Below are 57,671 nucleotides of genomic sequence, written 5' to 3'. Positions count from 1 at the left end.
TATGGCGCCGACACTTTCCGCGTCTATGAAATGGCGATGGGACCTCTCGACGTCGACCGGCCGTGGGATACCCGTGCGGTGGTGGGTGCTCAGCGTTTCTTGCAGCGTCTATGGCGCAACATCGTCGACGAAGAAACCGGCGAGTTGGTGGTGACGGACGAGCCGATGCCTCATGACATGGCTCAGCAGGTGGCGCGCACGATCGATTTTGTGCGTGGTGAATATGAGAACATGCGTGTCAACACCGCTATTGCGAAGCTGATTGAGCTCAATAATTTCCTGACCGGAACCGCAGTTCCGCGTGAGGCTGCTGAAGCCATCGTGAAGATGACCTCACCGATCGCGCCGCATATCGCAGAAGAACTATGGAGCCGACTGGGGCACTCTGAAACAATTGCACGTGTCAGCTTCCCACGGGTGGAGGATCCGTCCTTGCTCGTGGATGACCAAGTGACGGCGGTCTTCCAGGTGAAGGGTAAGGTTCGCGATCGTGCTGAAGTGCGTGCAGACATTTCTGCTGAGGAGCTCGAAGCACTTGCACTAGCGTCGCCAAAGGTACAAAAGTTCCTTGACGGTGAGCCGCGCAAGGTCATTGTTCGAGCACCAAAGATTGTCAATATTGTTCCGTGATGGATTCTCCGAACGGGTCGCATGCGAATGCTGCGACCCGTTCGGAGATTGTGACTGTGACGTTGTAGACTGTTGGGAAACATTGAGGGAAGGCGAGTGATATGGCTCAGGTTGCAAGCACCACCGTGGAGAAAACCGAGTTTGACGGACTGCCAGCGTGGCGTCTGACATCAACATCAGGGGCCACTGCGCTTGTCGCGGAGCTCGGCGCGACCGTCATTTCGTGGGAGCCTACTCCAGGTGCACACGTGATCTCGGGTTACGCAGATGCCAAGGAACTTCGTGAGGGCGTTGGTGGCCGTAGCGCGGTACTCGCTCCGTGGATGGGATACATGGAAGGTGATTCCTACACCGCGAACGGCGTTGAATACAATGTTGGCTCGGTTCCAGAAGGCTTCCTTGGGCTGGTAAAAGATGCACCTTTCTTCATGCGCAATGCCGATTCCACGCTCACGTTGTCCTATTCGTTCGACGGCTCTGAGGTTTACCCATGGCCGTTTGAGATCAGTGTGACGTTCTCACTCGATTCTGGCGCGGACGACGTCGAGCATCTGTCGGTGACGCTCGCGGCGACAAATCGTTCTGAGATGACTGCTCCACTCGCATTGGGCTGGTCACCCTACCTCTCGATGCCTGGGGCAAACTCGATTAAGAATCTGTCGGTTGAGATTCCTGCGCGAACCAAGATTCTGACTGATTCTCACGCAGTTCCGCTTCAAGGGGAAGCTGCTTATTCGGGTGTGAAAGCGCCAGTGGTGATCGATTACATCGGCACGAAGTCCTTTGCTACGTATTATCGTGGTCTTGTTCCGAACGACGCTGGCGTGGTGCGAACGTCAATTCTCAACCCATCGTCGGCAGCGGAGATCACGCTCACGCAGGAGCCTGCAGAGGCGCCGGTTGTCTATGTCGATTCTGGTGATCGACTGGATCGTGATGCGCGTAAGTCATTGTGTCTGGCACCGATTTCACATCATGCAGATTCTTTTAATCGTTACGATTCTGCACCATCCCTGGCTGTCAAACCGGGGCACACTCGCTATATGACAGCTACTTTGACGTATCGAGCTCGCTAATATTTTGGTCGAATGGACGGTGACACCCTGCAGGGTGTCACCGTCCATTGATTACTGGAGATTTTTACCATGAGCGATATTTCTGTTTCAGGAATATGCAAGTGATACGTTTGAGACATGAATCGACGTATTGATAGTTGGCTGACAGACATGGATGGCGTGTTGATCCATGAGGGTAACGCGCTTCCTGGGGCACATGAATTTCTTAGCGCATTGCAGGACAAAGACATCCCTTATCTCGTTTTAACAAATAACTCGATTTTTACGCCGCGTGATCTCTCCGCGCGCCTTGAGACTTCAGGTTTGAATGTTCCTGAGGAACATATCTGGACGTCAGCGATGGCGACCGCACACTTCCTGGCAAGCCAGTCGGACTCACGCCGAGCATTTGTGGTGGGAGAGGCGGGTCTGACCACTGCCCTTTATGAACAAGGTTTTGTCATGACCGATCAAAATCCTGATTTCGTTGTCTTAGGCGAAACCCGCACCTATTCTTTCGAGGCGATTACCAAGGCGATCCGGTTGATTGACGCTGGTGCACGTTTTATCGCAACGAATCCGGATCCGTCTGGTCCGTCGGGTGAAGGAAAAATTCCTGCCACTGGCGCTGTGGCAGCGATGATCACGCGTGCCACCGGCAAGAATCCCTACTATGTGGGTAAGCCAAACCCAGTGATGCTACGTCATGGCCTGAATATGATCTCTGCTCATTCGGAGCATACGGCAATAGTGGGAGACCGAATGGACACTGATATTCAGGCAGGGATGGAAGCTGGTCTACAGACGCACTTGGTGCTGACAGGTTCAACTCAAGAAGAGGACATCGAACTCTACCCCTTCCGTCCAGAATTTGTGCATGACTCGATTGCGGACATTGCCCAGCTCATCCGAGCGTAATTCTTGAGTTGACTACCGATTAACGCCGACGTGTGCCGAACAGTGACCGCGTGATTTCACGTGTGAGCGTTCGGCCAGCAGTGGTGATGATCGAATCCAGAATCGATGCGCGACGACGCTCGGAGCGCTCAGTTTCTTTCTGCGCTTCACGGGCTTCGCGTTCAGCAGCCTTTTGAGCAGCTTTTCGGTCCGTTTCGGCCTGCCGTTCGAGTTCTTTGATTCGGCGTTCAGTTTCCTTTGCTGCGTGCGCTTGTGCCTTTTGCGCAGCTTCTTTATCAGCTTTCTGTTGGGCTTGAGCTTCGATGCGTGCAGCGAGGAGTTCTGTTGCGGATTCCGGGTTCACTGCGTCTTTATATTTCGGCAGAGTTGGTGAGGTAGTAATCGCGTTGTTGATCGCCGTCGTTGACGCGGCTCCCATGACCGACGCGGGAGCCCAGATCTTCGTCGGCGCGACTGGTGATGGATGTCCTTGAGGATCGAGGACTGTCACAATTGCCTCGCCTGTGCCAAGGGACGGTAAGAGCAATTCAAGATTGAGCTCGGCAGTGATCGGAAAGGTTTTGACGGTCTCTTTCAGTGCCGCCGCATCTTGAGGCGTGTGTGCGCGAAGTGCGTGCTGCACTTTGGCGCCGAGCTGAGCGAGAACGTCTGCAGGAATATCCTTCGGTGTTTGCGTTACGAAGAAAATTCCTACGCCCTTGGATCGAATCAAACGGACAGTTTGGATCACCTGTGCCAGGAATTCCTTTGAAGCACCAGTGAAAAGCAGATGTGCCTCATCGAAGAAGAAAACTAGTGTCGGCTTCTCACGATCTCCGACCTCTGGAAGGACTTGAAAGAGTTCGGCAAGGAGCCACATCGTGAACGTTGAGAATAATGCAGGTTGTGAACTGACATCGGGTAGCTCAAGCGAGGAAATGACTCCTCTGCCATCGGTGCTGATGCGGAGAAAATCGTTGACATCGAAAGCCGGTTCCCCGAAGAATGAATCGGCGCCTTGCGCTTGGAGAGTAGCGATCTTGCGCAAAATAACCCCGGCGGTTGAAGATGCAACTCCGCCGATGCTGGACAGTTCTGTTTTTCCATCGTCGGATGTCAGGAACTTGACAACATCGCGAAGGTCGCCGAGGTCGATGAGAGCGAGTTGATTTTGATCCGCCCAATGGAAAATCAACGAGAGTGCAGATTCTTGCGTACCGTTGAGACTAAGAACTTTTGATAGCAAGATGGGGCCGAAATCGGTGACAGTTGTGCGAATTGGTGTGCCGTTACCATTCCCACCGAGTGTGAAGAGTTCTGTGGGGAAGGGTTGAGGTACCCATGATTGGCCATTTGCCGATGTACGTGCCAGGAGTTTGTCACTTGACGAACCAGGCTCAAGGAGTCCGGTGAGGTCTCCCTTGATGTCGGTGATGAATACGGGAACACCGGCATTTGACAGTGATTCGGCGAAAAGTTGGAGTGTACGGGTCTTTCCGGTACCTGTAGCGCCGGCGATAAGACCGTGACGGTTGAGCATACCAAGGGGGAGTCTCACCGGGACTGATGGTTGTGGCATGCCATTGTCCATGTAGGAACCGAGGGTGAAAGTCAACCCCTCATAGGAGTAGCCTTGGGCTACTTTCGCTGCATATTCACTTACTACTTCAGATGTGGGGGTAGCTACTGGCTGTGAGTGAAGTAATGGCGTGTCAGAAGCAGTCGTATCCTCACTTGCTGGAGCAGAGTTTTGCTCTGTCGCCGCGAGGGCGGCTTCGAGCTGTGCTTGTGCCGCTGCTGCCTTAGCAGCTGCCGCCTGTGCGTGTGCTTCGAGTGCCTCAGCTTGAAGGCGCTTAATTTCGGCTTCGTTCATGGGGATATCATACGTTCGATTGGCAAAATCGTGGTGCAATTTTGCGTTCGTTGAGGCAAAAGCTTTCCACAGAGATTGTTCTGTCATTCACTTTCCACAAGATCCCGTACACGTGTGACGGTGACGTGGGTGTCCTTTCATACTTGCGCTATGGACATACCACCGCCGCGGGCGATGCGTGGAATAAAGCGTGTGCCACAGCATCCCAGTGAACATCATGCGCACGCTCACGCTGATCCTACTGTGCCCGAGAAACTGAGCACACAGGCCACGGAAGAACAGCTTGGAGCGGAGAGGGCGACGACGTTCGCACGTGTTGCACTTAGCGCTGGTCTTGGTAACGACGTCGGAGCACTGAGTACTCCACCGCCACGTCGACGTTTGTGGTGGGATGCGGCTAATGCGCGTCTTATCTCTCTGACGCTTGTCGTCAGTGCACTCGTCGTCTGTGTCATTCTTGTGTGGAATCGGCCAGGTCAAGCAATCGAATTTCCCTCTGCACAGCCTCACAGCGCAATGTCTTCGGTGACGCCAGTTGCGATGCCCTCTGGGACGCCAGTTGCGATGCCCTCTGGGACACCCAGCCAACAAGAAAAACACGTCTCTCAGATAGTTGTTTATGTCTCTGGTGCAGTGAAAAAACCCGGTGTTGTCCGCCTCGACCCTGGCGCTCGGGTCGATGATGCTGTACGTGCTGCAGGAGGTTTTGGGAAAGACGCGGATCCGAATGCGCTGAATCTAGCGGAAAAACTTGCTGATTCTGCCCATGTTCATGTAGCAGCTGTCGGAGAGAGTGTCCAAAAAGTGCAGTCTGGGGACAACGTAGCAGGTGAGCAGCACATGAAAAAGACAGAAACCGGAGATTCCAGAGGCAGTGTCAACCTCAATACCGCCAGCGCGAGTGATCTCGAAGCAGTTCCTGGAATTGGGCCGGTAACTGCCTCAGCAATTATTGAGTATCGATCGAGCATCGGGTCATTTTCGTCAGTGGATCAGTTGCGTGAAGTCGGCGGTATTGGGGCGAAAACACTTGAAAAATTACGGCCTCATGTACGTGTGTCGTAATCATTTTTTGTGATAGCGAGTGATAGACGCGTGGAGTGAGGGGATGACAGATTTACGTCTTGGCCCGCCTACTCTCGTCGTGTGGTGCGGGGCGTTGGCCCAGTTGCAGTCAGTGTGGTGGATGATTGGCGGCCTGATTGTATGGCTGGCAACACTCATCTGGACTACTCCGTTCACAGCCACAATACGAGTCTGCTCGGTGGCTTTGATCTGTGTGAGTGTCACGGGCGCAATGACGACATATAGCCACCACACTGATTCACTCGAATTAGACGCGCAGGCTGGACACTATGCCCGTGTGGTCATGTCGGTTGTTTCCCACCCCTCACGTCAAGGTGAACACACTCGTTTCCTTGGACGCGCACAGGCAGTGGAATATCGTGGGCAGGGGAGTACAACGCATCTACTGGTAGATGTCACAACACAGGAGCCTGTTACTCTCGGGGAACATCTCATTGTTCGAGGAAAACTGTCGGTTTCATCTCGTGGTGATGCAAACGTCGCATTGCGTGGCACAGTGGAGGGACGTATGCCACTGAACATTTTTCTCTCGGCTGCCGCCACCATGCGCAACGGACTAAGAAACCATCTCGAGTATGCTCAGCCAGATGTGGCAGCATTGTTATGTGGTGTTGTCGTTGGAGATGATTCTCAGCTAGATCGCGGGATCAAAGATCATATGCGTGGCTTATCTCTCTCACATCTTACTGCTGTGTCCGGCGCGCACGTTTCGTTAGTGATCGGTGCAATTGTTTCGCTGATTGGAGTGCGAAATCGGTGGCTCACGGCATTCAGCACATTCGGGGGTGTACTGGCGCTTTTGCTCCTTGTTGGCCCGGATTCTTCGGTACTGCGGGCTTTCTGGATGGGACTTGGGGTATGTGTGGGGTTCGCTTGCCGCCGACCAGTAACGGCGTTTCCACTTCTGTGTGTGACGGTGATCGGTGTGAGCATGTTCGATCCTGAATTAGCAAGTTCCTTCGGGTTTGTTCTGTCGGTGCTCGCAACAGCAGCCATTGTCACTGTTGGACGGCATATCAGCATGGCACTTTCTTTCTTCCCGCACCCTCTTGGTGAGATGATTGCGATCCCGATGGTTGCTGGTCTGGCTACAGCTCCTGTCATTGCACTGTTACAAAATGAAGTGAGTATCTGGGGAACACTTGCAAACATTGTCGTTGCTCCTGTTGTTGCACCACTCACGATCGCTGGATTAGCGGGGGCAGTATTGCTGTCGATCCCAGGTTTAGCATGGTGTGGAGGACTACTTGTCTGGGGTGCACAGCTGTGTACTCGATGGATTTTGGTCGTTACTGAGATTTTTACGGACTTTCCCTTAAGTAAAGTCCCAATTTTTGTGGCCATGGCAACTCATGCAGGAGTTTTAGGTATTCTTATGGCATTTTCTCGCCACCGACAAGCGTGCCAGGCGCATACTGAGGAGAGCACTGATGACTGCGAGCGAAAAAGTGTCATACCCTCGTGGAATAATGGGGAACATGCAGTGGAACGAGATACAACCAGCGCCGGTCATCCTGATGAAATCAGAAGAACCGGTTTTTGCTGATCGAGCTTGGGAGCTCTTAAGGAAACAGCTTCGTGAGTGCAATCCTCATACTGAATTTGTCCGTCTCGATGCTGCAACATATCAGCCAGGCGAATTCCTAGCCTTGGCCAGTCCCTCGCTTTTTAGTGAGCCTAAATGTCTTTATGTTCCTGCGCTCGAAAGTCTTGATACACATTTGCAGGAGGACCTTTCCACTTATCTTGATTCTCCAGAAGCAGACGTCGTTGTGCTACTACGTCACAACGGCGGTGCGCGTGGGAAGAAGATATTAGAGATTCTCTCGTCACAGGGCGTGCCAACGATCACAGTGCCGAAAGTCAAAACCGCGGCAGATAAGGCGACCGCCGTCGGGGATGTGGTTCGAGCGCACAGACGGCAGATGTCAGCGGACGCCGTCGGCGCGTTGGTTGACGCACTGGGATCTGATGTGCGGGAGTTACTTGCCGCGGTGTCACAACTTCTTGCTGATGTACAAGGCAGGATTGAGGAGCACCACGTCCATACCTATTTCGCAGGGAGACTTGAGGCGACGGGATTCAATGTTGCTGATGCCCTTGTTGCAGGACAGACTGCTCGGGCAGTGGAACTCGCCAGACATGCAATGGCAACGGGTACATCGCCTGTTGCCATTGTGTCAGCGCTTGCGTTTTCTTTGCGCCAGATGGCGCAGGTACTCGGTTCACGATCCTCGACGCTTGGAGTCAAAGTTCAGATGGCACCATGGCAGATGGATCGAGCCAAGCGCAGTGTACGAAATTGGAGCGCTGTAGGAATCGGCCGTGCGATTGAACTAGTAGCGGCAGCGGATGCCGAGGTCAAGGGCGGATCACGTGATGCGAGTTTTGCCCTTGAACGTGCGATTATCCGAATTGGCCAGGTGCGCAAGGGAATCTCAACTGGTCACCTAAACTCGGGACATAGAGTGACGTAAGTCCTAAAATGGCAGTGTGTGACATGTTCTGATACAAGAACACGGAAAGAAACGAAAAGGAGATAAGGTGCGTATTGGAGTACCGAATGAGTCTCGTGGTGACGAGACCTTGGTTGCTGCCACGCCCGATACTGCAGAAAAACTCATCAAACTCGGCTACGAGGTCGTCGTCGAAAGTGGTGCAGGGGAACGGGCATCCTACCCAGACCAGCAGTATCAGGACGCGGGGGCAACTGTGACGTCTCGAGACGAAGTGTGGAAGAGTGACATCGTTGTCGCTCTCGACACCCCGCCTGAAGAAGAACTCAATCTGATGGTGCGAGGAGCCACCCTCATCTCGAGGCTTGCGCCGAAGCGCAATGAACACACGATTGAAGCACTCAGCTCTCGTGGTCTGACGGGATTGTCGATGGACATGGTTCCACGTATTTCTCGTGCGCAGTCAATGGACGTGCTGTCATCGATGGCGAATCTTGCCGGCTATCGTGCTGTGATTGAGGCGGCTAATGCCTACGGTCGTTTGTTTGCAGGTCAGGTCACAGCTGCTGGAAAAATGCCACCAGCGAACGTTTATGTCATCGGCGCTGGCGTTGCCGGTCTTGCTGCGATTGGGACTGCACATTCGATGGGAGCGCAGGTATTTGCCACTGACGTTCGTGACGAAACTGCTGAACAAGTTGAATCGATGGGAGGAACATTCGTCCCCATCCCCGTCGCTGGTCAAAAGAGTGACGATGGCTATGCCAAGGAAATGACCCAGGATCAAGCACGGGTAGCAAATAAACTCTACGCTGAGCAGGCAGCCCAGGCAGACATCGTGATCACTACTGCGAATATCCCAGGGAGAACCTCTCCAATCTTGCTCGATGATGCGGTGGTCGCTGCAATGAAGCCTGGTTCGGTCATTGTTGACATGGCCGCTGCTAATGGCGGCAATGTCACGCTGACACAATCTGGCGAATCCACTGTTACTCCAAACGGTGTGACGATCATTGGATATTCGGATCTTGCTGGTCGTCTTCCTGCACAAGCCTCACAACTATATGGGCAAAATATCGTGAACTTTTTCAAGCTCACTACCCCGCAAAAAGATGGTGTGTTGAATCTCGATCTCAATGACGACATTGTTCGCCAGATGGCAGTGACTGTCGAGGGAGATGTCTACTTCCCACCTCCACCTGTTAAGGTTTCTGTTGCTCCGGCGGAAAAAATCGCTCAAGATACCGCACCAGTTGCTGAACCTGAGCCACAAAGTGGGATGAAACGCTATGGGTGGACAGTGATTCCGGCACTCATTCTTGCAGCGATCATCTACGCTGCGCCGGCAGCGATTGCCTCTCATTTCATGGTGTTTACTTTAGCTGTCGTCGTGGGTTTCTATGTGATCACGAATGTCACGCATTCGCTTCACACCCCACTCATGTCGGTGACGAATGCGATCTCAGGGATTATTGTCGTCGGTGCAATTCTTCAGATCGGTTCGGATAATCTCGCCGTCCAGATCCTCGCAACCATCGCAGTCGCAGTGGCATCCATTAACGTCTTCGGTGGCTTTGCGGTGACCGAACGTATGCTCAAGATGTTCCGGAGGAGCTAGAAAATGACCACAGTTACTATTCTCGCAGCAGTGGTGTCACTGCAAACTCTGGCGTACATCGTTGCAGCTTTGCTTTTCATCCTTGCGTTGGCCGGACTGTCGAAGCAAACCACTGCTGAGCGTGGAAACCGCTTCGGTATTGCTGGAATGGCTGCCGCACTCATTGCGACGGTCATTCTCGTTCTCACGGCGGCAGGTGAATTTGCTGGAGAGGCACACCTGTCCCTCGTCTTCGTTCTCCTGATTCTTGCGATCGCTGCGGGCGCAGTCGTGGGAATTGACAGGGCTCGCAAAGTTGAGATGACAGGAATGCCCGAACTTATCGCACTGTTGCATTCCTTTGTTGGTTTCGCCGCAGTGCTGGTTGGGTACAATTCGTTTATCCTTCAGCCTGGAACTGATTCACCAGAGAACGCTTTTCACATGGGCGAAGTGGGTCTGGCTGTCTTCATAGGCGCTGTGACATTCACTGGGTCAATTATCGCGTACCTCAAACTCAGCGCAAAAATGAAAGGCGCTCCGCTTACGCTTCCTGGACGTAACTGGCTGAATCTTGGAGCAATCGTTGTTTCAGTGCTCCTCATTATCTGGTTTGCTTATACGCGCAGTGTCGGCACGGGAATGATTCCGCTCATCGCTCTGACTCTTGTGTCTCTTGCACTTGGCGCACACCTGGTGGCGGCGATCGGTGGCGGCGACATGCCAGTGGTCGTCTCTATGCTGAACTCTTATTCAGGCTGGGCAGCAGCAATGGCAGGATTCACGCTCGGTAACGATCTGTTGATCATCACTGGTGCGCTCGTTGGTTCATCAGGTGCGTACCTGAGTTACATCATGTGCAAAGCGATGAATCGCTCATTCCTGTCTGTGATTCTGGGCGGTTTTGGCTCCGACGGCGGCGTCACTGGTGAAACAAAGGATTACGGTTCGCATTCGGAAATTTCCCCGGAGGAAGTCGCTGATCTTCTCAAGGATGCCAAACGAGTGGTGATTACTCCTGGTTATGGAATGGCTGTGGCACAGGCGCAGTATCCGGTGGCAACGCTGACCGAAAAGCTCCGTGCACTGGGCGTTGACGTAACATTTGGAATCCACCCTGTTGCTGGGCGCCTTCCGGGACACATGAATGTCCTTCTCGCTGAGGCGAAAGTACCGTATGACATCGTTCTCGAGATGGATGAGATCAATGATGACTTCCCAGATGTTGATGTTGTTCTCGTTATCGGTGCCAACGATACAGTGAACCCTGCAGCGGAAGAACCTGGTTCTCCGATTGCTGGAATGCCGGTGCTCAAGGTATGGGAAGCAAAGAAAGTCATTGTCTCAAAACGCTCCATGGGAAATGCCGGCTATGCCGGAGTGCAAAACCCCCTTTTCTTCAAGGAAAACACGCAAATGATGCTCGGTGATGCGAAAGATTCAGTTGAGCGGATTAACGCCGCACTCTAAAAATAACGGCGGCTTCCCTAGAAAGGGATTCGTCCGTGTACGAAGATAAAGATTGAGGGCCGGATCTTTCGATCCGGCCCTCAATACGTCAGTGTGAGTGCATCACTTGCCGAGCTTGGCAACCTGCTTTGCAAGTTTCGACTTGCGGTTGGCAGCCTGGTTCTTGTGAATGATGCCCTTCGAGACAGCCTTATCAAGCTTGCGTGAAGCAACCTTCAGCTCATCGGTAGCCTTCTCAGCATCGCCGGCAGCGATTGCTTCGCGGGTCTTGCGGACGAGGGTACGCAGCTCGGACTTGTAGCCCTGGTTGCGCACGCGGCGCTTCTCGTTGGTCTTGATACGCTTCTTCTGCGACTTAATGTTTGCCACTTAATAACTCTTTCACTTCTCGTACGTGCGCTTGCACGCACGAAACTGACATGGTCGTTGAGGGCTTGCCTGATCCGGACTGCCGGGCGTGGGGACACCCGTGGAAAGAATCGAGGCCGAACTTTTCACCCGACCGAGCTCAAAGTCCAAGAGACAACACTACCAGTGAGCCTTGTTCTTTGGGAAGAAACGCGGGTAAACGTGCCGTGTAGCGCGTCACGCAGCGTCATATTTGAGTGTCATCGATGACCCAATATTGTTGGCGCTAATCATTTGTGACCAGAAACCGACCGCAATCGCGCAATCACGGAGTCGAAAATGTCGCGTTGAAGCTTTCCACCTTCCCGGCGCACAGCATTTTCATGAACCACAAGTAACCGATCCAACCGCACCTCGCTTGGTCTGCCTTGTGGGTCCCAATCGCCGACGCCGATATCCATCCAGTGCCTGCCCCAGCGAGCCTCCTGGTCAGCATCGATATCGTGGTCTTTTGAGGTTAATTGAGCGACGAATACGTGATGTTCCTCTTGGGCGACTACAAGCACCGGACGATCTTTACCTCGTCCGTCATTTTCTTCATAGGGAATCCATGTCCACACCACTTCGCCGGGATCCGGGGCATCATTGTGAACGGGAGCATAAGAAAAGGCAGGGAGCCCAAGTGTCGCGATGTCATACACGCGTGCGGGATCATTGGGGCCGGGGAATTGAGCACGTGTCTGTGTTGTTCCGTCACCCCAGATCGAAGGAGGTGTATGCGGAGTCGTGGATGACGACGACGTCGGCCGCCCACGTTTTGATCGTGGTTGATTGTTCGTGAGCCTGCGTTCGAGATCGCGTGTAGCCGTGCGAATGACGGAACGGCCAACGCTACGAAGAACGGAGGAAAAGATATCCATAAACGCCATATCTCTACCTGTGTTCCTTCCCCTTATGTGGTGTGGGTCATGTGAAAAGGATCAGTCATCGGGATCGATGTCGGCGGCTGAGACTGCACCGCCAAAGAGTAGCTCGGTTAGCTCAAGATTGACCTTCTCTACTTCGGGCACATCAGTGAGGAAAAGCGGGTTCCCGGCTGAGGTTTCGAGAACGAGCGTGCCGCAACCGAAAAGACGATCCACCAAATCGCGCTCATATGAGACATTAGAAATTCGAGATAGCGGGATATCATGGCCTGTTTTAATCAGAATTCCGTTTCGAGTGATGACTCTCCGGTCGGTGATGGTGTATGTGGCGTTGAGCCATTGGAGAAGAGGAAAACCGACAAAGACTGCGAGAAGAATCAGTGCAGTGATCCCCGCAGCGAGAGCACCCCATGGCCACAAGGAATCTGGGAGGAAAACCACACCAAGCGTGCATAAGACCACGATGATAATCCCAACGACGATATTCCCGGCGAGCGCTTTTGCATGCTCATGCATGTGTCGGATGACGCGTTCATCGCGTCCAAGAAGTTTCTGCGGAAATGCCATAGGTCTATGGTGCCACGCGCGCCAGGTTTGCGGAATTTGAGAAATCTACAGAATGAGGAAAAGCGCGGTGATGAGAAAAACGACGCTGAGTGGAATCGAGGCCACCGTAGCGATGAGGCTGATCAGTGTCACACGCACGTCATCTTTGAGATACGGCGCATTTTCGACGCCCCCGGCCATAGCAATCGCGGCGCGCTGAGCAGATTCAATGCGAGGCCAATACGTGTCGCGGCGTTTGGCTGACTCTCTCATTGCTCTCTGCGCACGTTCCTGCGTAATACTCCGTTTGCGCTGTTCTTCGGTGGTATCCGCCGTAGCGCGAACGATGACCTCAGTAGCGCTCGGTGCCGACGTCGGGGTGTGAAAAACGAGCCGCTCACGGGTTGCTTCCACCCCGACTGCGAGGCGGTGCCTCCTCCACGCAAAAATAGCGATTGGTACCGCCAGGATGAGAGCGACAATCAATGGCAGCCAAGTACCTTCGCTCAGATGCGCGACTTTCCAGCTAGCTAATACGAGAAGAAGATCCAGGGACACTGCGACACCGACGAGTAACCGGCCGGCGCCGCGTCCGAGCCGTTCGAGTAACGGCAAAATGATTGACATTGAACCGGGCTGAATCATGTGTTGCCTCCGTAAGAATCTTGGGAGTTGCCAATGAGTTGGCGATAAATTTTCCCATAGCGCGCGGTATTTGCTGGCCAAGTGCGGCGTTGAGCTTCTGCGCGCGCTGCCAGCGAAGCACGATGATAAACATCGGGCGAGTCCATGAGGGATCGAATGGCCTGTGCCATTGCCTGAGAGTCACCCGGGGGGAAGGCCAGACCAGCTCCAACGTCGGTGACCATTTCTCGTAGTGGGGCAAGATCAGAGATAACCACAGGTGTCCCGTTAGACATCGCCTCCACTGGCTTGATCGGAGTGATCGTCTGTGCCACAAGGGTCTGTTTGCGAGGCACAGCGAAGAGATCAAGCGTTTGATACCACGTATGAGAATTTTCCCGCTCCACTCTGCCAGGCATTGTGATTGCGTCTTCCAAACCAAGCTCATCACGTAGTGCTTGGAGAGAAGCGCGAGCCACTCCGTCGCCAACAATCACCCCACGGACGTTGCGCCCTTCACGCCGCAAAATTCCGATTGCACGAACCAAGGTGTCGAGGCCTTCATAGTCAACAATTGAGGTTAATGTTCCAACGGTGAATGCCTGAGGAAGACTAAGTTCGTCACGCGCTTGGCGTGGGGAAAGCGTGTGTGTGTCCGCTGGCGTGTAAGCATTGGGGATGATCGTGATTTTCTCAGCAGGCACACCACGTGAGACAAGATCGTCGAACTGAACGTGTGACAGCACGACAACCGCGCTGGCAGAGCGGGCAAGCTCAGCCTCTTTACGCTGAATCAATTCAAAGAGTTCTGACTCAGAAGCTGGTCCTTGGGCATCAGGTGGCAGAGCAGCAACCCAGGATTTCTCCCGCTGACCACGCATTTCATAGATCCATGGAATCCCGAAGGCTTGCGCAACTGCACGTGTCACCACACCGTTGGTGTAATCAGTTGTGGCGTGGAGAGTGCGCGGGCGTAACTTTGCAACAAGGCGAGCGAGGTAATGGGCGTGAAGCTGGGCTAACTCGTAGGGATCGCTCGGGTAGGAGTTCGGCTGGATTCGCCAGTAGCGCACTCCGTCGACGTCACTATAGTGTGGGGCAGTGATGTTTCCAATAACCGCTGGATATCCCACACGTGTCACGCCAGCAACCCGAAGCCCCATTTCTTGCTGGCCCTTCATAATGGCGCTTGTACGCACGGTATAGCCTGAATTGGTGTACGGAGCGGACGAGACGAGCACGTGAAGGACATCGAGCGAGTCGTGGGTGGGGGGAGACATTAATGGAACGTCGACGGTAAGCGGTTCAGTGAGTAGACGTTTTTCACTTTCATACCGACGACGGAGTTTGCTTGACGGTTTGAGTAACTCAATTGCTTTGGATAGCTCACCGATCGACCTGAGATAACGCGCGTATTGTGTGGCAGTGGCGCCTTCCAATGGCGGCTTTCCTTGAGCAATTCTCATCGCAGAGACAAAAGGACCGGGGATGTCGAGGTCTGTCGGGCGATCTGCAAGAAATGCCCCGGCCTGTTCAAGATACGGGATCGAGGTTGCGCCAGCTGCTGTGGCCAGCGCTTGCCGGAGCTTCCGGGGCATTTTTCGACTTGCTTGGAGTGCGAAGAATGCTGGATCAGCGGTGAGCATCGTGGAAATGGCGTGAACGGTGAGCGATAGATTAACGGGCACGAGCTGCCTCCTCGAGCGATGTGACGAATGTACGCGAGGGGTTTTCGTTGGCAAGTTCATTTATAAGGAACTGATGGCCAGCATCACCGACGCTGAGATGGCGTTGAGGCTGCCGCGCAAGATCACACCAGAGTTCTGCGAGTTTTTGCGGGTTCATGGCTTCGACAGCGGCACCGACGCCGGAGCGAGCCAGCAACTGCGCACCTTCGCCGTTGAGTGCAGCGCTCACGAACCTGCCCGAGTTGATGGCTTCAAAAAGTTTTGAGGGGATCGTTGTCGCTAAGGGAGGCCAATCCTTGAGATGAACTAGCACTGTGTCTGCCCAGGCAAGGTGCAACGGAATATCGCGACGATCCACCCGACCCGTGAATTCAACGCTGTCAGTTGCGCGATCCTGAAGGCGTGTGAGATGCGCGCCGTCCCCCACAAGACGAAGGCGCACATCGCATCCAGAGCGACGCGCGAGTTCTAGTGCATCAAGCGCATTCTCCAGCCCTTGAGCACGCCCGATGGTGCCGGTGTAGAGAACACGTAATTCATTGTGTGGTTCAGGCGCAGATAGTGCAGTTTCTGACGCAAGATCAAGTAGAAGCAAGTTGGTCAGGGCTCGTGCATTCAGACCACGCTCACGAAGCTCGCGTTCGTGCCAGCGTGACGTGGTCAGGATCAGGTCAGCGTGGTCAAGAGTGTGTGCAAAGCTTCGGCCACCGAGTCGAATGAGTCGGTCAAAGGCGCGCTGAGCGAATGAGGTTTTCTCGCCGTCGGCGTCAGAGACAAAATCAACCAATTCAGGCCACGCATCGCGAAGATCAAGAACAAAAGGAACTCTAAGAATCTGTGCTACTGTGCGGGCGGTAAACGCTGCCGGCAACGGGGGCGCAGTCGCAAGAACGACGTCGGGGCGGCGATGATGTGCTGCCTGCAAAGCTGTGCGAATCGAGGTCAGTGAGACCGTGGCCTGATCGATTATCCGTGATGGAATCGAGTGTGTGTGCGGGTGAAACTGACTGCGGTAGAGAACGTGGCGCTGACCGAGTCGCGTGATCGCTCCTGACTGATCGTGGGGGAGTGTGGACAGGAGTGTCCCCGAAGGATAGTGCGGAGGAGGTGCGACGATGGACACTGTATGTCCGGCAGCGGTGAGTTGATTAACCATCCATTTTCCACGGCGTTGCGGAACACCTTTCTCAGGTTCCCATTGCTGAGCCACGAATAAGACGTGCATCAAGCCTCCGAACTAAAATCAGGCAGTCGCTCGCCAATCCCCAGGAGAGCGGCGATTGCTGCAACACACCGTTGCGCTGCAGCGCCGTCACCATACGGGTTGACGGCATTTGCCATTGCTGCATACGCGTGGGGGTCATCCTTGAGCCGGGACACTTCTTCGACAATTCGTTTCGTGTCTGTGCCGATGAGGCGCACTGTTCCAGCTTTGACCGCTTCAGGGCGTTCCGTATTCTCACGCAGCACCAGTACAGGTTTACCAAGCGACGGAGCTTCTTCTTGGACACCGCCCGAATCGGTTAATACGATGTGAGTTGCCTTGATGACGTGTGTGAACTGCGGGTAGTCGAGCGGATCAAGTAAGACGACATTGGGGGCTGACTTGATATGAGGGACGATAAGCTCGCGCACCCGGGGATTGCGGTGAAGTGGGAAAATAATGAGATCTTCGGGGTATTTCTGGGCGAGTTCAGCCAAAGCCTGTGCAATATTGCGCATCGGCTGGCCAATGTTTTCCCGACGATGCGAGGTGACGAGTAAAAGCCGGCGTCCGCTAGCGATGGCCTGTGCAAGAGCGGGATCAGAGAAAGTGATGTCCTGATCAACCGTATGGAAGAGAGCGTCGATGACCGTATTGCCAGTGATTGCGATGTCATCGATATGGACGCCGTCATGAAGAAGATTGTTTGTCGATTCCTCAGTGGGAGCAAGGTGTAACGAAGCGATTTGAGAGACGACTTTTCGGTTACCTTCTTCAGGGAAGGGGGAGAACAGGTTCCCGCTACGCAATCCAGCTTCAAGGTGAATCACGGGAATCTCACGGTAAAAGGCGGCAAGGGCTGCGCAAGTGACAGTCGAGGTGTCACCTTGAACAAGAAGAGCTGAAGGCGAATACCGTTCAAGAATTGGATCGAGACCCGAAAAAATCTTAGCGGCCATGGAATTGAGTGATTGGCCGGGTTCGAAAATTTCGAGATCGACGTCGGGGGTGATACCGAAGAGCTTGTTGACTTGGTCAAGCATTTCGCGATGCTGCCCGGTTGACACGACAATTGGGGTGAAATCGGGGGACTCTTCGAGCGCCTTGATGAGAGGAGCAACCTTGATTCCCTCTGGGCGAGTTCCGTACACCACCATGATTGACTTCACGAGTTCCTCCTTGCGAACGAGTATTGGGATCATTTTACCAGGAGCGAAGTGTAGGACTCATGACCGTGTATCGCGCTGTAGAATACGCAGTGAGTGTCCAAACGGCACAAACATTTCGTGGAAGTAGAGGAACATGTCGCGCAAAGTTGTGGTGATCGGGCTTGGCTATATCGGCCTGCCCACCGCCGTAGTCCTAGCCGAAGGTGGCTGGGAAGTGACGGGTGTTGATGTTTCAGACCGAACAATTGAATACGTTTCCGCCGGGCGTCTTCCTTTTGTTGAGGAAGGGCTTGCAGACGCACTCAAGAAGGTCGTGGAGGACGGCTCGCTGAAAGTGCAGAAGAATACTCCCAAGGGCAATATCTTCATTATTTCGGTGCCGACGCCGTTCAAGGGGGATCATGAGCTCGATTCTGGAGCCATTGATTCTGCAACCGATGCGTTGATCCCGCAGCTTGAGGGCGATGAGCTCGTGATTTTGGAGTCCACTTCCCCTCCGGGCACTACCGAACGTATGGCGCAGCGCATTATGGATGCTCGCCCGGATCTCTCTGTTGACGGTTCGAATGGCCGGCCAGTCGTCCATTTCGCCCATGCGCCGGAACGTGTCCTGCCAGGTCGAATCATGATTGAGATGCGAGCAAATGACCGCATTGTTGGCGGTATGACCGACGAAGCAACGAAGCGCGCTGCAGCAGTTTACCGTTCTTTCACTGAGGGAGAAGTTCTTGAAACAGACGCTCGAACAGCTGAGATGTCTAAACTCACCGAGAACGCTTTCCGGGATGTCAATATCGCTTTTGCAAATGAGCTCTCATTGATCGCTGATGAGCAGGGAATCGATGTATGGGAGCTGATCTCGCTGGCTAACCGACATCCACGCGTTAATATCTTGAATCCTGGGCCGGGTGTGGGTGGTCATTGCATCGCAGTCGATCCGTGGTTTATCGTGTCGACCTCTGAATCAGCGAAGTTGATCAAGCAGGCTCGCTTGGTCAATGACGGAAAGCCTGATTTCGTGATGGGCAAGCTTGAACAGGCTGTCGCTGAGCAACGCGCTGCAAAGGATACTGTGACGATTGCACTCCTCGGCCTGGCATTTAAGCCAAATATTGATGACTTGCGTGAGTCTCCTGCGATGGCCATTGCACAGCGAGTGGCGACAGAATTCCCAGATCAACGCATTCTCATCGTTGAACCATTCGTTGAGCAGGCGCCAGCAAAGATCGCAAACTTCCGCAACGTTGAATACGTTGATGCCCATACTGCGGTGCAGCAAGCTGATGTTGTGGTAGAACTAGTCGCACATGATCAATTCAAGGAGCTCAAGGGCTCTATTCCGGACTCAGTGTCAGTGATCGACACTACTGGTTTGTGGCGCTAATTGATACCACAGGTTGGTGAGGAGCTCGGGAGTCTCAGTTCTCGAGCTCCTCACTTTTCAACATCTGCTGAATTGCTTGAACTACCCGTGAAGAATTGTTCTGGTCACGGAACGTGAATGCTTCATCGCGCCGAACACGGTACTGAGAATCTAAGGATGGGAATTCGCCTTCGGCGTCGGAAATAATACCGAGAATGGCGCTTCGCAACCCGTCAAGTGAAGAGGTGACGGGGCCAAAGCCGTGGGTGCGGGTATCATCGTCGCCACGCTCATACGTCTGACCGTCGTAGAAATCTGCGTAGTCGAATTGCGCATAAATTACAGGTTTGTCGAGGTATGCCACATCGTATGCGACCGACGAATAGTCCGTGACCAGCAGCGCACATCTGCCAAAAGCCCCCGTATAATCGTGCGGAGGTGTGCTGATCTGGACGAGGTCACTCCCGTGGAACTCGCCAACAAATGTCGTGAGTGAAGGATGTAGAAGAAATTCGACGTGGTACCCTGCATCTCGCAATGCCGCTAGAAGTCCTTCGTCGTTGAGCACGGCATCCCAGAATCGGAAATACTGACTGCCGCGGAATTCCTCAGAGCTGACGTGAGCGAGGCAAGAGCGCCACGTTGGAGCGATAAGGATCGTGCGCTGTCGGTGGTCAGCCAAACGATCCATTCGTGGCATTCCAGTGAGTGCCACTTGGTCGGGGAGAAATCCTAAGTCAGAGCGGACTAATTCCAGCTCACGAAATCCGCTGGTGATGAATAATGAAATGTCTTTTAAATACCGGCCGAGGACAGAAGACATATCAAAATGAGTTACCCCATGTTGGAGGAAGACAAAACGTGACCGAACCAGTCCCCGGTAGACGCCATGGTCACCAAGGGCATCCGTGACGTAGGGGCCAGCTTGCGAGGACACAATCACTGGCGCTCCAAGGTATGCAAGCTTGCCCCGAAATGACGTTGGATCAACTGTTTTTCCGTAAGCTCCAAGGATTTTTCGCTGGTGGGGATCTGCGATAGCAAAAATTGGGGTCACACCATCGGCCGGGTGCAAATGGAGGAAACGAAAGAGCGCTTCGCCGTTGTCGCCAGCTTTATTGGGCGAATCTGAGATCACCCACGTCTGGCGGTGGAGTAGACGAGCGAGCGGCGCAAGAGCGCGATAGACCACAACCCGTGGTGGAAGCGCCCGTGTGAGGATCGACGCTCCAATCGCAGCGTTCCAGCGGAAAGCTGCACGAAGAATCGATAGCGGCCCTGAAGAGAAGGACAGAGTATGTGCATCCGTTTTCACCGCAAGATGCCTGCCGATGCTTTTATATGCGAAGCGCCGGGAGGACATCCGTGCTGCTCCACGAAGCTCAAGCCGCCCGACGTCGGAGCCGGCGAAACGCACAGTCTTCGTGTGTGGCGGAAGAACCAGGAGTGCTGAGTGACGCCCACCTGCGCCGCCAAGGCTGCGGTAGGGGCCGATTTTCTCCGTGGTCAGCGTGGCAAGATCATGACGTTCGCCATTGATGATGACGTGGTGATCGCCCGGATCGAACACCACGTGAATAATCCAGCGTGAATTGACTCGTTCACATAAATCAACGAAATAGGTGCCCATTATTTCGCCTGACGTCGAATAATCTCGTTCAATGCGTGCTGTGTAGACTCAGAGTCGCGTAGGCGCGAGGTGAAATCGGCGCCGAGATGATCAAGTGGCGAACCTTCCTCCACGATTGCCCAAATCGGTGTGCCAGAAGCTCGATAGTCGGAGACCTTTGACGGGAGAAAAGGGTTAATTCCCATTGATTCTGTTGCACACGCATCAGTGACGAGGAGAACGTCACATTCGCGACATGCACCAAGGAATTCAATGTAGGGGAGATAAGGGTGAGCATGAACACGACCGCGCAGTCCTGCGCTTTCAATTTCGGTCTCAAGCGCGTCAAAAGTCCCTGTGAAAATATGCAGATGTACCCGAGGATCGGACTTCCCAAGTGCAGCGAAAATTTCGCTAAAGCCTCGGTTGGCATACACTGAGCCAAAATATCCAATATTGATTGCTGATGGATCAAAATTGAGCGATGGCCGTGCGGTGTCGAATAAGGCTGTGCTCGGCGCGGGATGAGGACGGATCTCCGTTTTGGCTCGATAGCGCTGTGCTTCCTCCTGGGAATAATGAGCAAGCATGTATGAGAGCTGATTGGGATTCGTCACGATGATGCGATCAGCGAGCTCGAATGTTGCGCGTTCGATAAAACCAAAGAGAAGGTTTTCGCTCCCTAATTCGGGAGATCCGGCAATGATCTCCCGAGACACATCATCATCGACCCTGTTACCAGGTCGAGTATGCCCTTCGGCATTCGTCCGAAGTGGATCGGAGAATTCTGCAACCCAATTCAGCTCAGGATGTCGGCGCTTGAAGAGGGCTGCTGCCAGGTGGGACCCCGGCCATAATGCGCGCGAATACATGGACTCATAAGCACTCGTGGCTGTCCAGCTCTGTGCTGTCTGGCAGGCTTGGGCAGCGAATTGAGCGATCTCATCCCAGTTTCCAAAGGAGGTCGGTGTAGGAAGATACGATGCTCGCTTGACCCAGCGCGAGGCCAGGAGATCGAGAGAATGATCCGTCCGGCGTCGTGTTTTCATATCGTTGGCAATAACGTCAGAGTATTGACGACGTTGCGACACGACTTTTGCTGCAATAACGCCTGCTGTGTCAGCGAAAGGCGGGAAACAGTAGGAGAACACAAGTTGTGTTGCATCTGGGCGTGGAATTTCCTCCCACGGGAAACGGATGACGCCGGCGTGCGCGATTTGCTCCTCCAGCTGATCCATGTCCTGCGGATGTGAGTCAATGTAATTGCGGATAAAACTTGCCTGAGCCCCCACACGTGAGGCAATGGCATCATGGACACCTGATCCAAGCTGCAGACGCTGGACAGCTGCAATGACATCGAGCCGTTGTGCCACATTGAAATCGAAAGACTCGTTTGTCCTCGATACTGATTGCTCCGTCAGGAGACGACGATAGGCGCTGTTTGCGGAACTGACACGCGCAACTGATAAATGCGGGTATGCCAGCAACGACGCCCAAAAGACGACGTCTTCACCCGAGCGTAGATCTTCATTGAAACGCAGTGTCTGGAGGAAAGGCGTGGCGAGGAGTTTGCATACATTGAAAGACAACAACCAGGGGTAATCGACTACCTCGCCACCATCGATTTGTGAAATCTTACGGTTGAGAGCGTTCTGCGGATTCAACGCCCCCGACGGTGACACATCGACGATCGGACTAACGACGATAGTCTGTGGCCGGGCAAGTTTCAGAGCCTGCTCAAGGTATTCAGGTTCAAAAGTATCGTCGGCATCGAGAAAGACACTATAGGCACGAGTGGCGAGTCGAATGCCGAGGTTCCGTGCAGCACCTGCACCAGCGATCGAGTTGCGATACCACCGTAGATTGAATCGATCTTCCGCAGCTAGCAATTCGGCGCTTCCATCGTCAGGGCCGTTTAGAACCACGATCACTTCGAAGCGCTCGGAGGGAAGGGACTGATGTGCTAAAGAATCGAGAAGTGCAGGCAGGTATGCACGTGACTTGTATGCCGGCACGATAACAGATACCCCGTCGGCAAGCTGCGAAGAGTGTGTGAGATCAACGGGAACGGTAGGCTCGCGGTGAATACGCCCCAGGGAACGGATCAGTGAATCAGAATTTAAAACCATTTGCGTAGCTTTCTGCGCAGACCACGAACCCGCTTGAGAGCTGTGCCGATTGGCGTGTCCGTGACGAAATGCCATTCTCGTTTCCAATCGGCAAATCTGATTGCGAGTTCGTCGTAGTCGCTGTTATTCCCAGTTTTTGGGCGTTCAACGAGCGCCTCGAACGGGACATGCGCTCCGGAAGCGATTTGAGCACTGGCGAGGTCTTCGTCGGCGCGCTGGGAGCGCTGTGCGGTGAGGCGCTGGCCGAGGGTGACGACTGCGAGTGCTGTGTCAAGATCGAACGGCGCCGACGGAGCATACTCGGCTGGCCCGATCCACAGTGCGTCGCCGCTGATGCAAGCCACCCGCGGTGCCTGAACATGCGCCAATACTCCTGCAAGTGAGTCAGTCCCGACGACGAGGAGGGGGCAGTTTGCGTCGGCTGCGCAAGCTTCAACCTGGCCGAGTGTCAGGGAATCGAGGTCGGCCACCACGCCATCCACTTCTGTGATGACCTGCGCGAGGGCCTCGATACTTGGAACAAAAACAGTGCCACTGGGAAGTGCAGGAATCACACCTGTTTCTCCCATGTATGCCAGTGTTCCCTCAGGCCACATATGCTGTCCCGTCATCGTGGTGCATGAGCTCCACCTTTGGGAAGCGCGCGCGGCAATCTGCCTCGATTTCAGCCATGATCTCTGGGCTGCCTTTTGCCGAATGCCAGGCCCATCGTTCGTACATCTTAGTGATTTCCTCGGGATCGCCGTCGGCAAGGATGCCGCCGTTATGAAGCCAAATCACACGGTTGCATAGGTCACGGATGAGTGTCGGGGAGTGGGAAACAACGAAGACGGTTCCGGCTGATTCGAGAGTCTCTTGCATCCGCTTTTCGGACTTCTCCTTGAAAGCAGTGTCACCGGTAGCAAGAGCTTCATCGATGAGAAGGATTTCTGGGCGTGCTGTTGTCGAAATGGCGAAGCGCAAACGTGCCGCCATGCCTGAAGAGTACGTTTTCATTGGACGGTGGATTGCCGTGCCGATCGACGTGAAAGAGACAATGTCAGGGAGCGCAGCATCGGCTTCTTCGGGACTCATCCCCATCGCCAGGCAACCAAGGCGGGCATTTTCGTAACCAGAAAGCTCGGGGACAAGCGCAGCAGAGACTCCAAGAAGGACCGGCTGACTTGATGCATAAACTTTGCCTGAGGCTGGCGATTCTGCTCCGGCAACTATTCGTAAGAGAGTAGATTTTCCGGCGCCGTTATGGCCGACGAGGCCAATGGATTCACCGCTCTTTGCTACGAGGGTCAGATCGGTGAATGGTGCAACATCTACCATCGGTGGACGGCCGAGTAATTTTCCTTTGACTTTTTGAATAAAGGAAGCCTTTTTACGCTCCTCCGGTGATGTTGATGGAGTTTTGTACAGAACTGATACCTTATCGAGGATGACGTTGTATTCGAGCGTGCTATTACTTGACATTGGAGAACTTCTCCTCGTTGTACCAGAAAAGGATAAATCCGACGATGAAAGTCACCAGGCTCCACGCTGTGAATGAGTACCACAGCCATGCGTGAGGAAGGCGGTTATACACCAACAGCTCACGGCACAATTCGAGGAACTGCCAGCCAGGGTTGATTTGCATGACTGCCACAACTTTATGGTGCCCCTGGAATTGTTCAATTGCCCAAATCACGCCGGAGCCGTAGAACCAGAAGCGTGTAATGACTGGCCAAATGAACTTTAGATCCGGCACGAGTGTGGTCATGGCAGAGGTGAAAAATGCTAGGCCTAGTCCGAAGGGGATCGCGATCGCGAATGCGAGGGGGAAGAGCAGCCATGTCCAGTAGGGGAGTGAGTGCGGGGGGACAATCACGATGAAAAGGATCGTGGCATATAGCGTGGGCAGGAAATCGTACAGGTTGCGTAACGTAAAAGAAAACACCAAGGATGCTCTGGGAAAACTGAAGGCTCGAATGAGATTTTGCCCGTTGGTGATGATATTCGTTGCTCCACCGAACTGATTCGTCAGGAACTGGAAAAATGTCACGCCGACCACCAGGTAGCCCACAAATCCTGCACGGCTCCGAGAAAAACCGAGTAGCACGCCGAAGATAACATAGTACACGGCTGCATTGAGGAAAGGGCTGAGGATGAGCCAGGCTGTTCCGAGGGCGGTGTCTTTGATTGATCCGTACGCCTTAGCCTTTGATTCACGCTGGATAAAGTAGCGCCGTGCCCAGAGGCCTTTGATGTACTCAAGCATTGGGGGGCGTGCGCCGATGGGCTTGTACTGCCCCAAATCCACTTTTGCATTCACCCCACTAATTTACCAGATTGGCATTTTCGTGGGATATTGCGAACCTAGGTGGCTAATTCACTGCCTGATCGGCTTCGAGCAACGCTTTACGTGAGGCGAAGTTCCACACCATGACGAGCGCGGTAGCAAAGACTTTCGAGATCATGTAGTTCACGGCGAAAAGGCCGGTGAGCACCCACATGGTGAGATTGTTGAGCAGGAGACCAATGAGTGCCAAAACAACAAAAATGGTGAATTCATACGATCGCTTGAGATCATCACGTCGTTGAAAAACGTATCTCATCGAAGCAACATAGTTGAATACAAGAGAAATTGTGTATGCGATGGTCGCGCCGACGAGATAATTCATTCCAGCCAGAGAGACTAATCCCCACAGAATGAGGAAATCGAGGGCAGTTGCGAGCACGCCGACGATGCCAAACTTTGACATCTGGGTGAGTAGTCTGTTCATCGCGGTTTCTCCTGCTGTCATGCCTTTACTTGAGTGTCATCGTCATCTCGGTCGGACAACGCAGTAATTAGTTTTGGATTCCCACAGATTCTTCGATAAGGAAGCGCGGACGGTGCTTCGTTTCGAGGTATATTTTCCCGATGTACTCTCCGATTACTCCGAGGCTGAGCAATTGAATTCCTCCGAGTATAAGGACAATGCACATCAACGATGCCCATCCGACAACGGTAGCGCCCGTAAATGTGGCGACAAGTACCCAGATAATTGAGAGAAAACCAAAAAGGCTGAAGAGCAGTCCGAGTGCTGTAACTATACGGATCGGTTTAATTGATAAGCTCGTAATGCCGTTGAATGCGAGAGCAAGCATCTTGCCCAAGGGATAGTGACTTTCGCCCGCAATACGTTCAGCACGCTCGTATTCGACCGTGGTGCTCGAATACCCGACGAGAGGTACGAGACCCCGAAGGAAGAGGTTCACTTCTTTAAACTCAGCGAGCCCATCAAGCGCTCGCGCACTCATGAGACGATAGTCAGCGTGGTTATAGATGACGTCTGCGCCCATTGACTCGAGGAGCTTGTAGAAGCTTTGTGCGGTGAACCGTTTAAAAAAAGTATCTGTATCACGTGAGGATCTCACGCCATAGACAACGTCATGTCCGTTGAGGTACTCACGCACCATCTGTTCAACAGCACCGATATCATCTTGGCCGTCGGCATCGAGTGATACAGTGATGTCGCAGTGGGAGCGTGCATACATCAAGCCTGCAAGAAGCGCATGTTGGTGGCCACGATTGCGTGAAAGCGTGAGACCCGCAAAGTGTTGATTTTCCTCGGCAAGGTTCTTGATGATTGACCATGTCGTATCGCTGGAACCGTCGTTAACAAAGCACACTTGTGAACGCGGGTCGATCAGCCCCTGAGTGATCATCTGTGTGAGTTGCTGGTCAAAAAGCGGCGCAGTGATAGGAAGAACCTGTTCCTCGTTATAACAAGGGATGACCATCCAGAGCAATGGAGGTTGAGATGACATAAGATCTGCTTTCTTTGTTTGATGACGAACACTGCACCGTTATACCCCGTCGCTAACGATAGGAACCGCGTCGAGGAAGAGTCGCGCTAGAGCAACGAGTTACTTGAACGTGACTCTGGTTCGTCGTCGGGGTATCCAGCAGGGTTTGCTGATTGGAACCTCCATGTATCTTCGCACATTTCGTCAATAGACTTTTCTGCGCTCCACCCCAGCTCAGTCTTTGCACGTGAGGCATCTGCCCAGAAAGCGTCTCGATCGCCGTCTCGGCGAGGTGCATATTCCACTGGGAGGGTGAGTCCTGACGCTTTCTCGAAAGCGTGAATGAGCTCAAGCACTGAGGTTCCCTGTCCAGTACCGAAATTCCATGCACGAACTTTCGTTTCATGGGCAGCGAGATAATCGAGAGCAGCGACGTGGCCAGCTGCGAGGTCGTCAACGTGAATATAATCGCGCAAACATGTCCCGTCAGGCGTCGGATAATCTGTGCCAAAGACGAAGAGTTTCTCGCGGCGGCCGGTGGCCACTGCCGCGATAGCAGGCATGAGATTATTCGGGATACCCAAAGGATCCTCACCGATAGTTCCTGATGTATGAGCGCCAACAGGGTTGAAGTAGCGAAGGAGTCCGACCTGAATGTCTGTGACTTTCGCTGCATCTGACAAGATGCGTTCGATCGCGACCTTTGAATACCCGTAAGGGGAGAGAGAATTGACGGCCTCCATGTCCTCTTGGAAAGGAATGGGGTTATTGCCGTAAACAGTTGCTGAGGAGGAGAAAACGATCACTCGCGTTCCAGCTTTTGCCATACCGTGTAAAAGGTTAAAAGTGGCATTGAGATTGGTCTCGTAATACCACAACGGCTTCTCAACCGATTCACCTACTGCTTTCAAACCTGCAAAATGAATAACGGCATCTGGCTTCTCTTTGACGAAAATTTGTTCAGTCAATTCGCGCTCAGTTAAATCAGCACGGTACCACGTCAGTGAAGTGCCTGTGAGCTGTTCAAGCCGGTCAATCACGATCGGCTTAGAGTTCGAAAAGTTGTCAACGATGATCGGTTCGTGTCCAGCCTCGACGAGCTTCACTACAGTGTGAGAGCCTATGAAACCAGCACCGCCTGCAACGAGCACGCGCATTATTTCTCCTTACGATTGGGAATCCAATAACGATGGTAGCGCAGTGAGTGCACTTGCAATGGATCGTGTCAGTTGCACGCGTGGTCGGGTAGACTAGTAGAGAGGTTTTATAGCTGACGTTGGAGAGAATAGATGACATCGAAGACCATAGAGAATCCGTTATTTTCGATTGTGATCCCGGTATATAACACAGAGAACTATGTAGCTGAGGCAATTGAGAGTATTGTTCGACAGTCATCAAACATGTTTTCTCGCACTGAGGTTCTGCTCGTTGATGATGGGTCTACTGATCAATCTGCACGGATTTGCCAAGGCTTTGTTGATCGTTACCCTGCTAACATCAAGCTCTTGAGGAAAGAAAATTCGGGAACGAGTGCGTCGAAGAATCTTGGTATTGAGCATGCGCGAGGCGAATATGTGGGTTTCCTCGACTCGGATGATCTTTATGAGCCTAATATGCTTGCGGACGTGAGCGCAATGTTCGCGCAGCATCGTGAAGTTCAGGTCGCATCGGTTCCGATGAAGTTTTTCGGTTCACGGTCGGGTGCTCACCGATTAAACAAAAAGTTTAATCCCGGTACTCGTGTGATCGATGTCCGAGACGACTGGCAAGATGTCCAGCTATCATCGGCGTCGAGTTTCGTTCGCCGGGAGCTGCTCGAGAGAATCCAACTTCGTTTCGACACACGCATTCACCTAGCCGAGGATGCGAAGTTCATTACGGAAGTAATTATGGATAATTATCGTCTCGGTCTCGTGGCGTCCGCCGCCTATATGTATCGAAAGCGTGATGAAGGTTCATCTACAATCGATACTTTTAAGTCAAACAAAGAGTCCTACATCTCTGTGGTTAAGTATGCTTGGGATTATCTTCTGGAAAAATATCGTAATTCTCTCGGGATTATTCCGAAATATGTTCAAAATGTGGCGATGCATGACATGGAGTGGCGCCTGACGGATAAAGCACAGTATGTGCTTAATAGTGCCGAACAATCCCAGTATGAGAAACTCATGCGCTCCGTCCTTCAACGGATTGATGTAGATGTTATAATGTCGCAGCGATTCTTAGGTGACGTATACAAGATCTACGCACTTTCCATCAAGTATGGCGAAGACGTCTTTAAAAATGCTGAACGCGATGGGGTTACTTTTTTCTATCGCGGTCATAAGGTTTGGCGTTTTGTTACAGAAGGTCTTCCTTTGCGTGTCGACTACCTTAATGTCGACGACGGCAAGTTGGAACTTCGAGGGGTATTCTCCGGAATTCATTTCCCAGGGATGGAGATTGGAATTCTCCGAAACGGTGTCTTCCATGCCTTCGATCGAAAAGAAACTCCTCAGTGGCGCAAGACGGTGAATAACGGCCACATTGTCTTCGAACCGTTCGTCGTGGAGGCGCTGTTCCCTGCAGTTCCTGGGGACGTATATCACCCCGCAGTCAGATTGGGAGATAAGGTTTATCGCGTTCGTTTCTTATTCGAACATATGGCTCGTTTACCTCGTTATGGTGGTGCTCACCGTGTTTTTGGTGACATTATGCTCACCAATTTTTCCAACCGTGGACTCGCGGTCGAAAAGGTGACAACATCGAAGTTGCTCCGTCGTGAGGTGGGATTCAGCCGACGGATTCTGCGTCCTCTGAAACGCAAGGGTGCGAAGGGCATTGCTTTACTCGCCTACCGTTGGGCGGCACAAATTCTCAAGCTCCAAATGACGCGAAAAATTTGGTTAGTCTCTGATCGACCGTATGCAGCGGGCGATAATGGTGAAGCATTTTTCCGTTATCTTCGTGAGCATACGCCACCGAATGTCGATGCCTACTTTGTCATTCGTAAGGACTCGCCTGAATGGTCAAAAATGAAGAGACTCGGCAAGGTGATCGATCCTCGCTCAGCGCTTTATCCGTTGTTATTACTTCTGTCGGAGAAAGTGATCTCCTCACAGGCAGACGACGTCGTGATTAATGCTTTTGGGGGAATGAAGGCTTTCATTTCTGACATGTACCAGTTTGAGTTCACTTTCTTGCAGCACGGCCTGACAAAGGATGATCTATCTGGTTGGCTGAATAAGAATTACAAAGACATCCGAGTGTTTGTCACGTCAAGCCCATTCGAACAAGCATCAATCGCAACTGAACAGTATGGCTACACGAGCCGTGAAGTAGTACTCACTGGGATGCCACGTTTTGATCGGTTAGTTGATCGGTCACTGAAGAAGATTGTTTTTGCGCCGACGTGGCGTCAGCAGATCGCTCTGCCTGTTGATGCTGGCTCAGGCCAACGACCATATGCGCCTGGGTTTACGAATAGTCGCTATTATCGTTTTATTCAGGAACTCCTGACGCATTCACGTTTGAATGCGGCTCTGGATTCTAACGGGTATGAAGCAGAACTGTTCCTTCATCCAAACCATGAGGCAAATTCCTCAGACTTTACTGATGGTGACCGGTTCAAGGTCAGCAGTGGCCCACATGATTACGCGAAAATGTTCGCTGAAGCGAAGATTCTGATCACCGATTATTCGTCAGTGGCATTCGATTTCGCTTATTTGCGAAAACCTGTCATTTACACACAGTTTGATCATGATGAGTTCTTCTCTGGACATTCTTACAATGAAGGTTACTTCTCGTATGAAAACGATGGCTTTGGGCCTGTGACTTACGAGGTTGAAGCAACTGTCGATGCAATCATTGCCGCAATGGCAAACGACGGGGAAATTGCGCAGGAGTATCGTGAACGAGTTGATCGATTCTTTGCATTCTCAGATCGACGGAACAGTGAACGCACCTTGGAGGCAATTATCCATTCACATCCATCCTCAAATGAGTCGACGGGGGAAACGCGATGAAAAATCCATTATCTGTAGTGCGAAGAAAAGTTGCGAACGGAACACGCGAGCTTACTCTCAAAGCAGCACGGACGGGTCTTCCTCAATCTGGGTTGAATTGGCTTCGCCAGGTAGGGTTAGCCAAACGCGTCGTACCGAAACTTGAGTCAAGTTCCCTGGCGTTAACGCTCCGTCAGGCAGAAACAATGCCGCTCAGCGATGGTCATTATTATGTGCGCCTGCGCTTCCCCCGTTGGCATAAACGTTTGGGTCAGTACATTAAGTTGTATTGCAACGGTGAACAGATATATGGCAATGTCATCGAAGAACCGGAGGCAGGAACGCCTATTGAGTATCGAAACATCGTTGGTTCGAGTGCAAATCCTGCAGATTATTCGATCAATCTGCCCGACGCATTCTCTGTCGAAATTTCTCAGTACCCGTTTGTGACAAAGCAACAAGCTCGTTTCGACGCACGATTTAACGTCCAACAACATGGTCGTGTTTTTTATTCTATTCGTGGAAATTTAGCGAACCCTCAGCGGGTACTTTTCACATTCCCAGGTTTTACGCTATCGACCTCGTCAATTTCCTACACGGTGTCGTACCTGAAGGATTTGACTCCTGTTGAACTCAAAAATGCGGCGGTAGTTGTCTTTCAGGATCGTTACTACGTCCCGGGTTCATATATGCTGGTGGACTCAGAAGGGGCTCCTGTTGTCGACGATGTCGCCGATGCGATGCAGAGCATTCTAAGCTCATTTGGTCTGACAGATTCTGACGCTATGCTTTTTGGGGCGTCAAAAGGTGCAAGTATTGCTTTGTTTTACGGACAATTCTTACCCAAGGCTCGACTCGTCTTGTCCACTCCGCAGCTTAACCTGCCGTACTACTTCACGAAGCCTGCTTTCCGTGAAAATCTTTATAACCTCGAGGCATTGCGTTCCTTCACACAACCAAGTGAGCTCCTATTGCAATATCTCACTGAAGGACGGCATATCGATTTCTTCTATACAAATCGCGATGAGTTGTCGAATCAATCGATGGTCGAATTCCCAATCGATGCGCGTAATTTCGTGAGCCACCGCATTAGTGGCGTGCATACCGACGTTGCACGCCGCGGCTTGCCAACTATGTTAGGTGTGATGAGAGGTTTCCTTACGGGCGCTCAGAGTGCATATCTCAGGCCTTTGGTGATTGACTCGGTGAAAATTCGTCTCACAGATAATGGGCTCATCAGTTGCGATCTTTCATTGTTGCACCGGGTGCAAATTGATTCAGAGCACAATTGGTATCTCCAACGCCGACATGGGGATGGAATTCTGCGATACGAAATCGAGGAGGTTGAGTCAGGACGTAGATTTACGCTCAACGACATGCAACTTCTTAATCCACAAATCGACGATTTGTCGGGGGAATGGTCACTGATGTACATCACTGAAAATAATTCCAGTGATTCGGTGAACATCGAATGTTGGAGCGAGGAACTCCGTAGATCAGGTGCTCCCACTGGCGAGAATGCTATCTCGCCAGGAGACATCGATGTTCGTGTTGCCTCATCAGGAATTTATACCATCGTTGATGGTGACGTTGTCACTCCGCTTCGTTATGCGTTCATGCCCGGGGATCGACAAGCCGATCAAATCGCGGTGGTCATTTCAATGAATGATAATCTCAGTCTTGAATCAATTGGCCAGCCAGTTAGTGGGGTGCTCATTCTCCAACCAGATCAGAACATTAATGATGCACTTTCGCAATTTATTATGCGTGTAAGTTCGCGTGTATATGCGCAGCGGATTCTCTTCTTTTTTGATCAAAATTTGAAAGATTCAACGTATATTCCGTGGGCGCTGGGATTTGATTGGAAATCGATTGTCGTCGACAGTCTGTCATGACGATATGGGCACTGTACCGGTACGAAAACTTCGCCGGTGGAGTGCCCTCTTCTGTGTCCGCCATTTCTAGATTTGACTACTTGTGCGGGGAAGTGCGCATTTCAGCCAAATCTCACACCGAGTTTTCGCCTATCCATGTGAGGTCTTGGTAAAGTTTGTATGTTCACAAGGGAGGAAAACTTTGCCTATTTCGACCGACCGCGAAAAAGCGGCCATCGTCCCCGCGGCCACCGATCCTGCGCTGATCCGCAATTTCTGCATTATCGCGCATATCGATCACGGTAAGTCCACACTCGCTGATCGAATGCTTCAGCTCACCGGCGTCGTCGATGAGCGCGCGATGCGTGCGCAGTACCTTGACCGCATGGATATTGAGCGCGAACGTGGAATCACGATCAAATCGCAGGCTGTGCGTATGCCATGGAGCGTGGATGGCAATGCCTATGCGCTCAACATGATCGACACGCCTGGACACGTGGACTTCGCATACGAAGTCTCACGTTCACTCGCTGCGTGTGAAGGCGCAATCTTGCTGGTAGATGCTGCACAAGGTATCGAAGCGCAAACTCTGGCAAACCTCTACATGGCGTTGGAAAACGATCTGGCGATCATCCCCGTGTTGAACAAGATTGATCTTCCTGCTGCCGATCCTGATCGCTATGCTGAGGAACTCGGTAACCTCATCGGCGTCGATCCGAGCGAATGTATCCGCGTGTCAGGAAAGACTGGTGAAGGCGTTGATCAGCTACTCGATCGCATCGTGTCTGAGATCCCATCTCCTGTGGGAACTCCAGGTGTTGCCCCCCGCGCCATGATTTTCGATTCCGTTTACGATTCCTACCGCGGCGTGGTCACTTATGTGCGTGTGGTCGACGGCGAGTTGAAACCGCGTCAGCGTGTTCAGATGATGTCCACGAAGTCCACCCACGAACTTCTTGAAATCGGCGTTATTTCACCTGAGCCAGCGCCGACGAAGGGGCTTGGAGTCGGTGAGGTGGGATACCTCATCACCGGCGTGAAAGACGTCCGCCAATCGCGTGTGGGCGATACGCTGACTGACGCGGCAAAGCCAGCAACGGAACCCCTGGCCGGATATCGTGATCCGAAGCCCATGGTGTTCTCAGGGCTCTACCCAATTGATGGCTCTGACTATCCTGCGCTCCGTGACGCGTTGGACAAGCTCAAGCTCAATGATGCTGCCTTGACTTATGAGCCGGAAAATTCTGTGGCGCTTGGTTTCGGTTTCCGCTGTGGATTCTTGGGGTTGCTTCACCTGGAGATTATCCGTGAGCGCCTTGAGCGCGAATTCAACCTCGATCTCATCGCCACCGCGCCGTCGGTCATTTATCGTGTGGTGACTGAAGGCGGCGAGGAAGTCATCGTCCAAAACCCTTCCGAATTTCCTGCGGGTAAGGTTCGTCAGATCTTCGAACCTCTCGTCTCGGCCACGATTCTCACTCCGAAGGATTTTGTGGGCACTTCGATGGAACTGTGCCAAGAGCGCCGAGGTAACCTCCTTGGGATGGACTACCTTTCCGAGGATCGCGTCGAACTTCGCTACACGTTACCGTTGGCGGAGATCGTCACTGACTTCTTCGATCAGCTCAAGTCCCGAACAAAGGGCTACGCTTCCCTCGATTACAAGAAGGAAGGCGAACAAGAAGCAGATCTGGTCAAAGTCGATATCCTCCTTAATCACGAGCAGGTTGATGCTTTCTCCGCCATCGTCCACCGCGATCGTGCATTTGGATATGGATCCGAAATGACGAAGAAGCTCAAGACCCTCATCCCACGTCAACAGTTTGAGATTCCTGTTCAAGCGGCGGTTGGAACGCGCGTCATTGCCCGCGAAACCATCAAGGCGATGCGCAAGGATGTCCTTGCAAAGTGTTACGGCGGCGATATCTCACGTAAGCGCAAGCTGCTGGAGAAGCAAAAAGAAGGCAAGAAGCGCATGAAGTCTATTGGCCGCGTGGATGTTCCACAGGAAGCATTCGTCGCTGCGCTGTCGTCCGAGATGCCCGAACAGAAAAAATGATGATGAGTGAACAAAACCCAAATTTTGGCCGGATTATGTCCTTCTCTCGGCGCGGCTCGCGCCTCGGTGACAAGTTCGAGAAGGTCATGGCTGAGCACGCGTCGCAGTTCGTCATCCCGATTCCGCCAGGCGATGCGCTGACGACAATTGCCGCCGACGCCGTCGTCGATCTGGCGGAGGCTTTCGGCCGCGATGCGCCGTTGACCGTCGAAATCGGCCCCGGTTCAGGAGAACAGACCATTGCCAATGCGCTTGCTCATCCGGATCGCAATTATCTTGCGGTCGAAGCATGGGCACCAGGTGTTGCACGCTGTGTGAACGCAGCGCAACGCGAAGGAGCACACAACGTGCGCATCATTGAAGTGGATGCTGCACAAGCACTGCCAATTCTCTTCCGCACCGATGTCGAAGCACCGAATCGGCGCGCTGACGAAGTGTGGACCTTTTTCCCTGACCCGTGGCGTAAGAAGAAGCACTTCAAGCGCCGTATCGTGAAAGCGTCATTCGCGCGCACAATCGCTGGCGTCCTCGCAGAGGGCGGCGTGTGGAGACTCGCAACTGACTGGGATTCCTATGCATGGCAGATGCGCGACGTCGTCACGCAGGCACCAGAGTTTTCCAATCCCTACGAAGGTGAGCGTGTTGACCCTGCTGACGAAGGCCAGTTTGAGGGTGGTTTTGCTCCGCGTTTCGAGCAGCGCGTGATGACACGTTTTGAGCAGCGTGGTATCGACGCCGGTCGCACGATTCACGACCTCGCTGTGGTTCGTGTTCCTGGAGATTTCCCTCTTCCGGTTGGCCATGATGCGCCGACGGAGGCTCTCTAGTGGCACAGCTGCCTGACGGCATTCCTGCTCCACGTGACGGCCACCTTGAACAACCGGACGTGTCGAGCGGGTTTGCTGCCTATGTTCACATCCCTTTCTGTGCAGTTCGCTGTGGCTACTGTGACTTCAATACATACACCAATCTTGAGTTTGGCCGCGGAGCATCTGCTCGCGATTACCATGAAACTCTTGCCCGGGAGATCGAACTGTCCGCACAGGTTCTTTCCCAGCCAGGTCAGCTCACGAGCATTTTCTTTGGGGGAGGAACTCCCACTCTGCTTCCTGCTCACAATTTGGCGACGACGCTTCGTCAGTTACGTGACACGTTCGGGATTGTTGCTGACGCGGAAGTCACGACGGAAGCGAATCCGGAAACCCTGACGTTCGATAGCTTAACTCTCCTTCGAGACGCAGGATTCACACGTGTGTCGTTTGGAATGCAATCGGCCGTTGAGCATGTCCTCAAAGTCCTCGATCGTGTCCATACTCCAGGCCAAGTGGATAACGCTGTGACCTGGGCGCGCGAACTCGGAATGGAGCACTCAGTGGATCTGATTTATGGTGCGCCGGGCGAGTCAATGGACGATTGGCGGGCGTCTCTTGAGCAAGCAATTGCTCTTGACCCTCCCCATATCTCAGCATATGGATTGACAATCGAGCCAGGGACAAAAATGGGAGCACAGGTGCGCAGAGGAGAGATTCCTCCGCCGGATCCTGACATCATGGCAGATAAGTACCTGATGGCTGAAGAGCTTCTGTCAGCTGCGGGTTATGAGTGGTACGAAGTATCAAATTGGGCGAAACCTGGACATCATTCCCGCCATAACTTGGCCTACTGGCAAGGGACAAATTGGTGGGGGTATGGACCTGGCGCCCACAGCCACGTCAACGGCACCCGCTGGTGGAATGTCAAACATCCCGTTCACTATGCTGCTGCGCTTGCGGATGGTCGCTCTCCGGCTGCAGCACGTGAGATCCTGAACGCTGATGAACAGCGAGAAGAGCACATTATGCTCGGTATCCGACTTCGCCACGGCATCGCAGTTCCAAAAGACACGCCCGCACATGTCATCGCTGGTTTTATCGCGGATGAATTGGTCGATCCTGTGTTGGCGATGAGTGGCCGTCTTGTCTTGACGCCGAAAGGACGGCTTCTCGCTGACACAGTGATCCGGGCGCTGTGGTGAATTGTTGCCCTACGCTTGCGCTGATAACGTTGTTGCCATGAGCGTCAATGATGTTGCAGTGTATTCGGTGACTGGTGGATTTTTCCTGATCGTCCTGGCTGGCCTGATCTATTCCTTCGTCGGGAAGAAGAAAGGCTATTGGGACGAGCGCTCGCGGGTGCGTGGCGAGTTGCGCCAGCGCGGGTGGAAAAGCCTCGAAACAGTTTCTAGTATTGCTAAGTACTTCACCATTAGTGGCCGCTACAGTCAGTTGGATCGTGCTTTGACCCCCGATATTCCTGGGTTGATGGTAGTTGAAGGTAAAAGTGGCGAGGTCGAGTGGAAGACTGCCGTCACTATTTCTCCTGACGACGGCGCGCATCTGCTTGTGTGTGGCAATCTTGCACAGCTGCAAGACGGCTCAGTCGGGTCGATGCCAGAAGTACGTCTTGATCGCTTGGACGATGGGTTTGCCGTGTTTTCATCGCACGGGCAGGCTTCATGGAAAGCTGACGGAAGTACACGCGGCAGTATCCCCTCGTTTATGAGCCATGACCTGTTCGATTGGCTTTACGGCTGGGCGGACGCGGAAGCGGTTCATTTTGCAGGTGAACAAGTCACTGCTCGTCTGACTTCCCAAGCTTCTCAACGTGATCTTGTCGAACTTGTTGATGAGTCATCGCGCAAAATTGGGACGACGATTGGTCTGCTTGGTCCGGCTGCCTGGGCTTAGCGTTATTCGCCTTCGGTAACGAAGTCGATCAGTTCTTCCATTCTGCCCAGAAGCGCGGGTGAGAGATCGGTATAGGAGTGAACTGAGTCAAGGATTCGTTTCCATCCCAAGCCAATATCTTCTTTCGTTTCGTGTGGCCATCCTAGCCGTGTTAACGTACCGATTTTGATATCTTCCGTACGCGGAACATCAGGCCATTGGGGGATCCCGACGACGTGTGGTTTGACTGCCTGCCAGACATCAACATAGGGGTGGCCAAGGACTAACACTCCGGGCATCTGCATTGCTTGCTGAGCGATACGCGATTCCTTTGATCCGGGCACAAGATGATCGAGCAAAACCCCAGCGCGATGGCGATCATTTGGCTCGAATGCTTCCAGTACTTCAAGGAGATGATCAACGCCGAACAACTCTTCAACCATAATGCCCACGTAAGCGAGATCTTCGCCCCAAATTTTGGCAACAAGTTCGGCGTCGTGCTTTCCTTCAACCCAAATTCGACTGGGACGTGCGACTCGTGCCGTGTGAGCAACAGCTCGCGAACCTGAGGCAGTGATCTGTGCCCCGGCCACCATCTTGAGCTCCGACGTCGGCGCTGTGGGTGTGGGAGGGACGAGCGTGACAGCAGTACCATCAATCCAAAATCCCGGGCCAACGAAAAACGACCGGCGTTTTGCAAAACGATCTTCGAGCTCCATCTGCCATTTTCCGGCGATTTTAGAAACTTTCATCACTTCGCCAACATAACCAGAAGAAGGATCTTCTAAGAGCATTCCGACTTCGACTTCAACTTCGCGAGCTTGCGGATTGCGTGAAAAGTTCGCCAACACATCATTTGAGTAACGCACCCGCCCAAGGATAATGCACGCGTAGGGCTGAATTTGGGATATGTACGTCGGCAAGTTGCGGCGTAGAATTAGCACTCGGATCGAATAAGTGCCAGGGAGGTGAATGATGGCGGATCGCAAATCGATTGTTCTCAAGGCAATCGTGGAAGAGTACGTAGCCACTCGTGAACCTGTCGGCTCCAAGGCAGTGGTAGAACGCCATAAATTAGGTGTGTCGCCGGCAACTGTGCGCAACGATATGGTCCAGCTTGAGGAAGCAGGATTAATCGTGCAACCGCACACGTCGGCAGGACGTATCCCAACGGATGCTGGATATCGCGCTTTCGTGAACTCCATTGCCAAAGTTAAGCCACTGAGAAAAGCACAGCGCGCAGCAATTAATGAGATGCTCACAGGAGCAGTTGACCTTGACGATGTTCTCGAACGCACTGTTCGTCTACTCGCACAATTCACGCATCAAGTAGCGGTGGTGCAATACCCGTCGCTGACACGAGTTTCCTTGCGTCATGTTGAATTATTGTTGCTCGCTCCACGGGTGATCCTTGTGGTGATCATTACAGACGCGGGGCGAGTGGAACAGCGTACGTTAGCATCCGAATCGTTCCACACAGAAATTGAGCTACGTCAGATTGCTTGCGCACTGAATGAAACCTGCGTGGGCGCCTCTGTCGAGAATCTCAACCCCAGTGGGCTCGCTGCACAAGAATTGCTTCCAATTTCGCTTCGGGCACTGGCAGCATCGGTGATCGAAACGATCGATGCGACGTTGCGCACCGATGTTGAAGAGCGTGTTTTGGTGGCTGGCACAGGTAATCTCACCCGGTACGGTAGTGATCCAGCGGAAATCGCTCCCGTTCTCGACAAACTTGAAGAGCAAGTTGTTCTTCTTCGTCTGCTGGCACATCAAGTGGGCGGACTTGGTGTGCGAATTGGTGCAGAAAACGGTGACGATCTTGGAGAAACGTCTGTTGTCTCCACGGATTATTCGGGAGGACACGCTGGAGCCGTCGCACGTCTCGGCGTTGTTGGCCCAACTCGAATGGACTATCCGGGCGCGATGAGCTCGGTTTATGCGGTTGCCCAGTACCTGTCCGACATCCTGGGGCAAACCGGCGAGGACTAAAAGGAAGGAACACGTGGCAGATTATTACGAGGTTCTCGGTGTTTCGCGCGATGCGAGCCCAGAGGAAATCAAGAAGGCATACCGCAAGCTTGCTCGCAAGTTGCACCCCGACGTTGCCGGTCCTGAGGGAGCAGACCAGTTCAAAGAAGTAACCGAGGCCTACGACATTTTGAGCAACGATGAGAAGCGCAAGATGTATGACATGGGCGGAGCAGATGCGTTGCGCTCAGGCGGCGGTTTCCCTGGAGGCGATGGATTCGGTTTTGAAGACATTTTCAATTCGTTCTTCGGAGGGCCGATGGGCGGGAGCCGTGGGCCGGCTTCACGAGCGCGGAAGGGCGGTGACACCCTCGTCGATCTCGAGATTACCTTGCAGGATGTTGTGTTCGGTGCCGACCATCAATTCAGCTACGATGCGATGATCGAGTGTAATACGTGTCACGGTGAGATGAGTGAGCCAGGTTTTGACCCGGAAACATGTTCGCAGTGTGGAGGCAGCGGCTCGATTCAAAAGGTGACCCAATCCTTCCTCGGGCAGATGGTTACCCAGGCAGCTTGCCCAACCTGCCGCGGATACGGAACCGTGATCACACACCCATGCCACGAATGTGCAGGAGAAGGGCGTATCTCGGCCTCGCGTACCACCACCGTTAAAATCCCTGCTGGAGTGGATAACGGGATGCAGATTCGAATTGCCGGCATGGGTGACGCCGGTGTTGGCGGCGGTCCTGCAGGAGATCTTTTTGCGCAGGTACACGTGGCTCCTCACCACCTCTTCGAACGACGCGGTGACGATCTCCTGACCACAATCGAAGTTCCTATGACTTCAGCGGCTCTCGGTACTGATGTGACGATTGAGACGTTCGACGGTGATAAATCGATCACGATTGAACCGGGCACCCAAGCGGGCAAAGTCATTTCATTGGCAGAGCTCGGTGTGGGACGTTTGCGCCGACGTAACCGTGGGCACTTGCTCATCACAGTTGCAGTGACGACGCCGACGCACCTTGACGAGGAACAGCGCCAGCTTCTGGCCAAGCTTGCTGAGCTGCGTGGTGAGGAGCGGACGAAGGTTGATGGCAACACAGAGAATTCCACGGTGTTTTCACGTCTCAGGGAAAAGTTCGGAGGGAACTAATGACTCGACCCGTTTATGTCGATCCGTCGCTCGTGCCACTCGAACGCGGCACCCTGCTTTCTCTGGAAGGTGAGGAGGCTCGACACGCAGTAGCGGTTCGACGAACGCATCCGGGCGAGGAACTCGACATCGTGTCGGGTCGCGGTGTGCGTGTCAGGGTCGAAGTGACCGCTGTCTCGAAGACATCGCTGACAGGCACAGTCATCGAGTCATTCGAGGAGGCACCCTCGCGGCCGCAAATTGTGTTAGTCCAGGCTCTTGCGAAGGGCGGACGGGACGAGCAGGCAGTGGAAACCGCGACGGAGTTCGGTGTTGACCACGTGATTCCATGGGAGTCTGATCGGACGATCGTTTCCTGGTCGAATCCCGGGAAGACGGAGAAAGGACGTGCCAAATGGCAGGGAGTTGCGGTGACGGCTGCGAAACAATCGCGGCGTTCGTGGATCCCCACCGTCGGCGCTCCTGTGTCAACAAAAGAACTCACTGAGTGGATACGCGCTGAAAAATTGACAGGTGGACGTATCTTCATCTGTCATGAGTCGGCCACAGACACACTTGTATCAAAGCTTTCTGACGGTACGTCGCTTGCAGGAGACAGCGCGCCCCGGATCACTGTCGTCGTCGGCCCGGAGGGGGGAATCAGTGATGTGGAGATCATGCTTCTTGCCGATGCAGGTGGGGAAGTAGTGCTGCTTGGCGAACATGTACTTCGCTCAGCGACAGCGGGGCCGTGGGCAATTGCTGTGTTACGGGCACGAGGAGGAAACTCATGGAGACTCTGAACCTGGTGGTTCCGGCGTCCGTGCCAATGATCAATCTGCTTGGACACGACGACGCCGTGTTGCGCACTCTGGAACACGGACTGTTCCCGGTGACGTTCCATGTACGTGGACACAAGATTACGATGAACGGTCCGAGTGAAGAGATCAGCCTGGCTGGGCGTCTGATGAGGGAATTGATTGCTGTCGTGGTGTCGGGCGAGCATTTGACAACTGACGCTGTTGAACGTGCTATTTCGATCACGAAGTCGGGACTGGCTCGACCGACCGTGCTGATGAGTACGGATATTGTCACCGCCCGCGGAAAAACGATTCGCCCCAAAACTCTTGGACAGAAAGCCTATATTGAGGCGATTGACGCACACGCTGTGACTTTTGGTATCGGGCCTGCTGGCACTGGGAAGACCTACCTGGCCGTTGCCAAGGCAGTCATGGCGTTGATGAATAAAGATGTCAAGCGCATTGTGCTTTCACGTCCAGTGGTGGAAGCAGGAGAATCGTTGGGATATTTACCCGGAACCCTGAATGACAAGATCGATCCGTACATGCGGCCGCTCTATGATGCGTTATACGACATGCTTGATCCAGAAGCGATCGTGAAGCTTCTTGCGGCAGGAACTATCGAAATTGCGCCACTGGCGTACATGCGCGGCCGAACTTTGACGGACGCATTCGTGATCTTGGACGAGGCGCAAAACACTACACCCGAGCAGATGAAAATGTTCCTGACTCGATTGGGTTTTGGATCCACGATGGTCATTACTGGCGATTTGACTCAGGTAGATCTTCCACGCAAAGCGACGTCAGGGCTTGCGCTTGCCCGACGGATTTTGGCGGGAGTGGATAACGTGGCATTCTCAGATTTTGGTTCGGCAGACGTCGTTCGTAACCGGATCGTAGCCGATATTATTGACGCCTACACACGTTATGAAGAGGATGAATCATGATCGAAGTCAACGATGAATCGGGATACACCCCGGCTCCGGATTTAGCAGAGATTTCCGCGCTAGCGACATTCGTACTCAATGAGATGCGCGTGCATCCGCAGGCTGATCTTAACGTGATGATGATTGATGACGAAGCAATGTCGACTTTGCACAAGAAGTGGATGGATCTTGACGGGACAACGGATGTGATGTCTTTTCCGATGGATGAGCTTCGCCCAGCGCCGCTCGGAGAAGAACCTAAGCCGGGAATGCTTGGAGACATCGTGGTCTCGCCGTCAGTCGCCGCTGTTCAAGCCCTCAAAGGCGGTCATGCGACGCAAGAAGAGATCTTGCTACTCGTGACACATGGAATCTTGCATCTGCTGGGATACGACCATGCTGAACCTGAAGAGAAGAAAGAAATGTTCACCCTTCAGCGCACGCTGTTGCTGACATTCCTCGCTTCGCGTCGCGACGATTTCCAGGATGGCGATATTGACATGATCGCGCCCCAGTAGAGTGATCGATATGAGTATCGAGTTTACACTCTATGTTCTATTGGCATTGGCTGCCCTTGCATCTTCTGCATACACAACGCTTGTCGGAGCTGCGCTGACCCGTATCTCACGTTCACAAGCCGCCCACGCTCAAAGTGAGGGAGCGAAGTATATCCTGCGCATTGTCGAGCAACGCCCTGCTGCGGCGTCGGCAGTCAATCTCATTTATGGCGTTCAAGTGGGAGTCTTTGCTGTTGCCTCAGCGTTGGCTGTGCAATCTCTGACTCAGACATATTGGGTCACTGCCGTGATTTGTGTGGGAAGCATTGTGGTGCTTTTCCCTCTCCTGCGAGTTCTCGTTCCATCCTCAATTGGTCACAAACATCCGGCGGCGATTATCGGAGCCACCGAGCGTTTTTTGGCTATCGTGACATGGTTTACCGCGAAGTTTGTGCGCGAGCGTAAACCGATTGATGAGATTGAACGCGAAGCGTATGAAGAGAGCCAACGCACGGCGATGGTCGAACGTGTGGCAGAATCGAAAGCAGTGGACGACGACGAACGTTCTCTTCTCGCTTCAGTTTTCAAGCTCTCAAGCACGCGCGTTCGCGAAGTGATGGTTCCCCGTCCGGATATGATCACTATCGACAGCGAAGAGACATTGGATAAGGCCGTGTCACTTTTTGCGCGCTCTGGTTTTTCGCGTGTGCCAGTGGCTGGTGAATCGGTAGATGATCTTTTGGGAATTCTATATCTCAAAGATGCCATCATGCGGATGCACGAGGGTGCAATTGATCGCCTGTTGGTCACTGAGGTGATGCGCACTCCAGTGTTCGTCCCCGAAACAATGATGGCAGACGATCTTCTCCACCAGATGCAATCTGATTCGAACCATATTGCACTCGTCGCAGATGAATACGGCGGAATCGCTGGTTTGGTCACGATCGAGGATCTTCTGGAAGAACTCGTCGGTGAAATGAACGATGAGCACGATCGCGCTCTCCCCGAACTCGAGCAACTCAGTGAAGGGATATACCGCTTACCTGCTCGTATGCCTATTACCGAGGTGGGTGAGCTCTTTGGACTTGAGCTTATTGACGATGACGTCGATACAATTGGTGGTCTTCTGACGAAGGCGCTCGGTCAGGTGCCGATCTGGGGAAGTACAGTTGATGTTCAAGGACTTCATCTGAAGGCAGATGGATTTGAAGGTAGGCGCAATCGACTTGCATGGGTGCGTGCGAACATAACGGAGGAAGAAAATGACTGAAGACTTTCGCGCAGGATTCGTCGCAATTGTCGGACGGCCGAATGCTGGAAAGTCCACACTTACCAATGCCATGGTCGGAGAAAAGATTGTCATTACGGCAAATCAACCCGAAACAACTCGGCGTGCGGTCCGCGGAATTGTCCAGCGTCCAAGTGGACAACTGATTCTTGTTGATACACCGGGGCTACACCGCCCACGAACTCTTCTAGGAGAGCGACTGAACGACATGGTTCGTGATTCTCTCGAAGACGTGGACGCTGTTGTGATATGCCTTCCGGCCGATGAGAAAGTTGGCCCGGGAGATAGGTATCTCCTCGGTGTTGTTGCCCATGCACAAGCGCCGATCTTCGCGGTGATCACCAAGGTTGACAAGGTCAGCAAGGATGCACTCGCCGCGAAGATCATCGAGATTTCACAACTGGGTGACTTCGAGGAGATTGTTCCTGTTAGTGCAGTCAAGAATGACCAAGTCGAGCTTCTGTCATCCCTCATCCTTGAGCGGATGCCGATCTCTCCGCCCCTCTATCCTACCGATTCGGTCACGGATGCCTCTGATGAAGAACGTATTGCGGATCTGATTCGTGAAGCGTCTCTTGAGGGCGTCCGCGATGAGTTGCCACATTCGATCGCTGTCATTATTGAGGAAATGGAAGAACGTCCGGCACGCCGCGGAGACCATCGTCCACCGATGATCGATATTCATGCCTCAATTTTTGTGGAACGAGATTCACAAAAGGGGATTGTCATCGGACGTGGGGGAAGCCGCTTGCGTTCAGTCGGCTCTGCTGCTCGTGCTGGAATTGAACAACTATTAGGGCGCCAGGTCTTCCTCTCCTTGCGCGTTAAAGTTGCTCGTGATTGGCAGCGTGACCCGAAACAACTAGGCAAGCTCGGCTTTTAGGAAGGGCTTTCGGAGCCCTGGCGACAGTGCCATAATAGTCAGGTGAAAACTTACCGTGTTCATGCGATCGTGCTTCGTCACCAACATTTAGGCGAAGCCGATCGCATCGTCACATTATTTACGCGTGAGCGGGGGATTGTGCGCGCGGTAGCAAAAGGTATTCGCCGCACAAAATCTCGCTTTGGGGCGCGGCTTGAACCATTTTCCTTCGTCGATCTTCAACTCTACGAAGGGCGTAGCCTCGATGTCGTGACGCAGGCCGAATCTATTCATCAGTTCGGTCGCCACATTGTCTCCTCATATCAGGCCTATACATCAGCCTGCGCGATGGTTGAACTCACGCAGAGGCTATTGCCTGCAGAAGAAGAACCAGATGTCGCACTGTTTCGCCTTCTTCACGGTGCGCTAGCAGCACTTGCTGAAGGTAGTCGTGGCGCAGATCTCTTGATGAACTCCTATATAGTCCGCGCGCTTGCTCACACTGGGTGGGAACTGGCGATTTTTGAATGCGCCAAGTGCGGTGTCGAAGGGCCACATGAAGCCTTCAATGTTTACGCTGGAGGCGCCGTATGTGACGATTGCCGCCCCCCAGGTTCTGCAACTCCGTCGGTGGAAACGTGGCAGTTACTGGCAGCACTGAGCGTCGGTGATTGGAAGATTGCGACGATGGCGAGCGCACCTGCACGTCGAGCGGTTGCTGCGTTAATTGCAGCATATGCTCAATACCAGGTCGAACGGTCAGTGCGTTCACTCAGGTTGGCAAACGGGTAAGCTAGCTTCATGATCACACCTCCTCCTCACCCCTCTGGGATGACCCCACCGAAAGTGGATGCCCCTGCACACATCGCCATCGTGATGGACGGCAATGGTCGTTGGGCGAATGCTCGCGGTTTACCACGCACAGAAGGACATCGTGCTGGTGAACTCTCGCTCATGGATACGATCGCTGGTTGTCTTGAAGTAGGCGTCAAGGTGCTCTCTGTTTATGCGTTTTCGACTGAGAATTGGAAGCGTTCACCACGTGAAGTGGCTTTTTTGATGAATTATTCGCGTGATGTGATCCGTTCACGGCGCAGCGAACTTAACGACTGGGGCGTGAAAGTGTTGTGGTCAGGTCGCGTGCCACGGTTGTGGAAATCGGTGATCACCGAGCTCAAAGCTGCTGAAAAAGTCACGGAATCCAATCGTGCGATGGTTCTCAATTTCTGCTGTAACTATGGTGGCCGCGCTGAGATCGCCGACGCTGTAGCACGGCTAGCTGCGGATGTTGAGTCCGGGACTGTGCGAGTGAAAGACATTGATCCCGATGTCTTGAGCAGATACATGTATCAGCCTGACTTACCTGACGTTGATCTGTTTATTCGTAGCGGCGGCGAACAACGCACGTCGAACTTTATGCTGTGGCAGTCTCCTTACGCTGAATTTATGTTCGTTCCGGAACCGTGGCCGGAATTTGACCGTCGCATATTGTGGCGCTGTATTGAGCAGTTCGCTGGACGCGAGCGGCGTTTTGGCAGTGCGTTAGATCAAATTGCGCAGTAATTGCAGTTATGACAGTGGAGGCGCACGAGCTGTGACAGTGCGCCTCAACTATCATTCGTGATGACTATGCCATGGGAGCGCCGACGAGGTACCCCAATCCATAGGTCACCCACATTGCGGCGTTCCCCCATAAGATATTGCGGATCATTGCCGGGGCAATCGGGGCATCGCCAAGTGACGCTGAGACACCTCCAGTGATGGCAAGAGCAATTGACACAGCGATCGCCGTCGTCACCACAGCAATCGATACAGGGGAGAGCAAAATCGCGGCCATCGGGATGATTGAGCCAAGCACGAAAGCCAGCATCGAGGCAAGGGCAGCGTGCCACGGGTTCGTGAGTTCATCAGAGTCGAGCCCGAATTCATAGTGGGCGTGAGCTTCATACGGATCGCGGGCAGAAAACTCACGCGCGATCTTGGCAGCTATCGGCTTAGAGATTCCCCGTCCAGCGATCATGCCAGCTAACTTGCGCTGTGCTCCTGACGGATCGGAGTCGATAAATGCCCGTTGGCGTGAGAGTGCTGCGCGTTCGGAATCGCGCTGTGTGGACACTGAAACATATTCGCCTGCTGCCATCGATAATGCACCAGCGCCGATGCCGGCAATTCCAGCAGCAAGTAGCGCATGGCCGCTCAACGAAGCGCCTGAGACACCCGTGACCAATCCAGCGATCGACACAATTCCATCATTCGCCCCTAGTACGCCGGCGCGGAGCCAGTTAAGTTTTCCACCGATGGAACGTGGTTCGATGACCGGGAAGTCGGTCTCGGATGCGGCGGGGATATCTTCTATGAAAAGTGGGTGATCGAGGACTGCCATCGGGATTCTCCTTTGTTCTGTCTCGAATGTACGTCTGATTTTTGAATCCGGCCAGCAAGGGAAGCCTTACGTTATTTTGAATAAGTCAAGTTTCTTAGGGTGTCCAAAGTTCATCGAGAAATCTTTAATTGACCCCGTAAAGTCGCAAGTGAAAACGGTGTGCGTTAGGCTGAGTGACGAAAATTGCATGGAAGAAGAGGCCAATGAAACGTTGCGTAATCCTAACTCCATTCGCCGAAAAAGAGATTGTGGCTGCGGTGCTCGCGATGCGTGGTGTTGCAGCCTATGTGATTCCGTCAGACGCAGGTGTGCTCGTTGCGCTCGATGAAGCAACTGAGGAATTTCACGATTGGGACATCTCTGAACTTCTGGGCGATTCCGACACAAACAAGAAAGAGCCGACGCCGACTGAGTATGCAGCTGGTGTGCTTTCGGTACTCACCGACTACGGCGTCGTCGTCATGGAGGTTAGCCTTGGAGATGATGTTGGATCAGAGCCAGGTGTATCAGGACTCGTCAAAGCTCACCGCGTTCAATCCGGTGAACGTGGAGAAGATCTGCACGCTGGGCAGCTCATCAACGCTTTGCCAGATGAGATCGAGGATTTGTTGATCGGGGGAGATCTCGCGTCTTTCTCCAATGCGATGAACACCGCTGAATTAAGCCCACAAGATCTTCAGTCAGTCCTGAACAAACGTGGACGAACTGATTCGTGAAAGGAACGAGATGCCGATCCCTCGAGACCTTACAGGAGGAAACCCCTTCGCGGGAGATGATGGTTCGATCGAACCGCCCCTCGCACATGCGCTTACACAGCCTGAGGATCTTCGGGCGAAAGCCGTAGTGGATGCACTTGGTCGCGTCTTAGTTCCCGTTGTCCCACATGCGCATCCGGGGCGTAATACTGATGGTGCCGTGATTGAGCACGAAAAAGTGGCCACCAATGCCTGTGGGACAGAGGATGATTCCCTCGTGAAGATTCCATTTCCAGGTGGCCGTGATTCGCTTGTTGTTTTTTCCTCAGCTCAGGCGATGGGAGCCTGGAATCCGCAGGCTCGTCCTGTTCCGGCGAATATTATGACCGTCGCTTCGGAGGCTCTTCGTCTTGAAATTGGTCTCATTACGCTTGATCCAGGTCTTGCAAGCCAAACATGGATTGGACGTAGCGCTGTTGTTGCTCTGGCGACTCGCACACCATGGCGTGCACCCTGGGAAGATCCGTATCTTGCTGAGATTCTCAACGATGGTCTCGGTGATGACGCACGTGTTCGTCTCGTCCCTGGCGCGGATGGGACGACGGTGGTCGAACTCGTTGTAGGAGGCATGGACAAGCAAGAGGTGCTCGTTCTCATTGCTGCGCTCACATCGTTGATTGAGACTAATGAGTACATCAAGGCGCGCCTTGATGCTGTCGAGATCCGACCGGTGCTCAGTTAGCGTGTGCAACGTCACCTTGTGACCGCACCTTCGCTAAATGAAGCACAAGTTGTATTAGTGCTAGACTACACGTGACCGACCGGCAGATTGCCGGAACGCAAGCGGAGCAATCCCACCTGGATCCCTCAGGGATCGGGTTTCACAAAACGGCCTTTTGCCGTTGCCCTTGTGAACTCCGTGCGCATTCGGAACGGAGCAGAGGAGCAATTATTAACGAGCCAAGAGTCAACGATCGTATTCGCGTCCGCGAGGTCCGCCTTGTTGGTCCTGCGGGTGAGCAGGTCGGAGTGGTTCGCGTCGAAGACGCGCTGCGTCTGGCAAGCGAAGCGAACCTCGATCTAGTTGAGGTGGCGCCGAACGCTAATCCTCCCGTCGCAAAGCTTATGGACTACGGCAAGTACAAATACGAAGCCGCCCAGAAAGCCCGCGACGCCCGCCGTAATCAGGCAAATACTCAGATTAAAGAGATTCGTCTGAGCCTGAAGATCGACTCGCATGATTATGAGACCAAACTTAAGCACGCCAACAAATTCCTTGATGGTGGCGACAAGGTGAAGGTTCAGCTGCGATTCCGCGGTCGCGAGCAATCGCGCCCCGAGGTTGGCCTGAAACTCATGCAGAAGGTTGCTGAGGATCTGAAGGAAAATTCCACATTGGAATCGGCACCGCGTGTTGACGGCCGCAATATGGTGATGGTTTTGGCGCCGCTAAAGAAGAAGTCTGAAGCGAAGTCAGATCAACGCCGCCGTCGTGAAGCTGAGCGTGACCATCGTAAGGCTGAGGAAGCACGTCGCACCGAAAAGAATGCGCAGCGAGTCGCCGCTAAGAGCGAATCGGACGAGAAGTAGAAACCAATCCCTCAGGGATTCGAAAAGAAGGGGTACATCATGCCGAAGATGAAGACTCACTCGGGTACCAAGAAGCGTATCCGTGTTACCGGTAAGGGCAAGCTCATGCGTGAGCAGGCTGGCAAGCGCCACCTCCTTGAGCACAAGTCCTCCCGCCGTACACGCCGCCTGTCCTCGGATCAGCCGGTCGCGCGCGCGGACGTCAAGATGATGAAGAAGCTGCTCGGACGCTGAAGCTAAAAGGAGAAAAAGACTATGGCACGCGTAAAGAACGCCGTTAACGCTAAGAAGAAGCGTCGCACAACCCTCGACCGCGCCTCAGGTTACCGCGGTCAGCGCTCCCGCCTTTACCGTAAGGCCAAGGAGCAAGTCACGCACTCGTTCGTGTACAACTACCGTGATCGCAAGGCTCGCAAGAACGAGTTCCGCAAGCTCTGGATCGCACGTATCAACGCTGGTGCTCGCGCTAACGGCATGACCTACAACCGACTCATCCAAGGTCTTCGTTTGGCTGAACTAGAGATCGACCGCCGTATGCTCGCTGAGCTCGCCGTGAACGATCCTGCAGCATTTGCCGCTGTTGTTGAGAAGGCTCGCAAGGCTCTTCCAACTGATGTAAATGCTCCAGTTGCCTGAAAACGGCTTTTTCAAGGTGCGCACCTTCCGGGGTGCGCACCTTTCTTTTCTGCCGCATCGATGCACCTCAATTAACGTCAACTATTGATGCCCGGTAGAATCGAGATATGCGTAAAACGATGGATCGGATGACCGGTCAACTCAAGAAGGTTGTGGGCTTGTACTCGCGCTCATCACGGCGTAAATGGGAACAGGCAGTAGTCGAAGGCCCACAAGCGGTACGTGAAGTCCTGCGCTACTGTCCACAATTGATCCGGGATGTGTACGTCACCCACACTGGATTGGATGCGCACCCGGATATCGACTCCTTGCTCCGATCAGTCGACCCTTTCACTCATATCTTGCCTGAAGATCTCTTTGAGCAGGTCACGCTCACAGCACAGGGACTCCTCGCTGTCATCGATATTCCTGATGAACTTGAGTTTGACGAACTCATGGCGCAATCGCCGTCGCTCATTGTTTGCCCAGTGCAACTCTCTGATCCAGGAAATCTTGGGACAATCATTCGAAGCGCGGATGCTGCTGGTGCAGACGCGGTGATTCTCGGTGCGGGAAGCGTCGAGGCAACGAACCCGAAGGTTATTCGATCCACTGCTGGCTCAGCTTTCCACTTGCCTATTCTCGAGGAAGAGGATGTGGTCACTGTGGTTGCGCGAGTCAAGTCACACGGAATGCAGGTTCTCCTTGCCGACGGAGGAGGTGACACCGATTTAATCGATCTTCAGCAGGCTACTATTCTGGCAAGCGCTCGGGGTGTGGAACCTGCCGGTGTCGATCTACGTCGGCCGACCTTGTGGCTAGTTGGCAATGAAGCCCACGGCTTCACTTCTGAGCAACGTGCTCTTGCTGACGCTGTCGTTTCTCTGCCCATGTGGGGTAACTCTGAGTCACTCAATGTCGCGATGGCGGCGACCCTCTGTCTATATGCATCAGCGTCCGCTCAACGTCGATCTTTTGCGATCTAGTGCGACCGCATAGATCCACATAGCGACACAAACCCGCTAGAATGAATGAGTATGCGCATTATCCGATTGCGAAAAGTGAAAGGTCACTATGGATCTCAGTCCGCTCGATGAGGCCGGAATCAACGCCGCAGTTGTTGCTGCCGAGGAGGCATTCGCAGCTGCGTCGTCGTTAGAGGAGCTTAAGGCTGCGCGCCTGGCTCATTCTGGCGACAACGCGCCGATCACCGCCGCTAATATGCAAATCCGCAACCTTGACAAGGCAGATAAGCCCGTCGCAGGAAAGCTCATGGGGGCTGCGCGCAAGCACATTCAAGCAGCGCTTTCGCAGGCAACTATTCGTCTCGAAGCGGAGGCCGAAGAAAAGATGCTTGCTGAAGAATCGGTAGATGTCACGATGCCGACTCGACGTGGCGCTCTTGGCGCTCGCCATCCGCTCACAGTTCTCGTGGAAGATATCAGTGATTTCTTCGTCGGTATGGGATGGGAGATTGCCGAAGGTCCAGAGCTTGAGCACGAGTGGTTCAATTTTGATTCGTTGAATTTTGGCCCCGATCACCCGGCACGCCAGATGCAAGATACCTTTTACATCGCCGGTGTCCAAGAAGTGGGTCGGGGTGAGATTGATGAAGCTCATGGACTTGTTTTGCGCACACATACCTCACCAGTTCAGTCGCATGTGATGCTTGATCGTGGAGTTCCGCTCTATATTGCCTGCCCAGGGAAGGTTTTCCGCACGGACGCCTTGGATTCTACTCACACGCCGGTGTTCCATCAGGTTGAGGGTCTCGCAGTCGATAAAGGCTTAACCATGGAACATTTGAAGGGAACGCTTGATCACTTCGCCCGATCAATGTTCGGCCCAGAGGCAAAGACGCGCTTGCGCCCGTCGTATTTCCCCTTCACCGAGCCCAGTGCAGAGATGGATCTGTGGTTCCCGCAAAAGAAGGGCGGTCCAGGCTGGATCGAATGGGGCGGTTGCGGAATGGTAAACCCCGAAGTATTGAGAAACTCAGGCATTGATCCTGAAGTCTATACAGGGTTTGCGTTCGGTATGGGGATTGAGCGAACCCTCATGCTCCGTCATGGAATCGCTGACATGCGCGACATGGTCGAAGGCGATGTACGTTTCTCAGCTCAATTCGGCACAACAGGAAGGGGCAACTGACTATGCCATTCGTTCCCATTGATTGGTTAAAAGAGCACGTTGACATTCCTGCCGGTTTGAGTGCTGAGCAACTTGCCGCTGATCTGGTCAAGGTCGGCTTGGAGGAAGAAGAAATTCATCGTAGCGACGTGACGGGGCCGATCGTCGTCGGCAAGGTTCTGACGTTAGCGAAAGAAGAGCAGAAGAACGGCAAACTGATCAACTACTGCCGTGTCGACGTCGGCAAATACAATGACGAGCCTGGTACAGGCAAGGAGCCTGTTGATTTCCCATCGAAGGGTATCATTTGTGGTGCCCATAACTTCGTTGAAGGTGACTACGTCGTCGTATCACTTCCAGGGGCCGTGCTTCCAGGTGATTTTGCGATCGCAGCGCGCAAGACATACGGGCATATTTCAGATGGCATGATCTGTTCCGCCACTGAACTCGGACTTGCACAGGAGAGCGATGGCATTATTGTTCTTGCCCATGAAGGCGATGCTGATGCAATCGCTCAGATTCCGGATCCAGGCGAAGACGTGCTGGGATACCTCGGACTGGACAGCGAAGTTCTTGAAATTAACGTTACGCCCGATCGTGGCTATTGCTTCTCGATGCGTGGTGTTGCTCGCGAGTTCTCCCATTCTACCGGCGCGCGTTTCGTTGATCCGGGACTTGAAGAGAATTATGACGTTCCCTTAGCTCCATTTAATAACAATGGCGTTGCCGTTGAAGTTCACGATGACGCTCCTATCCATGACGTGCCAGGTGCTGATCGGTTCGTGACACGTATCGTGCGCGGTGTGAATCCAAACGCATCGTCGCCAAAGTGGATGCAAGAGCGCCTGACACAAGCAGGAATGCGTCCGATTTCATTGGCTGTTGATGCTACTAACTACGTGATGCTTGATCTTGGGCAGCCGCTTCATGCTTATGATATGGACAAAATCGTGGCTCCACTTGTTGTTCGACGTGCGCAGGAAGGTGAAAAGCTCACGACACTCGATGATGTCGATCGAACACTTGACCCAGAAGATCTTGTCATCGCAGATTCGACAGGTGGTCATGGAGCACGAGTCATTGGCTTGGCTGGTGTGATGGGTGGCTGCGCCACTGAAATCTCCGAATCAACCACTGATATTCTTATTGAAGCTGCTCACTTTGATGCGGTGTCGATTGCACGATCGGCTCGTCGTCACCGTCTTCCTTCGGAGGCGTCCAAGAGGTTCGAGCGTGGTGTTGACCCTCTGATTACAGCGATTGCTGCCCAACGTGTGGCCGAAATTTTGGTTGAATTTGGCAGCGGGCATATTGATGAAGCCAACTTCGAGTTTAATCAAGTGTCGTTACCGGCCGCGCAGAAATTCAATACCGCTGAAACTGCGCGTTTGGTGGGATTGAACCCTTCGGTTGATCAGACGGTGAAAATTCTTCGTGAAATCGGCGTCACTGTCGAGGTACTCAAGGAAGACGGCGAAAATAGCCTATTGTCTGTAACGCCGCCAACCTGGCGCCCAGACCTCGTCGGCCCGGCTCACTATGTTGAAGAAATTGCCCGACTCATTGGCTATGACAAGATTGAGTCGAAAATTCCACATGCTCCGGCTGGACGTGGCCTTACCGTGACACAACGTCAACGGCGGGACTTTGCTCGCACCTTTGCTGAGCAGGGCTGGATACAGGTTCTGAGCTACCCATTCGTGTCGGCAGCATCTTTTGACATGCAACAAATCGAGCTTGATGACCCTCGACGCCGCGCAATTCGTCTTGCCAATCCGTTGCAAGAGGACGCGCCGTATATGCGTACCTCGATTCTTTCATCGCTCTTAGCGACTGCGAAGATGAATGTTGCACGTGGTAACCCACATGTCGCGATTTTTGAGACTTCACTCGTGACATTGCCAGGAAAAATGCTGAACGTGGATAATCCAGGGGCTGGCTGTCGTCCATCGGACGATGTTTTGCGCCAACTCCACGATGCGATTCCAATGCAGCCATTCCATATTGCTGGAGTAGCAACCCCTCAAGTCACTGCGTCTGTTTTTGGTTTCGAACAAGAAATTTGGGACTGGCGAGATGCCATCGAAGCTCTCAAAGGTGCTGCACGGAGCGTTGGTGTTGAAGCAAAAGTTGAAAAAGCCCAGTATGCGCCGTTCCATCCGGGACGAACCGGAGCATTAGTCGTGGCAGGAGCTATCGTGGGCTACGCGGGGGAGCTTGCCCCGAAGGTTGCTCAGGCGTTCGATCTACCCAAGCGTTCCATCGCTTTTGAATTCAATGCCGATGCGCTTATGGAAGCCCGTGGCGGGGAGCCTATTCAGGTAGCTCCTGTCGCCACCTACCCGTCAGCAAAGGAAGATATTGCGCTTGTTGTCGATGAAAAATATACGATCGACGACGTCGCTACAGTGATTCGTGACGCGGCCGGAGACGTTCTGGAGGATCTTCACCTCTTTGATATTTACCGTGGAGATCAGGTTGAAGATGGTAAAAAATCTTTAGCATTTGCGCTGCGCTTCCGCTCGGTGGATCACACACTGTCCGCTGAAGAAACGGCTGGCTTGCGAGACAAAATTGTCAAGCGTACTCGTTCGGAGTTGGGAGCACAGCTGCGTGGTTGAGCACAGGGGACTACAGTCTCAGGTCATTCTGTTGACTGGTGCTTCACGTGGTATCGGGGCAGTGATCGCGCGGACGATTGCTGCCCCGGGGCGCACACTATTATTGGTTGCCAGATCGCGGTCCGCTCTTCAGGAACAGGCCACAATATGTCGGGAATTGGGTGCGAGTGTTTATACTTACGCAGCTGAACTTTCTGATGTTGATTCTATTAATGAATTGGTTGCTCAGATTCGTCTCGATGGTTGTGTTCCAGATACATTGATCAATAACGCAGGCGTGATGGGAGCCGAAGTCGCCCCATGGGACGATGCCCCTCAGGCATGGTGGCATGTGATGGAAGTCAATGTGCGGGCACCGTATCTGCTTGCTCACGCGTTTGTCCCGGATATGCTCGAGGCTGGATTTGGCAGGATCATTGATCTTTCCTCTGGTGCTGCGATATGGGACACACCGAAGACCGTGGCTTATTACGTATCGAAGACAGCGCTTTTTCGTTTGGGTTCATCGTTACATGAGGCAGGATATACACGTGGACTGAGAGTTCTCGAAGTTGCACCAGGTGTTGTGAAAACCGACATGACTCGTGATGCTGATATGCATATTGGGCGCACTGAGTGGAATGATGCTAGCGAGGTGGCACAGATTATCGCCGCCGCCGTCGACGGAGATCTCGACGGCCTGTCTGGGGCACAGGTTCGTGCCGGGACAGATACGTTGGCAGATCTCAAAGAACGTTCGCTGTCTGGTATCGGACACGAGGATCGGCGTTTGAGGATGACGGGATTTGACAACTGAGTTTTTGTTGTTCACACCTGCAGTCGTTGTGCATTACAATGCTTCAAGTTTCATATCTATTCAACATGGAAGAAGGGGCTCATGCCGAACTCGGTCCCGAAAACCCGCACTGCACGTCAGGCAAAAATCGTCGACATCATCGAACATCACGCTGTGGCGTCACAAGCGGCACTGAGGTTGTTTCTCTCTGATATCGGTATCAATGTCACTCAGGCGACACTTTCGCGCGATTTGGAAGAACTTCGCGCCTACAAGGAATACAACGCAGAAGGCGTACGCGTCTATAAGATTCCTGATGCGGTTGAACTGAGCTTCGCCGACGCCGGCGCTCCGGGGCAGTTTGAACGGTGGGCGAGCGAGTTGATGACAGGAGCAGAGGCCGCATTAAACCAGATTGTTCTTCGAACAGTGCCTGGTGCTGCGCAACTTCTCGCATCAGCGATTGACCGCGCGGTTCTTGTCGGTGTACTTGGATGTATCGCCGGTGACGACACGGTGTTGGTCATTACCGATTCGTCTGAACGTGCACAATTGTTACGCGAAGAGCTGCTTGGGCGTGTGGGACGGTAAATCGCCTTTTGGGAGAACCTAGGGCACAATAGTTGGGTGACCATAGAAAGGAAAGACCGTGACTGATGTCCTCGAAGAATTGCAATGGCGTGGGCTGATCGCTCAGCATACTGATTTCGACGCCCTCAAAGAAGCGCTCGAATCGGGGCCGGTGACGTTCTATTGCGGTTTTGATCCGACGGCGCCTTCACTCCACCATGGACATCTTGTTGCAGTGAAGCTCATGCGCCATCTCCAGCTTGCTGGGCATCATCCACTGATCCTTATTGGGGGAGCAACAGGTCTGGTGGGTGATCCACGTGCGAAAGGTGAGCGCACACTCAATACCCGCGATGTCGTAGCTGGTTGGGCTGATGCGCTCAAGGCGCAACTTGAGTCGCTCCTTGATTTCGAGGGTGATAACCCGGCACGCACTGTCAATAACCTTGACTGGACCGAGAAAATGAGCGCGATTGATTTCTTGCGTGATCTCGGGAAAAACTTCCGCATGGGAACGATGCTGAATAAAGATATCGTTTCGCGTCGTCTTGAGTCCGACGAAGGGCTGTCCTACACAGAGTTTTCGTACCAGATACTTCAGGCCAATGATTACCTAGAACTGTTCCGACGCTATGACTGTACCCTCGAAGTTGGTGGGAACGATCAATGGGGCAACATGGCAGGCGGAATGGATCTCATCCGAAAGGTTGAAGGTAAGTCAGTTCACGTTTTGACTAACCCGCTTATCACGAAATCCGATGGAACAAAGTTTGGCAAGACCGAGGGTGGTGCTGTGTGGCTTAACCCGGACATGCTTTCGCCTTACAAGTTCTATCAATTCTGGTTGAATACAGCTGATAATGACGTCATTCATATGCTCAAAGTATTCACTTTCCTCTCACGCGAAGAAATTGCCGATCTTGAGCGTGCAGTGTCTGAACAACCCCAGGCTCGACAGGCGCAGAAAGTTTTGGCTGAGGAAGTCACCACCTGGGTTCATGGCGAGGAGAATGCGAAGCGCGCTATCGCGGCTTCAGCGGTTCTCTTTGGAAAGGAGAATCCGGCAGGGCTCGATGAGCGTACCCTGGCTGATGCAACCGCCGAATTGCCGCACGCCCAAGTTAAACTTGGTGATGAGCTGATGGATGTACTTGTTTCCCTCGGATTTGAAAAAGGCCGTGGTGCGGCACGTCGAACCATCGAATCGGGCGGAGCAAACATCAATAACATCAAGGTTGACGATGCTGATCGAAAGATGACCGAAGCCGATCTTCTCCCGGGAGGAATTATTTTGATTCGTAAGGGGCGAAAGAATCAGGCAGTAGTTCGGGTCGTACAACAATAATTATCTTGCTCCTGATTCATCAGACGGCGGGGCTGGCTTAATGAAAGCCAGCCCCGCCGTTGCTATTTCTCATGGAAACGAGGGCGAAAAACAGAAGAAAAACAAAAGTGACGGGCGACACTTTAAAATGATTTGACGGAGTTTAGATAACCGGCTAAAGTATTTTCCTGTTGCGAGGCATGAAGGAATGAACAACGAGAATAAATCGCTGGGATTTACGCAGTGCAGTGCTGATAATTGGAATGATGATTTGACGCTTTCGCGACAATGGGTTAAATTTTAACCCAGCCTCTGAAGGGAAATTTCGTAAGGGATGACTCTGAAGTGAGTGTGTTGTTTGAGATCTCAATAGTGTGTCAGCTTTTTATGTCTGACTTGGATTGAACATTTTTGGTGTTTGGTTTGGGTTGGTTTT

At 53.1% G+C, this 57,671-nt stretch carries 53 protein-coding genes (1 of these 53 running past the window's edge); 35 read left to right on the top strand and 18 right to left on the bottom strand.

Annotated elements, in window-relative coordinates:
• The 3 genes from leuS to ACTOVJ_RS05455 all read left to right on the top strand — a co-directional run.
• Positions 1-630 carry the 3' portion of a leucine--tRNA ligase gene (gene leuS / locus ACTOVJ_RS05465; RefSeq protein ID WP_449504180.1) on the top strand. It extends 2,235 nt beyond the left edge of the window, so 630 of the gene's 2,865 nt are visible here — the last part of the coding sequence; its start codon lies off the left edge, out of view; the stop codon is at positions 628-630.
• A gap of 101 nt (positions 631-731) precedes the next feature.
• The gene (locus ACTOVJ_RS05460) at positions 732-1,706 is read left to right on the top strand and encodes an aldose 1-epimerase (RefSeq protein ID WP_449502098.1); all 975 of its coding nucleotides are present in this window, start codon (positions 732-734) and stop codon (positions 1,704-1,706) included.
• Between the two features lie 117 nt (positions 1,707-1,823).
• A complete protein-coding gene (locus ACTOVJ_RS05455; protein WP_449502099.1) occupies positions 1,824-2,603 on the top strand; it encodes an HAD-IIA family hydrolase in 780 nt (259 codons plus the stop codon).
• 19 nt (positions 2,604-2,622) lie between these two features.
• Here the strand turns inward: ACTOVJ_RS05455 and ACTOVJ_RS05450 are convergent, their stop codons facing one another.
• On the bottom strand, positions 2,623-4,455 hold the full coding sequence (locus ACTOVJ_RS05450) for a helicase HerA-like domain-containing protein (protein WP_449504179.1): 1,833 nt from the start codon (positions 4,453-4,455) through the stop codon (positions 2,623-2,625).
• Positions 4,456-4,605: 150 nt separating this feature from the next.
• On the opposite strand from ACTOVJ_RS05450, the gene ACTOVJ_RS05445 reads away from it, so the two are divergent.
• From ACTOVJ_RS05445 to pntB, 5 genes are all read left to right on the top strand, one after another.
• Positions 4,606-5,520, top strand: coding sequence for a helix-hairpin-helix domain-containing protein (locus ACTOVJ_RS05445; RefSeq protein WP_449504178.1), 915 nt, complete (start codon positions 4,606-4,608; stop codon positions 5,518-5,520).
• Between the two features lie 43 nt (positions 5,521-5,563).
• The gene (locus ACTOVJ_RS05440; RefSeq protein ID WP_449504177.1) at positions 5,564-7,087 is read left to right on the top strand and encodes a ComEC/Rec2 family competence protein; all 1,524 of its coding nucleotides are present in this window, start codon (positions 5,564-5,566) and stop codon (positions 7,085-7,087) included.
• Positions 7,020-8,018, top strand: coding sequence for a DNA polymerase III subunit delta (gene holA / locus ACTOVJ_RS05435; protein WP_449502988.1), 999 nt, complete (start codon positions 7,020-7,022; stop codon positions 8,016-8,018). Before ACTOVJ_RS05440 ends, holA begins: the two co-directional genes overlap by 68 nt.
• Before the next feature lie 67 nt (positions 8,019-8,085).
• On the top strand, positions 8,086-9,615 hold the full coding sequence (locus tag ACTOVJ_RS05430; protein WP_449504176.1) for a Re/Si-specific NAD(P)(+) transhydrogenase subunit alpha: 1,530 nt from the start codon (positions 8,086-8,088) through the stop codon (positions 9,613-9,615).
• A gap of 3 nt (positions 9,616-9,618) precedes the next feature.
• Positions 9,619-11,064, top strand: coding sequence for a Re/Si-specific NAD(P)(+) transhydrogenase subunit beta (gene pntB / locus ACTOVJ_RS05425; RefSeq protein ID WP_449502105.1), 1,446 nt, complete (start codon positions 9,619-9,621; stop codon positions 11,062-11,064).
• Positions 11,065-11,166: 102 nt separating this feature from the next.
• Here the strand turns inward: pntB and rpsT are convergent, their stop codons facing one another.
• From rpsT to wecB, 7 genes are all read right to left on the bottom strand, one after another.
• Entirely contained in the window at positions 11,167-11,433 is a 267-nt protein-coding gene (rpsT, locus tag ACTOVJ_RS05420) for a 30S ribosomal protein S20 (protein WP_449502106.1), read from the bottom strand.
• A 269-nt stretch (positions 11,434-11,702) separates the two neighbouring features.
• Complete coding sequence (locus ACTOVJ_RS05415; RefSeq protein WP_449504175.1) at positions 11,703-12,341, bottom strand: type II toxin-antitoxin system PemK/MazF family toxin; 639 nt, start codon at positions 12,339-12,341, stop codon at positions 11,703-11,705.
• 51 nt (positions 12,342-12,392) lie between these two features.
• Complete coding sequence (locus ACTOVJ_RS05410; RefSeq protein WP_449502108.1) at positions 12,393-12,905, bottom strand: PH domain-containing protein; 513 nt, start codon at positions 12,903-12,905, stop codon at positions 12,393-12,395.
• A 45-nt stretch (positions 12,906-12,950) separates the two neighbouring features.
• Positions 12,951-13,529 (bottom strand): hypothetical protein, encoded by a 579-nt coding sequence (locus tag ACTOVJ_RS05405; RefSeq protein WP_449504174.1) that lies wholly within the window; start codon positions 13,527-13,529, stop codon positions 12,951-12,953.
• The gene (locus tag ACTOVJ_RS05400) at positions 13,526-15,196 is read right to left on the bottom strand and encodes a glycosyltransferase family 4 protein (RefSeq protein WP_449504173.1); all 1,671 of its coding nucleotides are present in this window, start codon (positions 15,194-15,196) and stop codon (positions 13,526-13,528) included. The genes ACTOVJ_RS05405 and ACTOVJ_RS05400 overlap by 4 nt, the downstream gene beginning before the upstream one ends.
• The gene (locus tag ACTOVJ_RS05395; RefSeq protein ID WP_449502111.1) at positions 15,186-16,421 is read right to left on the bottom strand and encodes a glycosyltransferase family 4 protein; all 1,236 of its coding nucleotides are present in this window, start codon (positions 16,419-16,421) and stop codon (positions 15,186-15,188) included. Before ACTOVJ_RS05395 ends, ACTOVJ_RS05400 begins: the two co-directional genes overlap by 11 nt.
• The gene (gene wecB, locus ACTOVJ_RS05390) at positions 16,421-17,602 is read right to left on the bottom strand and encodes a non-hydrolyzing UDP-N-acetylglucosamine 2-epimerase (RefSeq protein ID WP_449504172.1); all 1,182 of its coding nucleotides are present in this window, start codon (positions 17,600-17,602) and stop codon (positions 16,421-16,423) included. Before wecB ends, ACTOVJ_RS05395 begins: the two co-directional genes overlap by 1 nt.
• Positions 17,603-17,702: 100 nt before the next feature.
• Here wecB and wecC point away from each other — a divergent pair, with 100 nt between their 5' ends.
• The gene (wecC, locus tag ACTOVJ_RS05385; protein WP_449502994.1) at positions 17,703-18,953 is read left to right on the top strand and encodes a UDP-N-acetyl-D-mannosamine dehydrogenase; all 1,251 of its coding nucleotides are present in this window, start codon (positions 17,703-17,705) and stop codon (positions 18,951-18,953) included.
• Positions 18,954-18,987: 34 nt separating this feature from the next.
• Here wecC and ACTOVJ_RS05380 read toward each other — a convergent pair whose 3' ends face one another.
• The 8 genes from ACTOVJ_RS05380 to galE form a co-directional block, all read right to left on the bottom strand.
• On the bottom strand, positions 18,988-20,562 hold the full coding sequence (locus tag ACTOVJ_RS05380; RefSeq protein ID WP_449504171.1) for a CDP-glycerol glycerophosphotransferase family protein: 1,575 nt from the start codon (positions 20,560-20,562) through the stop codon (positions 18,988-18,990).
• A complete protein-coding gene (locus ACTOVJ_RS05375; protein ID WP_449504170.1) occupies positions 20,562-22,670 on the bottom strand; it encodes a glycosyltransferase in 2,109 nt (702 codons plus the stop codon). Before ACTOVJ_RS05375 ends, ACTOVJ_RS05380 begins: the two co-directional genes overlap by 1 nt.
• Entirely contained in the window at positions 22,661-23,281 is a 621-nt protein-coding gene (locus tag ACTOVJ_RS05370) for a hypothetical protein (protein WP_449504169.1), read from the bottom strand. Before ACTOVJ_RS05370 ends, ACTOVJ_RS05375 begins: the two co-directional genes overlap by 10 nt.
• Positions 23,256-24,131, bottom strand: a complete 876-nt coding sequence (locus tag ACTOVJ_RS05365; RefSeq protein WP_449504168.1) for an ABC transporter ATP-binding protein — start codon at positions 24,129-24,131, stop codon at positions 23,256-23,258. The genes ACTOVJ_RS05370 and ACTOVJ_RS05365 overlap by 26 nt, the downstream gene beginning before the upstream one ends.
• Positions 24,121-24,969 carry an ABC transporter permease gene (locus tag ACTOVJ_RS05360; RefSeq protein WP_449504167.1) on the bottom strand — a complete coding sequence of 283 codons (849 nt, stop codon included), beginning with the start codon at positions 24,967-24,969 and terminating at the stop codon, positions 24,121-24,123. The genes ACTOVJ_RS05365 and ACTOVJ_RS05360 overlap by 11 nt, the downstream gene beginning before the upstream one ends.
• Before the next feature lie 52 nt (positions 24,970-25,021).
• A complete protein-coding gene (locus ACTOVJ_RS05355; protein ID WP_449504166.1) occupies positions 25,022-25,441 on the bottom strand; it encodes a GtrA family protein in 420 nt (139 codons plus the stop codon).
• 46 nt (positions 25,442-25,487) lie between these two features.
• Entirely contained in the window at positions 25,488-26,450 is a 963-nt protein-coding gene (locus ACTOVJ_RS05350; protein WP_449503000.1) for a glycosyltransferase family 2 protein, read from the bottom strand.
• Between the two features lie 86 nt (positions 26,451-26,536).
• The gene (gene galE, locus ACTOVJ_RS05345; protein WP_449502120.1) at positions 26,537-27,586 is read right to left on the bottom strand and encodes a UDP-glucose 4-epimerase GalE; all 1,050 of its coding nucleotides are present in this window, start codon (positions 27,584-27,586) and stop codon (positions 26,537-26,539) included.
• 132 nt (positions 27,587-27,718) lie between these two features.
• Here galE and ACTOVJ_RS05340 point away from each other — a divergent pair, with 132 nt between their 5' ends.
• The 6 genes from ACTOVJ_RS05340 (at position 27,719) to ACTOVJ_RS05315 (ending at position 37,071) form a co-directional block, all read left to right on the top strand.
• On the top strand, positions 27,719-30,433 hold the full coding sequence (locus tag ACTOVJ_RS05340; RefSeq protein WP_449504165.1) for a bifunctional glycosyltransferase/CDP-glycerol:glycerophosphate glycerophosphotransferase: 2,715 nt from the start codon (positions 27,719-27,721) through the stop codon (positions 30,431-30,433).
• Positions 30,430-32,307 carry a hypothetical protein gene (locus tag ACTOVJ_RS05335; RefSeq protein WP_449503003.1) on the top strand — a complete coding sequence of 626 codons (1,878 nt, stop codon included), beginning with the start codon at positions 30,430-30,432 and terminating at the stop codon, positions 32,305-32,307. The genes ACTOVJ_RS05340 and ACTOVJ_RS05335 overlap by 4 nt, the downstream gene beginning before the upstream one ends.
• Before the next feature lie 181 nt (positions 32,308-32,488).
• Positions 32,489-34,345, top strand: a complete 1,857-nt coding sequence (lepA, locus tag ACTOVJ_RS05330) for a translation elongation factor 4 (RefSeq protein WP_449502123.1) — start codon at positions 32,489-32,491, stop codon at positions 34,343-34,345.
• 2 nt (positions 34,346-34,347) lie between these two features.
• Positions 34,348-35,172 (top strand): tRNA (guanosine(46)-N7)-methyltransferase TrmB, encoded by an 825-nt coding sequence (trmB, locus tag ACTOVJ_RS05325; RefSeq protein WP_449502124.1) that lies wholly within the window; start codon positions 34,348-34,350, stop codon positions 35,170-35,172.
• Positions 35,172-36,359, top strand: a complete 1,188-nt coding sequence (gene hemW / locus ACTOVJ_RS05320) for a radical SAM family heme chaperone HemW (RefSeq protein WP_449504164.1) — start codon at positions 35,172-35,174, stop codon at positions 36,357-36,359. The genes trmB and hemW overlap by 1 nt, the downstream gene beginning before the upstream one ends.
• Before the next feature lie 37 nt (positions 36,360-36,396).
• On the top strand, positions 36,397-37,071 hold the full coding sequence (locus ACTOVJ_RS05315) for a hypothetical protein (protein WP_449504163.1): 675 nt from the start codon (positions 36,397-36,399) through the stop codon (positions 37,069-37,071).
• 2 nt (positions 37,072-37,073) lie between these two features.
• Here the strand turns inward: ACTOVJ_RS05315 and ACTOVJ_RS05310 are convergent, their stop codons facing one another.
• Positions 37,074-37,919, bottom strand: coding sequence for a DUF3097 family protein (locus ACTOVJ_RS05310; RefSeq protein ID WP_449504162.1), 846 nt, complete (start codon positions 37,917-37,919; stop codon positions 37,074-37,076).
• Between the two features lie 106 nt (positions 37,920-38,025).
• On the opposite strand from ACTOVJ_RS05310, the gene hrcA reads away from it, so the two are divergent.
• From hrcA to uppS, 9 genes are read left to right on the top strand one after another with little or no spacing between them, the layout of a single operon-like run.
• On the top strand, positions 38,026-39,042 hold the full coding sequence (gene hrcA / locus ACTOVJ_RS05305) for a heat-inducible transcriptional repressor HrcA (RefSeq protein ID WP_449504161.1): 1,017 nt from the start codon (positions 38,026-38,028) through the stop codon (positions 39,040-39,042).
• Positions 39,043-39,055: 13 nt separating this feature from the next.
• Positions 39,056-40,180: a molecular chaperone DnaJ gene (gene dnaJ, locus ACTOVJ_RS05300; protein WP_449504160.1), complete on the top strand. Its 1,125-nt coding sequence runs from the start codon at positions 39,056-39,058 to the stop codon at positions 40,178-40,180.
• A complete protein-coding gene (locus tag ACTOVJ_RS05295) occupies positions 40,180-40,962 on the top strand; it encodes a 16S rRNA (uracil(1498)-N(3))-methyltransferase (RefSeq protein ID WP_449504159.1) in 783 nt (260 codons plus the stop codon). Before dnaJ ends, ACTOVJ_RS05295 begins: the two co-directional genes overlap by 1 nt.
• A complete protein-coding gene (locus ACTOVJ_RS05290) occupies positions 40,950-41,906 on the top strand; it encodes a PhoH family protein (RefSeq protein WP_449504158.1) in 957 nt (318 codons plus the stop codon). Before ACTOVJ_RS05295 ends, ACTOVJ_RS05290 begins: the two co-directional genes overlap by 13 nt.
• Entirely contained in the window at positions 41,903-42,403 is a 501-nt protein-coding gene (ybeY, locus tag ACTOVJ_RS05285; protein ID WP_449504647.1) for an rRNA maturation RNase YbeY, read from the top strand. Before ACTOVJ_RS05290 ends, ybeY begins: the two co-directional genes overlap by 4 nt.
• A gap of 10 nt (positions 42,404-42,413) precedes the next feature.
• The gene (locus tag ACTOVJ_RS05280) at positions 42,414-43,652 is read left to right on the top strand and encodes a hemolysin family protein (protein ID WP_449502132.1); all 1,239 of its coding nucleotides are present in this window, start codon (positions 42,414-42,416) and stop codon (positions 43,650-43,652) included.
• Positions 43,645-44,553, top strand: coding sequence for a GTPase Era (gene era / locus ACTOVJ_RS05275; protein ID WP_449504157.1), 909 nt, complete (start codon positions 43,645-43,647; stop codon positions 44,551-44,553). The genes ACTOVJ_RS05280 and era overlap by 8 nt, the downstream gene beginning before the upstream one ends.
• A 42-nt stretch (positions 44,554-44,595) precedes the next feature.
• On the top strand, positions 44,596-45,324 hold the full coding sequence (recO, locus tag ACTOVJ_RS05270) for a DNA repair protein RecO (RefSeq protein ID WP_449504156.1): 729 nt from the start codon (positions 44,596-44,598) through the stop codon (positions 45,322-45,324).
• A 9-nt stretch (positions 45,325-45,333) separates the two neighbouring features.
• Positions 45,334-46,095, top strand: a complete 762-nt coding sequence (gene uppS, locus ACTOVJ_RS05265) for a polyprenyl diphosphate synthase (protein ID WP_449502135.1) — start codon at positions 45,334-45,336, stop codon at positions 46,093-46,095.
• Between the two features lie 64 nt (positions 46,096-46,159).
• On the opposite strand, the gene ACTOVJ_RS05260 is transcribed toward uppS, so the two are convergent.
• Positions 46,160-46,915 (bottom strand): VIT1/CCC1 transporter family protein, encoded by a 756-nt coding sequence (locus tag ACTOVJ_RS05260; protein WP_449504646.1) that lies wholly within the window; start codon positions 46,913-46,915, stop codon positions 46,160-46,162.
• A gap of 203 nt (positions 46,916-47,118) precedes the next feature.
• On the opposite strand from ACTOVJ_RS05260, the gene ACTOVJ_RS05255 reads away from it, so the two are divergent.
• The 11 genes from ACTOVJ_RS05255 to tyrS all read left to right on the top strand — a co-directional run bounded on the left by ACTOVJ_RS05255 (position 47,119) and on the right by tyrS (position 57,256).
• A complete protein-coding gene (locus ACTOVJ_RS05255; protein WP_449504154.1) occupies positions 47,119-47,631 on the top strand; it encodes a hypothetical protein in 513 nt (170 codons plus the stop codon).
• 10 nt (positions 47,632-47,641) lie between these two features.
• The gene (locus tag ACTOVJ_RS05250; protein ID WP_449503013.1) at positions 47,642-48,352 is read left to right on the top strand and encodes an SseB family protein; all 711 of its coding nucleotides are present in this window, start codon (positions 47,642-47,644) and stop codon (positions 48,350-48,352) included.
• Between the two features lie 71 nt (positions 48,353-48,423).
• A complete protein-coding gene (infC, locus tag ACTOVJ_RS05245) occupies positions 48,424-49,200 on the top strand; it encodes a translation initiation factor IF-3 (RefSeq protein WP_449502139.1) in 777 nt (258 codons plus the stop codon).
• A 39-nt stretch (positions 49,201-49,239) separates the two neighbouring features.
• A complete protein-coding gene (gene rpmI, locus ACTOVJ_RS05240) occupies positions 49,240-49,434 on the top strand; it encodes a 50S ribosomal protein L35 (protein WP_278013474.1) in 195 nt (64 codons plus the stop codon).
• 21 nt (positions 49,435-49,455) lie between these two features.
• On the top strand, positions 49,456-49,836 hold the full coding sequence (gene rplT, locus ACTOVJ_RS05235) for a 50S ribosomal protein L20 (protein ID WP_449502140.1): 381 nt from the start codon (positions 49,456-49,458) through the stop codon (positions 49,834-49,836).
• 107 nt (positions 49,837-49,943) lie between these two features.
• On the top strand, positions 49,944-50,801 hold the full coding sequence (locus ACTOVJ_RS05230) for a TrmH family RNA methyltransferase (protein WP_449504153.1): 858 nt from the start codon (positions 49,944-49,946) through the stop codon (positions 50,799-50,801).
• 88 nt (positions 50,802-50,889) lie between these two features.
• Complete coding sequence (gene pheS / locus ACTOVJ_RS05225; protein ID WP_449502142.1) at positions 50,890-51,966, top strand: phenylalanine--tRNA ligase subunit alpha; 1,077 nt, start codon at positions 50,890-50,892, stop codon at positions 51,964-51,966.
• A 2-nt stretch (positions 51,967-51,968) separates the two neighbouring features.
• Complete coding sequence (gene pheT / locus ACTOVJ_RS05220; protein WP_449504152.1) at positions 51,969-54,566, top strand: phenylalanine--tRNA ligase subunit beta; 2,598 nt, start codon at positions 51,969-51,971, stop codon at positions 54,564-54,566.
• Positions 54,559-55,362, top strand: coding sequence for an SDR family NAD(P)-dependent oxidoreductase (locus ACTOVJ_RS05215; protein ID WP_449504151.1), 804 nt, complete (start codon positions 54,559-54,561; stop codon positions 55,360-55,362). Before pheT ends, ACTOVJ_RS05215 begins: the two co-directional genes overlap by 8 nt.
• A gap of 81 nt (positions 55,363-55,443) precedes the next feature.
• On the top strand, positions 55,444-55,932 hold the full coding sequence (locus ACTOVJ_RS05210; RefSeq protein WP_449502145.1) for an arginine repressor: 489 nt from the start codon (positions 55,444-55,446) through the stop codon (positions 55,930-55,932).
• A 58-nt stretch (positions 55,933-55,990) separates the two neighbouring features.
• Positions 55,991-57,256, top strand: coding sequence for a tyrosine--tRNA ligase (gene tyrS / locus ACTOVJ_RS05205; protein ID WP_449504150.1), 1,266 nt, complete (start codon positions 55,991-55,993; stop codon positions 57,254-57,256).
• The last annotated feature ends 415 nt before the right edge of the window (positions 57,257-57,671 follow it).

The sequence above is a fragment of the Arcanobacterium sp. (ex Cirak et al. 2026) genome (assembly GCF_053585065.1).
This window is presented reverse-complemented; position numbering and strand designations above follow the sequence as displayed.

What these genes read in the sequence shown, in the direction of transcription:
- ACTOVJ_RS05460 (WP_449502098.1), top strand. Translation starts at nt 732, where the DNA reads ATGGCTCAGGTTGCAAGCACCACCGTGGAGAAAACCGAGTTTGACGGA.
- ACTOVJ_RS05455 (WP_449502099.1), top strand. Translation starts at nt 1,824, where the DNA reads ATGAATCGACGTATTGATAGTTGGCTGACAGACATGGATGGCGTGTTG.
- ACTOVJ_RS05450 (WP_449504179.1), bottom strand. Translation starts at nt 4,455, where the DNA reads ATGAACGAAGCCGAAATTAAGCGCCTTCAAGCTGAGGCACTCGAAGCA.
- ACTOVJ_RS05445 (WP_449504178.1), top strand. Translation starts at nt 4,606, where the DNA reads ATGGACATACCACCGCCGCGGGCGATGCGTGGAATAAAGCGTGTGCCA.
- ACTOVJ_RS05440 (WP_449504177.1), top strand. Translation starts at nt 5,564, where the DNA reads ATGACAGATTTACGTCTTGGCCCGCCTACTCTCGTCGTGTGGTGCGGG.
- holA (WP_449502988.1), top strand. Translation starts at nt 7,020, where the DNA reads ATGCAGTGGAACGAGATACAACCAGCGCCGGTCATCCTGATGAAATCA.
- pntB (WP_449502105.1), top strand. Translation starts at nt 9,619, where the DNA reads ATGACCACAGTTACTATTCTCGCAGCAGTGGTGTCACTGCAAACTCTG.
- ACTOVJ_RS05415 (WP_449504175.1), bottom strand. Translation starts at nt 12,341, where the DNA reads ATGGCGTTTATGGATATCTTTTCCTCCGTTCTTCGTAGCGTTGGCCGT.
- ACTOVJ_RS05410 (WP_449502108.1), bottom strand. Translation starts at nt 12,905, where the DNA reads ATGGCATTTCCGCAGAAACTTCTTGGACGCGATGAACGCGTCATCCGA.
- ACTOVJ_RS05405 (WP_449504174.1), bottom strand. Translation starts at nt 13,529, where the DNA reads ATGATTCAGCCCGGTTCAATGTCAATCATTTTGCCGTTACTCGAACGG.
- ACTOVJ_RS05395 (WP_449502111.1), bottom strand. Translation starts at nt 16,421, where the DNA reads ATGCACGTCTTATTCGTGGCTCAGCAATGGGAACCTGAGAAAGGTGTT.
- wecB (WP_449504172.1), bottom strand. Translation starts at nt 17,602, where the DNA reads ATGATCCCAATACTCGTTCGCAAGGAGGAACTCGTGAAGTCAATCATG.
- wecC (WP_449502994.1), top strand. Translation starts at nt 17,703, where the DNA reads ATGTCGCGCAAAGTTGTGGTGATCGGGCTTGGCTATATCGGCCTGCCC.
- ACTOVJ_RS05380 (WP_449504171.1), bottom strand. Translation starts at nt 20,562, where the DNA reads ATGGGCACCTATTTCGTTGATTTATGTGAACGAGTCAATTCACGCTGG.
- ACTOVJ_RS05375 (WP_449504170.1), bottom strand. Translation starts at nt 22,670, where the DNA reads ATGGTTTTAAATTCTGATTCACTGATCCGTTCCCTGGGGCGTATTCAC.
- ACTOVJ_RS05370 (WP_449504169.1), bottom strand. Translation starts at nt 23,281, where the DNA reads ATGACGGGACAGCATATGTGGCCTGAGGGAACACTGGCATACATGGGA.
- ACTOVJ_RS05365 (WP_449504168.1), bottom strand. Translation starts at nt 24,131, where the DNA reads ATGTCAAGTAATAGCACGCTCGAATACAACGTCATCCTCGATAAGGTA.
- ACTOVJ_RS05355 (WP_449504166.1), bottom strand. Translation starts at nt 25,441, where the DNA reads ATGACAGCAGGAGAAACCGCGATGAACAGACTACTCACCCAGATGTCA.
- ACTOVJ_RS05350 (WP_449503000.1), bottom strand. Translation starts at nt 26,450, where the DNA reads ATGTCATCTCAACCTCCATTGCTCTGGATGGTCATCCCTTGTTATAAC.
- galE (WP_449502120.1), bottom strand. Translation starts at nt 27,586, where the DNA reads ATGCGCGTGCTCGTTGCAGGCGGTGCTGGTTTCATAGGCTCTCACACT.
- ACTOVJ_RS05340 (WP_449504165.1), top strand. Translation starts at nt 27,719, where the DNA reads ATGACATCGAAGACCATAGAGAATCCGTTATTTTCGATTGTGATCCCG.
- ACTOVJ_RS05335 (WP_449503003.1), top strand. Translation starts at nt 30,430, where the DNA reads ATGAAAAATCCATTATCTGTAGTGCGAAGAAAAGTTGCGAACGGAACA.
- trmB (WP_449502124.1), top strand. Translation starts at nt 34,348, where the DNA reads ATGAGTGAACAAAACCCAAATTTTGGCCGGATTATGTCCTTCTCTCGG.
- ACTOVJ_RS05315 (WP_449504163.1), top strand. Translation starts at nt 36,397, where the DNA reads ATGAGCGTCAATGATGTTGCAGTGTATTCGGTGACTGGTGGATTTTTC.
- hrcA (WP_449504161.1), top strand. Translation starts at nt 38,026, where the DNA reads ATGGCGGATCGCAAATCGATTGTTCTCAAGGCAATCGTGGAAGAGTAC.
- ACTOVJ_RS05295 (WP_449504159.1), top strand. Translation starts at nt 40,180, where the DNA reads ATGACTCGACCCGTTTATGTCGATCCGTCGCTCGTGCCACTCGAACGC.
- ACTOVJ_RS05290 (WP_449504158.1), top strand. Translation starts at nt 40,950, where the DNA reads ATGGAGACTCTGAACCTGGTGGTTCCGGCGTCCGTGCCAATGATCAAT.
- ybeY (WP_449504647.1), top strand. Translation starts at nt 41,903, where the DNA reads ATGATCGAAGTCAACGATGAATCGGGATACACCCCGGCTCCGGATTTA.
- ACTOVJ_RS05280 (WP_449502132.1), top strand. Translation starts at nt 42,414, where the DNA reads ATGAGTATCGAGTTTACACTCTATGTTCTATTGGCATTGGCTGCCCTT.
- era (WP_449504157.1), top strand. Translation starts at nt 43,645, where the DNA reads ATGACTGAAGACTTTCGCGCAGGATTCGTCGCAATTGTCGGACGGCCG.
- uppS (WP_449502135.1), top strand. Translation starts at nt 45,334, where the DNA reads ATGATCACACCTCCTCCTCACCCCTCTGGGATGACCCCACCGAAAGTG.
- ACTOVJ_RS05260 (WP_449504646.1), bottom strand. Translation starts at nt 46,915, where the DNA reads ATGGCAGTCCTCGATCACCCACTTTTCATAGAAGATATCCCCGCCGCA.
- ACTOVJ_RS05255 (WP_449504154.1), top strand. Translation starts at nt 47,119, where the DNA reads ATGAAACGTTGCGTAATCCTAACTCCATTCGCCGAAAAAGAGATTGTG.
- ACTOVJ_RS05250 (WP_449503013.1), top strand. Translation starts at nt 47,642, where the DNA reads ATGCCGATCCCTCGAGACCTTACAGGAGGAAACCCCTTCGCGGGAGAT.
- rpmI (WP_278013474.1), top strand. Translation starts at nt 49,240, where the DNA reads ATGCCGAAGATGAAGACTCACTCGGGTACCAAGAAGCGTATCCGTGTT.
- rplT (WP_449502140.1), top strand. Translation starts at nt 49,456, where the DNA reads ATGGCACGCGTAAAGAACGCCGTTAACGCTAAGAAGAAGCGTCGCACA.
- ACTOVJ_RS05230 (WP_449504153.1), top strand. Translation starts at nt 49,944, where the DNA reads ATGCGTAAAACGATGGATCGGATGACCGGTCAACTCAAGAAGGTTGTG.
- pheS (WP_449502142.1), top strand. Translation starts at nt 50,890, where the DNA reads ATGGATCTCAGTCCGCTCGATGAGGCCGGAATCAACGCCGCAGTTGTT.
- pheT (WP_449504152.1), top strand. Translation starts at nt 51,969, where the DNA reads ATGCCATTCGTTCCCATTGATTGGTTAAAAGAGCACGTTGACATTCCT.
- ACTOVJ_RS05210 (WP_449502145.1), top strand. Translation starts at nt 55,444, where the DNA reads ATGCCGAACTCGGTCCCGAAAACCCGCACTGCACGTCAGGCAAAAATC.